Genomic DNA, 56273 nt, shown 5'->3' with positions numbered 1-56273 from the left:
CGCAGGAAGGGCATTTCCAGGTTGCGGATGCTGGTGGTTTGTACCCGCTGCAGCAGGCCGGGGCCTACGCCCTGGATGCCCCAGATATTCAATTCGGTGGCGGTTTTTCCTACGACTTCTTCAGCGCTCAGGCCGATCTGGTCTTCGAACGCCTTATTGACCTCCATCAGGCAGCCGTCGGACAGGCGGGCGATCACCAGGATGTCCGGGCATTGCTGGAACACGGAAGCAAACTTCTGCTCCGAAAGCTGCAGCGCTTCCTCGGTGCGCTTGGCTTCGCTGATGTCGATCATCAGGCCGCGCAGCACCGGTTCGTGGCCGTGTTCGATCAGGCTGACGATGTCCCGCACCCACAGACAGCGGCCATCGGCGGTGATTACCCGGTAGTCGACACTGTGGTCGCGGTTGGCCCGGGTTTCGGCGTAGCAATAGGCCTCTGTTCGGGTCAGGTCGGCCGGGTGGATGATGTTCCGCCAGAAGCCCGGGATCAGCCAGTGAGCGCGGGGGTAGCCGAGCAGTTCCTCGGCATGGGGCGACACGTAGCTGTAGGTGAAATCGCTGATGCTCGCTTCCCAGGCAATCGCGGAAAGGCTCTCCACCAGGCCGCGATAGTGGTATTCGCTGCTGCGCAGTTCCTGTTCGAGGGCGACCCGGCGGGAAATCTCCGAACTGAGCCGACGATTGATCCGGATAACCACGGCCAGCACGATGCTCAGGAGCAGTACGGCTGGCAGCCCGTAGAGCAGCACGTCCGTCCAAAGGGTGCGGTGGTCGATGACATTGCCGACCCAGCGTTGCTGGATGGCTTCGGTCTCGGCCGGGCTGATGTCGGCCAGGACCTTGTCGAGGATGCCCACCAGCATCTTGTCGTCCTTGGGGACGCCCATCGCCAACTGATAGCGGTAGGGTGTTTCGCCGCTGATGTACAGGCCTTCCAGCTTGAGTTGGCGCAGGCTCCACACGCTGGAGGCCAGATCGCCGACTACGGCATCGACTTTATCGGTGGCCAGGGCCTGCAACGTTGCGCTGACATTGGGCATGGCCACCAGATTGAGGTCTGGGTGGTGAGTGCGCAGCAGTTCGTGGGGCGCGTAGTTTTCCACCACGGCGACTTTCAACCCATACAAGTCCTTGAGGCTGCGCGGTTGTGGGCCCCCTTCATGGGCGAGGATGACGATGGGGAAGTCGAGATAAGGCCGGGTAAACGACAGGAAACTCTGGCGTTCCGGTGTGGACATGATGCCCGGCAACAGGTCGATCTGGTTGTTACGGGCCTGTTCCAGCACGGCGCTCCAGTTGACCGGCTCGATCAGTTTGATCCTGATGCCAAGGCGATCCTGCATCAGCCGCACGTAATCGGCGGCCAGGCCCTGGTAGCGACCGTCTTCATCACGGTATTCAAAGGGGGGCCAGGAGGCATCGACGCCCAGGCGCAACTCTTGATGGTCCGCCAGCCAGCCACGCTCTTCATCGGTGAGAGTCAACGCGCCAGCCGTTGCGGTCCAGGTCAGCAGCGACAGCAGTAACACGGTCGGCAATCTGGGCATAACGGTCTCGTTATGGCACGGGGAATGTTTCGAGTGTAGACGGGCATTGCGGGGGAGGGGAGGCCGCGAGGATTTAATCTGTAGAAGCAAAAACCCCGGCCTGGGCCGGGGTTTTTGTGATCACTCGTCGAGGAAGGAGCGCAAATGCTCGCTTCTCGTCGGGTGGCGCAGCTTGCGCAGCGCCTTGGCTTCGATCTGACGAATCCGCTCACGGGTAACGTCGAACTGCTTACCAACCTCCTCAAGGGTGTGGTCGGTATTCATGTCGATGCCGAAGCGCATGCGCAGTACCTTGGCTTCACGGGCAGTGAGGCCGGACAGTACGTCGCGAGTCGCTTCTTTCAGGCTCTCAACGGTGGCTACATCGATTGGCGACTGCATGGTCGAGTCTTCGATGAAGTCACCCAGGTGGGAGTCTTCGTCATCACCGATCGGGGTTTCCATGGAGATCGGCTCTTTAGCGATCTTCAATACCTTGCGGATTTTATCCTCAGGCATTTCCATGCGTTCGCCCAGCTCTTCCGGGGTCGGTTCGCGACCCATTTCCTGCAACATCTGCCGGGAAATACGGTTGAGCTTGTTGATCGTCTCGATCATGTGCACCGGAATACGGATGGTGCGGGCCTGGTCGGCGATCGAGCGAGTGATCGCCTGACGGATCCACCAGGTGGCATAAGTCGAGAACTTGTAGCCGCGACGGTATTCGAACTTGTCCACAGCCTTCATCAAGCCGATGTTGCCTTCCTGGATCAGATCGAGGAATTGCAGGCCACGGTTGGTGTACTTCTTGGCGATGGAGATCACCAGACGCAAGTTCGCTTCAACCATCTCTTTCTTCGCGCGGCGGGCCTTGGCCTCACCGATCGACATGCGACGGTTGATGTCCTTGATCTCGGCAATCGTCAGACCGGTTTCGGTCTGCAATGCAGTCAGCTTCTGCTGGCAACGAACGATGTCGGCCTGGAAGCGACCAATGGCTTCAGCGTATTTGCTTTTGCCTTTGGCCAGTGCGTCGGTCCAGCTTTCGTCGACTTCGTTGCCCGGGAACTGGCGCAGGAAGTCGGCACGCGGCATGCGCGCATCACGAACACAGAGCTGCATGATCGCACGCTCTTGTGCACGCAGACGCTCAAGGGCGCTACGAACCCGCTCAACCAGGCCTTCGAATTGCTTCGGTACCAGTTTGATCGGCATGAAGAGTTCAGCCAGGGCCAGCAATTCAGCAGTTGCCTGCTTGCTGCCACGACCGTGCTTCTTCAGGGCCTTGCGAGCCAGTTCCATCTGATCGGAGACCGCGCCAAAGCGCTGGGCTGCAATGATCGGATCCGGACCGCTTTCGACTTCTTCGTCGTCATCGGTGCTGGCTTCAGCTTCTTCATCGTCGGTGTCGTCGTCTGCTTTGGCAGCCTTGGCATCGATCGGTGGAGGAACTTCAGCCGCAGGTGGCGCAATGCCGTCATCCGGGTCGATATAACCGCTCAGGACGTCGGACAGGCGGCCACCTTCGGTGGTGACGCGAGTGTACTCGGAGAGAATGTGGTCAACCGTGCCTGGGAAGTGCGCGATTGCGCCCATCACTTCACGGATGCCCTCTTCGATACGCTTGGCGATTTCGATTTCGCCTTCACGTGTCAGCAGCTCTACCGTACCCATTTCGCGCATATACATGCGCACAGGGTCAGTCGTGCGACCGATGTCGGTCTCGACCGCTGCCAACGCGGCGGCTGCTTCTTCAGCGGCTGCCTCGTCGGTATCGGCGTCGGCCAACATAAGGGCGTCCGCATCCGGAGCACTCTCGTGTACGGGGATCCCCATGTCATTAATCATGCGGATGATGTCTTCCACCTGCTCTGGATCTGAAATATCCTCAGGCAGGTGGTCGTTGACCTCTGCGTAAGTCAGATACTTCTGCTCACGACCAAGGGTGATCAACTCTTTGATACGAGACTGCTGTTGCGCTTTTCCGGACATAACACCCTATCCACTGAAGGTCTTGGCGGGCAAAAAACAAGCCGAGGATTATACCCGAGCTATGACCTCACACGCCAGCTGAGGTCGGGTTTGATGCGGAAACATTGCGACTTAAAAGGTCGCGCAGTTGATTTTTCTCTTCTGCGGTCAATTCACTCTGACGCGCTTTTCGAAGAAGTTGTTCCAGGTTTCGCTCGCGTTGACGAGCTACCAAGCTAGTAATGGTGTCGAAAAACTGTTGTTCAAGGTTATCGCCATCAATCAGCCATTCCTTTTCTGCCAATGCCTTTAGCAAACGGCCCTGTTCGGTGCCGTGCCAGCGTGCAATCAGCTGGAATGAGTTTAGCTTAGGATTCTTCTGTACGGCTTCGAGCAGGGCCACCAACAGTTGTGTATTGGTGTGGTCTTCGGCCGCAAAGTGCCCCGCATCTTCGACTTTTTGTGCCAGTTGCGGGTGATGCAAAAGCGTGCGCAGGGCTGCCATGGTGGGCGGCTCTACTGCTGCTGGGACGCGCGGGCCGCGCGGTTCGTCACGGTCGCTGCCACGTTTGCCGTTTTTGTCCCAAGGTTTCTTGTCCCATTTCTTGCCGCCGGCGCCGGGTTTCTTCGGTGTCCACTCCTGCTGGGGCGTGTAGGCCTCCTGCGGTTGGTGGAAGTCGGAATAGTCCGGCATGGCGTCGTAATCCATGCCCGGGTCGTAGGCCGGCGGCGCCTCTTGCGGCGCGCTGCGCGCCAGCTGGCTGACGGCCTCGCCACTCAATCCGGTAATTTCCAGTAGTCGCTGGCGCATCAGGGTTCGCAGGTTGGCCCCCGGAACCTTGTCGATCAGTGGTGCCGCGAGGGTCACCATATGGGCCTTGCCTTCGAGGGAGCGCGGGTCGGACTCTTCGGTCAGTTGCTGGAAGAAATAATCGGCCAGCGGTTGTGCGTGCTGGTTGATGCGCGCGCGGAACGCGTCGGTCCCTTCGGAGCGGACCAGGGTGTCCGGGTCTTCGCCCTCGGGGAGGAACAGGAAGCGTGCGCGGCGTCCGTCCTGCAGGCTTGAAAGTGTTGACTCAAGGGCGCGCCAGGCGGCATTGCGGCCGGCCTGGTCGCCGTCGAAGCAGAACAGCACGTTGGGCACTACGCGAAACAGGCGCTTCAAGTGTTCTTCGCTGGTCGCGGTGCCCAGGGTGGCCACGGCGTTGCGCAAGCCTTGCTGGGCCAGGGCGATCACGTCCATGTAGCCTTCAACCACGATGATCTCGTCGAGGTTGCGGTTGTTCTTGCGCGCTTCAAACAGGCCGTAGAGTTCCTGGCCTTTATGAAACACCGGGGTTTCCGGTGAGTTCAGGTATTTGGGCTTGTCGTCCCCCAGCACCCGGCCGCCGAACGCGATGATGCGGCCGCGACTGTCACGGATCGGGAACATCACGCGATCGCGGAAGCGGTCATAACGCTTGCCGGTCTCGGCGTTTTCCACCAGCAGGCCGGCGTCGATCATGGCTTTTTGCTGCAGGGTGTCACTGCTCAGGTGCTTGTACAGATTGTCCCAGCCAGGCGGGGCGAAGCCGAGGCCGAAGTCGCGGGCGATTTCACCGGTCAGGCCGCGGCCCTTGAGGTAATCGACGGCCGCTTTGCGCTGCGGGTGGCTTTTCAGCGCCTGGCGGTAAAAGTCGGCGGCCGCAGTGAGCAGTGGGTACAGCGGCGAATCGGTGGGTTGCCGCGGTTTGTGCGGGCGGCCACTTTCTTCGCGGGGGATTTCCATGCCGGCGGCTTTCGCCAGTTCCTCGACGGCCTGGGGGAAATCCAGGTTGTCGTGGTCCATGATGAAGCCGAGGGCGTTGCCGCCAGCGCCGCAGCCAAAGCAGTAGTAGAACTGCTTGTCGGGGCTGACGCTGAAGGACGGGGTCTTTTCCTTGTGGAACGGGCAGCAGGCGGTGTAGTTCTTGCCGGCCTTTTTCATTTGCAGGCGCGAGCTGACAACATCGACGATGTCGGTGCGGTTCAGAAGGTCGTCAATAAAGCTCTGGGGAATTAGCCCGGCCATGGCGTTCTCGTCATCACTGCGTGTAAAAGAGGCCCCGCAAAGTGCTCGAGGCGCGCGTATTGTGCGGCTCGATCAACTGTTGTCTGCTTGGTCTGTCAGGAAGTGTATCTGCCGAACATTCACTGACGTTAGTTCCGATCAGTGCCCGGCGTAGAAATGTTGTCCGGGAGTCCGGTCTTGGCCATGTGGGGGCCTCGGAAGCTCATCGGTGGGCGCAGCCGACCTGTTGATCGCCTGTTAAAAAATAAGTGTGCTCGTCAGTAGCCTTGTTAGGCTCGTCAGAAGAGACGTGCACCGCTGGCAAAAGAGCCAGTCCTGACGTGTGAAGCAGTTCGTTTCAGTCGCATGGGCGGCGTCAACGGTGAAGCATCAAGCGATATCCGCAAATGCCAACAGCCCGGCTGAGGGCCGGGCTTGGCAGAAGCTTGCTACGAACGTCTGTGTATTAGTACAGACGAACGGCGCGGCGCTGCTCGCGCTGAACTTTCTTGGCGTGACGCTTAACAGCGGCTGCTGCTTTACGCTTACGCTCAGAAGTTGGCTTCTCGTAAAATTCGCGGCTACGAACTTCAGCCAGAACACCGGCTTTTTCGCAGGAGCGCTTGAAACGACGCAGAGCTACGTCGAAGGGTTCGTTCTCTTTTACTTTGACGGCTGGCATCCAGAGCTACCTTCTTTCATTACCGGGAATCAACGTTCTCGTCGCAAAAAATTCGCGGCTGAGGTCGTCGGTTTTTAAGGGTTGCGGATGTTAACCCCTCATTGCCCGGAATGCAAAGCCTCTGATCGAAAACCGCTAGTCGGGAGGGGGAGCGGCGACTATTATGCGCGCCTTCGAATTCAGCCTCTACAAGGCGCAAACCCATGCTAGTTCTGGGATTAGAAACCTCGTGCGACGAAACCGGTGTCGCACTTTACGACAGTGAACGCGGGCTTTTGGCCGACGCACTGTTCAGTCAGATCGACCTGCACCGCGCCTATGGTGGCGTGGTGCCGGAGCTGGCCAGCCGTGATCATGTGAAACGCATGCTGCCATTGATTCGCCAGGTATTGGACGAGGCCGGCTGCGTGCCGACCGAGATCGACGCCATTGCCTATACCGCAGGCCCGGGATTGGTCGGAGCCCTGCTGGTTGGGGCCTCTTGCGCCCAGGCGCTGGCATTTGCCTGGGGCATTCCGGCCCTCGGTGTGCACCACATGGAAGGCCATTTACTGGCGCCGATGCTGGAAGAAAACCCGCCAGAGTTCCCGTTCGTCGCTTTGTTGGTTTCAGGTGGCCATACGCAGCTGGTTCAGGTCGACGGAATCGGTCAATACACGCTTCTGGGCGAAAGTCTGGACGACGCGGCCGGTGAAGCGTTCGACAAGACCGCGAAGATGATGGGCCTCAATTATCCAGGCGGTCCGGAAATCGCGCGGTTGGCGGAAAAAGGTGTGGCAGGGCGCTACACCTTCCCGCGTCCGATGTGCGATCGCCCCGGCCTGATGTTCAGCTTCAGCGGCTTGAAAACCTCTGCCCTGAACACCTGGCAGCAGAGCGTCAGCGCCGCAGACGACAGTGAGCAAGCCCGTTGCGACATCTCGCTGGCGTTCCAGCAGGCCGTGGTGGAGACTTTGACCATCAAGTGCAAGCGGGCCCTGAAGCAGGCGGGTATGAAGCGCCTGGTGATCGCGGGGGGCGTCAGCGCGAACAAGGCGTTGCGCAGCTCCCTGGAGAAAATGCTCGGCGACATGAAGGGCGACGTATTTTACGCCCGCCCCGAATTCTGTACCGATAACGGCGCGATGATCGCTTATGCCGGTTGCCAGCGTTTGCAGGCCGGGCAGCATGAAAGCCTGGCAATCAGCGTGCAGGCACGCTGGCCGATGGAGCAGTTGCCGCCGCTGTAACGGGCGAACATGAACCGGGTTCACCGGGCGTATTTAAAAATGCCGTTCGCGCCCGGCAAACAGGTCGCGTAAATTGCCTCGATGGCGCCAGACGATCAGCAGCGTGAGCATGCTCATCGGCACCAGCGCCGCCGGCTCCTGCCAGGCCAGCAACGGCAGGGTCAGGGGCGTGGCGATCAATGCGGCCAGCGAGCTGGTGCGGGTCAGGTAGAACGTCAGCAGCCAGGCCAGGATGGCCAGCAGCGCCGCCGGTGGGTAGATCCCCAGCAGCATGCCGGCCGCCGTCGCAACGCCTTTGCCGCCGCGGAAGCGGAAGTACAGCGGGAACAGGTGGCCGAGCACCGCGCAGACGCCGATCCAGGCTTGCTGTTGCAGCGACAGCCCGGCGAGATCGGCGATCAGCACCGGCAACAGGCCCTTGCAGACGTCACCGAACAGCGTCAATACGGCGAGTTTCTTGCCGGCCAGGCGCAACATATTGGTGGCGCCGGCATTGCCTGAGCCACTCATTCGCGGGTCGGGATTTCCCGTCAGGCGGCTGAGCAAAATGGCGAAGGACAGCGAGCCGAGCAGGTAGGCGAGAGTCGCCAGTAACCAAAACATGCTAACTATTCCGGGCGAGGACGCCCTGATTCTAACGGGGCATCGCGCCCTTGTCGTGCAGCGGAGAAGAGTGCTTGGACAGAGTGTTTATCGAAGGCCTGGAAGTCGACACCGTGATCGGGGCCTACGACTGGGAGCGCGGTATCCGGCAATGCCTGCGTCTGGACCTGAGCTTCGCCTGGGATAATCGCCCGGCCGCCGCCGGTGATGACCTGACGCTGGCGCTGGATTACGCCAGCGTGTCCGCGCGCATCCAGGCCTTTGCCGAGCAGGCGCAGTTCCAGCTGGTGGAAACCTTCGCCGAGCGCCTGGCTGAAGTGTTGATGAGTGAATTCCAGATTCCCTGGCTGCACCTCAAGCTGACCAAGCCTGGCGCCGTTCCGGCTGCCAAGGGCGTGGGCGTGGAGATCGAGCGCGGATGTCGCTAACTCAGGTTTACCTTGGTCTTGGCAGCAATATCGAGCGTGAGGCCCATTTGCGCGCCGGGCTCGATGCGCTGGCGGGTTTCCTGACGGATCTGCGTTGTTCGCCGGTGTTTGAAAGCCAGCCGGTGGGCATCAAGAGCGGGCCATTCTTCAATCTGGTGGTGTCGGCCTATACCGACCTGCCGTTGATGGAGTTGGACCGCCGACTGAAATTCATCGAGGCCGACAATGGCCGCTATGCCCCGGATCGCAAGGGCTTGCCGCTGGACATCGACGTGCTGCTGTATGGCGAGTTGGTGGGTAACTTCGATGGGCTGATTCTGCCCCGGGCCGAAATCCTGAAGAACGCGTTTGTGCTGTGGCCGCTGTCGTTGATGGCGCCGGGACGCGTGCATCCTGAAGCGGGCAAGACATTTGCCGCGCTTTGGCAGGATGCACACATCGACCAGGTGCTGGCGCCGGTCGCCTTTGAGTGGCGGGATCAGCCGTTGACGCCGGATTCGCTCTTATAGGCTTTCAACGCCTTGAGCCGTTCGCGTTTCAGTGCTTCACCCAGCTCGGGGCCTTTGAATCCTTGTTCCAATAGCGGAGCGACTGCCACGCTCCGTGCCGCCATTGCCGCGCCACGCAGATATTTTGCCTGTGGATAACTTCTCTGCTCAAGGCCCTTGCGGCCGCGGGCATCCATCTCGCATGCCACCACAAACTCTTCGAAGCGCTGCGGCCGACGGTACACGTCAAAACGTTGCAGCAGCTCCAGCAACGTCGAGGGCTTCAGCTCCAGGGCGCGATGGCCATGGGTATGATATTCGCCCACCAGCAGCGCCAGTTCCTGGCAGTCCCTTGGCACTTTGAAGCGCTCGTTCACCGCCTTGATCAGCGCCAGGCCGCGATGTTCGTGAGCGATGTGCTGCGGTAACTTATCCACAGGCGTGAGGCCCTTACCCAGGTCGTGCAGCAGGCAGGCCCAGCGCACGGTGAGCGGTTGGGCGTGGATGGCCGCCTGTTCCAGCACGCTCAAGGTGTGGATGCCGGTATCGATCTCGGGGTGATGGGCTGCAGGCTGCGGCACGCCAAACAGTGCGTCGATTTCCGGGATCAGGGTCTTCAGCGCGCCGCAATCGCGCAGCACCTGGATAAAAACCTGTGGCTGATTTTCCATCAGGGCGCGGGAAATTTCTTTCCAGCTGCGCTCAGGCGTCAGGGCCTCCAGCTCGCCTGAATTGCTGAGTTCGCGCATCAGTTCGAGGGTTTCTGGCGCAACGCGAAAACCAAGGCTGGCGTATCGCGCAGCAAAGCGAGCAACGCGCAGGACTCGGAGCGGATCTTCGGCAAACGCGGGGGAAACGTGGCGCAGAATGCGTGCTTCCAAGTCGCGCTGACCGTGATAAGGATCGGTCAGGTTGCCGTCGTCGTCTTCGGCCATCGCGTTGATGGTCAGGTCGCGGCGGATCAGGTCTTCTTCCAGGGTGACTTCGGGACTGGCGTGAAACACAAAGCCGCCATAACCCCGGCCGCTCTTGCGCTCTGTGCGGGCGAGGGCGTACTCGTCGCCGTTTTTCGGGTCTAGGAATACAGGGAAGTCCGAGCCCACAGGCTTGTAGCCCAGGGCGAGCATTTCTTCAGTGGTCGCGCCGACTACGACACGGTCGACATCGGTAACGGGGATGCCCAGCAGGCGATCACGTACCGCACCACCGACTTTGTAGATTTGCATGAAAAAGCCTCCATTAGCGGCACAGGATAACGCCTGCGGCCCGCCAATGGAGGCTTTGCCGTTTCACAGATGCACGACGGCCAGGTCCAGGCGGCCGTAATCGTTGTCGCTGTGTTCGTTGCGGGGCGGAACATGGTGGGTTTTCATCACCTGGTCGCCTTGCAGGGTTTCCAGGTGGATATCGAACCCCCACAGCCGGTGCAGGTGCTTGAGGACCTCCTCAGTGGACTCTCCCAGCGGTTTACGGTCGTGTTGCTGGTGGCGCAGGGTCAGCGAGCGATCGCCGCGTACGTCGATGCTGTAGATCTGCACGTTGGGTTCGCGGTTGCCCAGGTTGTACTGCGCTGCCAGGGTCTCGCGAATGGTGCGGTAGCCCGGTTCGTCATGGATCGCCGGCACCAGCAGGTCGTCCTTGAGGTCGTCATCCATGATGCTGAACAGCTTGAGGTCACGAATCACCTGGGGTGACAGGTATTGCAGGATGAAGCTCTCGTCCTTGAAGCTGCTCATGGCGAACTTGATGGTGGACAGCCAATCGCTGCCGGCAATCTCCGGGAACCAGCGGCGGTCTTCTTCGGTGGGGTGTTCGCACATGCGCCGGATGTCGCGGTACATGGCAAAACCCAGAGCATACGGGTTGATGCCGCTGTAGTACGGGCTATCGAAGCCCGGTTGGTACACGACGCTGGTGTGGGACGTCAGGAATTCCATCATGAAGCCGTCGGTCACCAGGCCTTCGTCGTACAGGTCGTTCATCAGGGTGTAGTGCCAGAACGTGGCCCAGCCCTCGTTCATCACCTGGGTCTGGCGTTGTGGGTAGAAATACTGGGCAATCTTGCGCACGATCCGCACGATTTCCCGCTGCCAGGGCTCCAGCAACGGCGCGTGCTTTTCGATGAAGTACAGGATGTTTTCCTGAGGTTCGGCGGGGAAGCGCGCATTGTCCTTGTCGCTGTTTTTGCCGGCGCGTTTGGGAATGGTGCGCCACAGGTCGTTGATCTGCTTTTGCAGATGCTCTTCACGGTCCTTCTGGCGCAGCCGTTCTTCTTCGGCGGAGATCGGGTACGGGCGTTTGTAGCGGTCTACGCCGTAGTTCATCAGGGCATGGCAGGAGTCCAGCAGGTCTTCCACCGCGTCGATGCCGTGGCGCTCCTCGCACTGCATGATGTACTGCTTGGCGAACACCAGGTAATCGATGATCGAGCTGGCATCGGTCCAGGTGCGGAACAGGTAGTTACCCTTGAAAAAGCTGTTATGCCCGTAGCACGCATGAGCCACCACCAGGGCCTGCATGCAGATGGTGTTTTCTTCCATCAGGTAGGCAATGCACGGGTCGGAGTTGATGACGATCTCGTAGGCCAGGCCCATCTGGCCGCGGGTGTAGGACTTTTCGGTGCTTAGGAAGTGTTTGCCATAGGACCAGTGGTGATAGCCCAGGGGCATGCCCACGGACGCATAGGCGTCCATCATCTGTTCGGCGGTGATCACTTCGATCTGGTTGGGGTAGGTGTCCAGGGCATAACCCGCCGCGATGCGGCTGATTTCCCGGTCATAGGCCTGGATCAGTTCGAAGGTCCATTCGGACCCCGTGGATATGGGTTGACGCTTATGCTCTTTGGCGGTCATGTCACTAACCTGCGCTGGAAGAGTTCACGGAAGACCGGATAGATATCGCCGGCCGAGACCAATTGTTGCTGGGCGAAGGTGTCAGCGAAGGCTTCGCTGATGCGCTCGTATTCGAACCACAGCGCCTGGTGTTCACGCGGGGTGATTTCGACGTAGGTGTAGTACTGCACGAACGGCATGATCTGGTTGATCAGGATGTCGCGGCAAATGGGTGAGTCGTCATTCCAGTTGTCGCCGTCGGAGGCCTGGGCGGCGTAGATGTTCCACTCGTTGGCCGGATAACGTTCGGCCATGATTTCCTGCATCAGCTTCAAGGCGCTGGAAACGATGGTGCCGCCGGTTTCCCGCGAGTAGAAAAACTCCTCTTCGTCGACTTCCCGGGCGCTGGTGTGATGGCGGATGAACACCACATCGATCTTGTCGTAGTTACGCTTGAGAAACAGGTACAACAGGATGAAGAAGCGCTTGGCGATGTCCTTGGTCGCCTGGGTCATGGAGCCGGACACGTCCATCAGGCAGAACATCACTGCCTTGGAGCTGGGGTTGGGTTGCTTGACCAGCAGGTTGTACTTCAAGTCGAAGGTGTCGAGAAACGGCACGCGGTGAATGCGCGCGCTGAGTTTGGCGATTTCTGCTTCGATTTCCTGAATATCGCCGAAGTTATCCGGCTCTTCGCGTTTCAAGCGCTCCAGTTCAGCCTTGGCATCCCGCAGCTTTGCCCGGCTGCTGCCAGACAATGCAATACGCCGCGCATGGGCCGAACGCAGGGTGCGGATGATGTTGATCCGTGACGGGTTGCCTTCGTTGCTGATCCCGGCGCGCACGGTTTTAAAGGTGTCGGTACCGGTCAGGTTGCGTTTGACCAGGTTGGGCAGTTCCAGGTCTTCGAACATAAACTCCAGGAACTCTTCCTGGGTGATCTGGAACACGAACTCGTCCATGCCTTCGCCGGAGTTGCCGGCCTTGCCCGGGCCTTTGCCGCCCGCGCCGCCCTGGGGGCGCTGGATATGTTCGCCGCTGGTGAATTCCTTGTTGCCGGGATGCACGACGGTTTGCTTGCCGCCCCGGCCGTGGTGCAGTACCGGTTCATCGATGTCCCGTCCGGGAATGCTGATCTGTTCGCCATGCTCCATGTCGGTGATGGAGCGGCGACTGACGGCCTCTTCGACGGCCTTTTTGATGTGGTCACGGTAACGCCGCAGGAAACGCTGGCGGTTTACCGTGCTCTTGTTCTTGCCATTGAGACGTCGGTCGATCACGTAGCTCATGTAGGAGCCCTCCGGGCAGCTTCAAGTTACAAGCTTCAAGCGGCAAGCTGGAAGCTTAAAGACAAGCGGTCGATTGCCAGGCTGTCCGGCGTACCGGGAGCCTGGCATTGCACGCTTGTCGCTGCCTTACTGCGATTTCCGGACTCGCAGGTACCACTCGGAGAGCAGTCGTACCTGTTTGTCGGTGTAGCCACGCTCGACCATTCGAGTGACGAAGTCGTTGTGTTTTTGCTGGTCCTCCTTGCTGGCCTTGGCGTTGAAGCTGATGACTGGCAGCAGATCCTCGGTGTTGGAGAACATTTTCTTCTCGATGACCACCCGCAGCTTTTCGTAGCTGAGCCAGGTAGGGTTCTTGCCGTTGTTGTTGGCCCGGGCGCGCAGCACGAAGTTGACGATTTCGTTGCGGAAATCCTTCGGATTGCTGATGCCGGCGGGTTTTTCGATCTTTTCCAGCTCCTCGTTGAGGGCCACGCGGTTGAGAATCTCGCCGGTTTCCGGGTCGCGGTATTCCTGGTCCTGGATCCAGAAGTCTGCGTACAGCACGTAGCGGTCGAAGATGTTCTGGCCGTATTCGCTGTAGGACTCCAGGTACGCGGTCTGGATTTCCTTGCCGATGAACTCGATGTAGCGCGGTGCCAGGTATTCCTTGAGGAAGCGCAGGTAGCGCTCGCGGGTTTCGGCCTGGAATTGTTCCTGTTCGATCTGCTGTTCCAGCACATACAGCAGGTGCACCGGGTTGGCGGCGATTTCGTGGGGGTCGAAGTTGAAGACCTTGGACAGGATCTTGAACGCAAAGCGTGTCGACAGGCCGTTCATGCCCTCGTCAACGCCCGCGGTATCGCGGTATTCCTGGATCGACTTGGCCTTCGGATCGGTGTCCTTGAGGTTTTCGCCGTCGTACACCCGCATCTTCGAGTAGATGTTGGAGTTTTCCGGCTCCTTGAGGCGCGACAGCACGGTGAACTGGGCCAGCATCTTCAGGGTGTCAGGCGCGCAATGGGCCTTGGCCAGGGAGCTGTTGAACAGCAGCTTGTCGTAGATCTTGATTTCATCGCTGACCCGCAGGCAGTACGGCACCTTGACGATGTAGATCCGGTCGATGAAGGCTTCGTTGTTCTTGTTGTTGCGGAAGGTGTGCCATTCCGATTCGTTGGAGTGGGCCAGCAGGATCCCGGTAAACGGAATCGCCCCCAGGCCCTCGGTGCTGTTGTAGTTACCTTCCTGTGTGGCGGTGAGCAGTGGGTGCAGCACCTTGATAGGGGCCTTGAACATCTCCACGAACTCCATCAGGCCCTGGTTGGCCCGGCACAGTGCGCCCGAGTAGCTGTACGCGTCGGCGTCGTTCTGCGGGAATTCTTCCAGTTTGCGGATATCGACCTTACCCACCAGCGCCGAGATGTCCTGGTTGTTCTCGTCACCCGGTTCGGTCTTGGCCACGGCGATCTGGTTGAGGATCGATGGATAGAGCTTCACCACCCTGAACTGGCTGATGTCGCCGCCGAACTCGGCCAGGCGCTTGGTCGCCCACGGCGACATGATGGTGTTCAGGTAGCGCCGTGGAATGCCGAAGTCTTCTTCGAGGATCGCGCCATCTTCCGTGGCGTTGAACAGCCCCAGGGGCGACTCGAACACGGGCGAGCCCTTGATGGCGTAGAACGGCACCTTCTCGATCAGTTGTTTGAGCTTCTCGGCCAGGGACGACTTGCCGCCGCCGACGGGACCGAGCAGGTAGAGGATCTGTTTCTTCTCTTCCAGGCCTTGGGCGGCATGGCGGAAATACGAGACGATCTGGTCAATGCATTCTTCCATGCCGTGGAAGTCTTCAAAGGCCGGGTAGCGACGGATCACCTTGTTCGAGAAAATTCGCGACAGGCGCGAATTGGCTGCGGTGTCCACCAGCTCCGGCTCGCCGATCGCCAAGAGCAGGCGTTCAGCGGCAGACGCGTAGGCGCTGCGGTCCTTTTTGCACAGTTCGAGATACTCCTGAAGCGAGAGCTCTTCCTGGCGGGTGGACTCGAAGCGTTGTTGGAAGTGGCTAAAAATACTCATGACGTCGTCACCTCGCTCGATACGTGGAGCCGACGCCGGATCAATCAGTCGATGCTGGCAGCCATTGGTGGACACCAATGGCCGTTTTCCCCCCAGAACACCCTGAAACGCTACCGATGACCCGCACGCCGGTGTACCGGCTCTCCCCTGATTCGGATGGCCTGCGCTTAAGGATAGTTCGGAATCCGGGAGGTCAAGGCGCGATACGTAATTAGTTTGGCCGCGCCGTTCGTCAGAAACGGCGCGAGGCCAAGCGTCACGCGGGGTAGCGGGGTTTGAAAAAAATTATTGCGCGTCGCCTGCGGCAATTTCTGCAGGATAGGTCGTACGCCATAGCTCAAAGCCACCGTCCAGGCTATAGACGTCGGAGAAACCCTGGCTCACCAGATAGGCTGCGGCGCTTTGGCTGGAGTTGCCGTGGTAGCACGCCACAATCACCGGAGCGTCGAGGTCGGCGGCACGGATGAAATCGGCGATGTTGTGGTTATCCAGATGCTGCGCGCCACTGATGTGGCCGGCGATGTAGGTCGGCTGGTCACGGATGTCGACAACCACCGCGCCTTGCTCGCGCAGGGCCTGGGCTTGCTCGGGAGGGATACGTTTGAATTCAGTCATGGCGGGCTCCTTTGGCCTGTGTGAAAGCGCAGCTCAGCGCTTTGCCGTGGCCTGCAGTTGTTCGGGAATGGGGGCTTCGCACTGGCAGCTCACGCGTTCGCCGGTGTCGATGTTCATCAGGGTCATGGCGCCGCCCCACACGCAGCCGGTGTCGAGGGCGAAGACGCCAGGTTCATCACATTTGCCTTCCAGGGCTGCCCAGTGGCCGAAGATGATCTTCGTTTCACGGGTCTTGCGTTCCTTGTGGGCAAACCAGGGCTTGTAGCCGGGCAGCGCGGTGTCGGCGCCTTCCTTGCTCTTGAGGTCCAGTTTGCCTTCGGCGGTGCAGAAGCGCATGCGGGTGAAGTAGTTGGTGATTACCCGAAGGCGGGCGACGCCGGTGAGTTCGTTGTCCCACTTCACGGGATCGTTGCCGTACATGCCATCCAGGTAGGCCGTGTACAGGTTGTCGTCGGCCAGGGCAGCCTCGACTTCGGCGGCGCACTTGAGGGCTTTCTTCAGCGTCCACTGCGGTGGAATCCCGGCATGCACCAGCGCGGTGTCGCGGCTCTCGTCGTAGTGCATGATTTTTTGCCGGCGCAGCCAGTCAAGCAGCTCGGTGCGGTCCGGCGCTTCGAGGATTTCCCGCAGGGTGTCGCCCTTTTTCAGGCGCTCGACGTTATTGCCGGCGGCCAGCAGGTGCAGGTCATGGTTACCCAGCACACACACCAGGGAATCGCGCATGCCATAAAGGAAGCGCAGGGTTTCCAGGGATTGCGGGCCACGGTTGACCAGGTCGCCTACCAGCCACAGGCGATCCTTGGCCGGATCGAAGGCCACGCGGTCGAGCAGGCACTTGAGCGGTTCCAGGCAGCCTTGCAGGTCGCCGACGGCGTACGTCGCCATCAGTGCAGGGCTCCAGGTACCGCGAGGCGGAACGGGGCGATGATGGCGTCGAAGTGTTTGCCGTCCTCGGCGAGCATCTGGTAGCTGCCTTGCATGTTGCCGACGCGGGAGGTCATGACGGTGCCGCTGCTGTAGGTGTGGCTCTTGCCGGGGGCGATCAGCGGTTGCTGGCCAACCACGCCGGCGCCGCGGACTTCCTCGACCTGGCCGTCACCGTCGGTGATGACCCAGTGGCGCGACAGCAGCTTGGCAGGCAGCTCGCCGTTGTTTTGCACGGTAATGGTGTAGGCGAACGCAAAACGGTTCTGCTCGGGTTGCGATTGTTCCGCCAGAAAGCGGGTGACGACGCTGACGTCGATCTGATAACGAGGATCGGACATGCAAGAGGCCTTAAAAGCAAAAGCGGGGGAACAGCGGATGCCGATCAGTCTAGGCCAAGTGGTGGGCACTAGGCCAGACATGCTGTCTGGCGGTGCCCGACTCTACTTTATTCGGCCGCTGGCGCAGGCTGAATGGCGAGCTGGTCAGCCAGGCGCACGAAGGCGGCCAGGTCCAACTGCTCGGGGCGCAGGCCGCCGTCGACGCCGGCGGCTTCGATTTCGGCGTTGCTGAGCAAAGCCTTCAGCGTATTGCGCAAGGTCTTGCGGCGTTGGTTGAACGCCTCGCGCACCACGCGCTCCAGCAATTTGTGGTCTTTGGCTGGGTGCGGCAGCACCGCGTGAGGCACCAGGCGCACGATGGCGGAGTCGACTTTCGGCGGCGGGTTGAACGCGCCCGGGCCGACGTTGAACAGATGCTCTACGCGGCAATGGTACTGAACCATGATCGACAGGCGACCCCAGTCACCACCGCCAGGGCCCGCGGCCAGACGCTCGACCACTTCCTTTTGCAGCATGAAGTGCATGTCGCGGATGATGCCGGCGTTGTTCAGCAGGTGAAAAATCAGCGGGGTGGAGATGTTGTACGGCAGGTTGCCGACCACCCGCAGGCTGTTGGGCGCTGCATTGAGGCTGGTGAAGTCGAACTTCAGCGCATCGCCCTGGTGCAGGTTGAAGTTGGGCATGCCGGCGAACTGCTGGTTGAGGATCGGGATCAGGTCCTTGTCCAACTCAACCACGTCCAGCTGGCCGCCGCTCTTCAACAGGCCTTGGGTCAGGGCGCCCTGGCCCGGGCCGATTTCCAGCAGGCGGTCTTCGGGCTTGGCATGGATGGAGCGCAGGATGCGGTCAATCACGCCAGCGTCGTGCAGGAAGTTTTGCCCGAAACGCTTGCGCGCCCGGTGTTGGTAATGCTCGGTCATATACGGGTCTCGGCCATCTGATAGGCGGTTTCCAGGGCCACGTGCAGGCTGCCGGTATCGATCTTGCCGCTGCCTGCGAGGTCCAGGGCGGTGCCATGGTCGACGGAGGTGCGGATGATCGGCAGGCCCAGCGTCACGTTGACGGCTGCGCCGAAGCCTTTGTACTTCAGCACGGGCAGCCCCTGGTCATGGTACATCGCCAGCACTGCGTCGCAGTGCTCCAGATATTTGGGGGTAAACAGAGTGTCGGCAGGCAATGGGCCGCGCAGGTCCATGCCCTCAAGGCGCAGACGCTCCAGGGTTGGTTCGATGATGTCGATTTCTTCATGGCCCAGGTGGCCACCTTCACCGGCGTGGGGGTTGAGCCCGCAGACCAGGATGCGTGGTTGGGCGATGCCGAATTTCTGTTGCAGGTCGGCGTGCAGGATGCGTGTGACACGCTCCAGGCGCTCGGGGGTAATGGCGTCGGCAATCTCCCGCAGGGGCAGGTGAGTGGTCACCAGCGCCACCCGCAGGTCGCCCGTTGCCAGCATCATTACCACTTGTTCGGTGTGGGTCAGCTCGGCGAGAAATTCGGTATGGCCCGAAAAGGCGATCCCGGACTCATTGATCACACCCTTGTGCACCGGGGCGGTGATCATTCCCGCGAAATCGCCGTCGATGCAGCCTTGACCGGCCCGGGTCAGGGTTTCCAGGACAAAGGCCGCGTTGGCCTTGTCCAGTTGCCCGGCGACGACCTTGGCCGCCAGCGGGGTATCCCACACGTACAGGCTGTTTGCCGGTGCCGGAAGGTCAGGCCAGTTGCCCGGGCCCACCGACAGCAGATCGACAACCACGCCCAACTGCGCGGCCCGCTCAAGGAGCAGGTCGCGGCTGGTAATGGCAATCAGGGGGTGTGGCTGGGTGTGCGAGGCGAGCAGCAGGCACAGGTCAGGACCAATGCCGGCCGGCTCGCCGGGTGTCAATGCGAAACGCTTGGGTTTCACTGGGCTGCCTGGTCGGTGCCTGTTTGGTCGGCGCCAGGAAGCTTGTTCTCTACGTAGGCTTCGTCACGGATCTGACGCAACCAGGCTTGCAGCTCTTCGTCGTATTTGCGGTTACGCAGCACGGTCAGGGCTTGTTGCTCGCGGGCTTGGGCGGTGTTGTCAGTGGCGCGACGGCCAAGGACTTCCAGCACATGCCAGCCATATTGGGTCTTGAACGGCTTGGACAGTACGCCTTGCGGAGTCTTGGCCATGACGTCCTGGAACTCGGGAACCAGTGCTTTCGGGTCGATCCAGTTCAGATCGCCGCCGTTAAGCGCCGAACCCGGGTCTTCGGAATAGCTCTTCGCCAGCTCGCCGAAGTCTTCGCCCGCTTCGATGCGGTCATAGAGCTTCTGGGCCAGTTCCTTGGTTTGGGCTTCGGTACGGATCTCGCTTGGCTTGACCAGGATGTGACGAACGTGAACTTCGTCCTTCATCTGGGCTTCTTCGCCACCGCGCTTGCCGAGCAACTTGAGGATGATGAAACCGCCTGGCGTACGGGCAGGCTGGGTAATGCCACCGACTTCCATGGCGCTCAGCTCGCGGTCGAACGGTGGTGGCAGTTGCGCGGCTTTACGCCAGCCCATGTCACCGCCTTCGAGGGCGTTGTCGCTGCCGGACTGGGCAATGGCCATCTGGGCAAAGTCAGCACCTTGCTTGAGACGGTCATAGATAGCCTGGGTTTTCGCCGCAGCAGCGTTGAGCTGTTCTGCGTTGGCGCTGTCTGGCGTAGGAACCAGAATGTTGGCCAGGTGCAGTTCTTCGGAAAGCTGCATCTTGCCAAGGTCAGAGGCCAGGAAGTTCTTCACTTCCTGCTCGGACACCTGAATCCGCTCGGCCACACGGCGCTGACGCACACGGCTGATGATCATTTCGCGGCGAATCTGGTCACGGGCGTCCTCATAGGACAGGCCGTCGTGAGCCAGGGCGGCGCGGAACTGATCAACACTCATGTTGTTGCGCTGGGCGATGGTGCCGACAGCCTGGTTCAATTCTTCGTCGCTGATACGGATGCCGGAACGATCGCCGATCTGCAATTGCAGGTTCTCAACGATCAGGCGCTCAAGCACCTGCTGGTCCAGCACGCTGGTCGGCGGTACGCCGCCACCACGCTTGGCGATGGTTTGCTGAACTTCCTTGACCCGCTGGTCCAGTTGGCTCTGCATGATCACGTCGTTATCGACGATGGCCACTACCTTGTCCAGCGGTTGAACCGCAGCGTGAGCTGCGGCGGTACCCAGGAACAGCGCGCCCAGCATCAGCGGGCGCAGACAATCAGAAAGCTTGGTCTTCACGTTCACGATAACCTTCAATGCCTTTGTCGAGGAAGCTCTCTACCTTGGCGCCGGTCAGGCCGCCGAGTCCTTTAAGGACGATCTGGAAGAAGAGCCCGTGGTCACCCTTTTCGTTCAGCGGGGCGATCTGGCTGTATTCGTCGTTGGAAACCCAGTAACGGTTGATGACGCGCAGTTTCCAGCAGCAGTTGTCGTACTCGAAACCACCGAAGGCTTCCAGGGTACGGTTGCGGGCATAGTCATACTGCCAGCGGGTGATCAGGTTCCACTGGGGAACGATCGGCCACATCATCGAGAAGTCGTGTTGCTGGATTTTGTAGTAATCCTTGATGAAGGTCGACGGGTCCGAAGGGCTGCCGTAGTCGCCACCAAACTGGTATTTGCCGGTCAGCTGGTTGTAGACAACCTGGTCGTTACGGTAGCGGTAGCCGACGTTGATGACCTTGTTCGGGTTGTCTTCCGGCTGGTAGTGGAACATCGCGCTGCCGGAGCGTGGGCTATGCGTTTCGGTATCCCAGTTATAGTCGGCAGTGGCGCGCCAGTCGCGGTTGAAGCGGAACTCGTAGTCCAGGGCAACCGGCGAGACGTTGGATTGCGCGTCAGCACGCTGGCTGGCGAGGATGCCAGGCAGTTGTACTTCACGATCCTTGAAGTAGATGGCTTGGCCGATTGCAACGCGTTGACGTTCGAAACCGTTCTCTTCGATCCAGCGGCTGGTCAAGCCGAGGGACAGCTTGTTCTCGTCGCCGATACGGTCAGTGCCGCTGAAACGGTTGTCGCGGAACAATGACGCGTAGCTGAACGAGTACTCACCGCTGTCGAATACAGGGATGTCACTTTGGTCTTTATTCGGTACATACAGGTAGTACGCACGAGGCTCGAGAGTCTGTCGGTAGTCTTTGCCGAACCAGTTGGTATTGCGATCGAAGTACAGGCCACTGTCTACACTGGCGACCGGTATTGCACGGTCTTGGGAGCTTTTAAAGGTGCCACCAGCATAAGGATTGGCAGGGGTTGCAGCTGCTTGCGCAACGAGGATGTCATTCTTGCCCGTGCTATCAAGGTCAAGATCGTACTTGGTGTAGACATACTTCAGTTTCGGCGTAATGAAACCGTAGGTCGTATTCATCGGGTATTCGACCGCTGGCGCGACGTTCAGGCGAGTACCGTTTGCACGGGTCAGGCCTGTTACATACGTGTCCAGACGACGCGATACTGCGCCGTTTTCATCGGTGAAGGTTCCGTTCTCAAGATCTCGATCAAAGCGTACTGCTTCGGTCTCGTAAGTGAAGTTCAACCCACCCGGATGGTATGGCAGCGCACCATTGAAGGTGATCTGCGGCAGGCGGTCATACGGAGTGATCTGGGAAATCGTCGCCAGTTGGTAAGCCTGCAGGTTCAATCGTGCCTGGTAGCTATCACCACGATAGGTCACGGAACCTTGCTGGTTCACGTAATCCTGGGTCTTGATCCCTTCCTGATAGGACTTCAAATCCTGGAAGTAATAAGGGTCGCTGATATTGGTGTAATCGACCTGGGTCATTACACGGGAATCCAGCCCGCCCTTATGCTGCCAGTTGAGCATATAACGAGTTTTTTCGTAGTCGGTCTGCAGCTTGCGCTCGTCGCTGTCGTCGTTCAGGTACGCGCCGCCGAACTGGCCTTCGCTGGACTTGGTGAGGTAGCGGAATTCGCCTTCCATCAACATGCCGCGCTTGGTCATGTATTGCGGGTACAACGTGGCATCGTAGTTCGGCGCCAGGTTGAAGTAGTACGGCGTAACCAACGTGAAGCCAGTCTCGCTGCCGGTGCTGAAGCTCGGCGGCAGGAAGCCGGATTGACGACGGTTGTCGATCGGGAAGTAGATGTACGGGGTGTAAAGGATCGGAATGTCCTTCACTCGCAACGTCACGTTGGTCGCCGTACCGAAACCGGTGGCCGGGTTGAGCGTGATGTTGTTGCCCTTGAGCTGCCAGGCGTTGCTGTTCGGCTCACAGGTGGTGTACGTACCGTCCTTGAGACGGATGATCGCGTTCTCGGCACGCTTGGCGTACAGCGCGTTGCCGCGGATGCGCGATTTGTGCATCACGTATTCGGCGTTGTCGACCTTGGCGGCGCCGGTGTCCAGTTGGACTTCAGCGTGGTCGCCCACCAGCAGGGCGCCGTTGTCGCGCAGACGGACGTTGCCGTTCAGCTCGCCACGGTTCTCGGCCTGGTAGAGGTTGGCCTCGTCGGCCTCGACCTGCATGCTGCCCTGGCGCATGACGACGTCACCGGCCAGGGAGGCGATCTGTTGTTCCTGCTCGTAACGAGAGACCTTGGCGCCGATAAAGGTCGGCGCGTCGCTCTTGTTCGTCTTGTCGTTCATGCCAGGACGGATCGGCTCGATGTACGCGCCGGAGCAGTACGGGCCGGTTTCGGCCAGTTGCGCAGCGGTGAGCTTCTCGCGAGGGACCCAGTCCAGATGGCTGTAGTCGGCGCTGCGCGAACGCAGGCCACGGCCCTTGGCTTCGGTGACCAGCGTGGTCTGCGGCACGGCCTCGGCACTGCCGCCGGACTCGCCTTGCGGCGTGCCACTGGCGGAGCTGACGGCACTGCCGTCATGCACCGGGCGCGGTGGCAGCGGGGCTGCGGCCGTCTTCGGCGCGCAATCCCAGGCACCCGAAGCAGAGACTGAGCAGTCATACTGTTCCGCGGCGACCACGAATGAGGTGGCGAAAGGTTGCATAGCCAGCAGACTGCCGGTTACCAGCAACGGAAATTTTCTACGAAACGCGGGGGATTTCAATGCCATCTTATTAGTCCGGGCTTCCTGCGTGCCATCTGCCCGCGGTGTGGGCCGCACGCCTCTCGATGGTCTGAAAAAGATGCGTGATAATAAAGCATGACCCGCTTGACGGCTAGCGCCGTCGGAGACCCTTGTAATGCCCGACCAAGATCTACGTTTGCAACAGCTGAAAGTCTGGCTTGATGAGCAATTGCCCGGCCTTTTTACCGCCCAGGGCTGGGGTGTCGTACCCCCGGCCACGTTGACTGCGGCCAGCAGTGACGCGAGTTTCAGGCGTTACTTCCGATGGGACGGAGGAGGTCGCAGTTTTGTCGTAATGGACGCTCCACCCCCCCAGGAAAACTGCAAACCTTTCGTCGATATCGCTCATTTGCTCGGTCAATCGGGAATAAATGTTCCGAAAATTTATGCGCAAGATCTGATTCGCGGCTTTCTTTTGCTTAACGACCTGGGGAAAAAAACCTATCTGGACGTCATTGACGAGCAAAATGCTGATCAATTGTTCGCCGATGCCATCGACGCGTTGCTGGCTTTCCAGCAATTGCCGATGGAGGCGCCATTGCCCAGCTATGACGTCGCGCTGTTACGTCGGGAGCTGGAATTGTTTCCTGAATGGTACGTTCGCCGGGAGTTGGGCATCGAGCTCGACGCGCGGCAACTTGCCCTGTGGCAGCGCGTCAGCGAACACCTGATAAACAGCGCCCTGGCCCAGCCCAAGGTGCTGGTGCATCGCGACTATATGCCGCGCAACCTGATGATCAGCGAGCCGAACCCCGGCGTGCTGGATTTCCAGGATGCGGTCTACGGCCCGGTGACCTACGACATCACGTGCCTGTTCAAGGATGCGTTCCTCAGTTGGCCGCAGGCCCGCGTGCGGGAATGGCAGCGCGGTTATTGGCAGCGTGCTGGCGAGTTGGGCATACCGGTGCAGGCAGACTTTGAAGAATTCCTGCGGGCCAGTGATCTGATGGGCGTGCAGCGTCACCTGAAGGTGATCGGCATCTTCGCGCGCATTTGCCATCGCGATGGCAAACCACGCTACCTGGCGGACGTGCCGCGCTTCTTTGCTTATATAGAGGCGGTGCTCGCGGACCGGCCAGAGTTGAGCGAACTGGGTGAGTTGCTGGCGAGCCTGCGTGTCGAGGCGGCGGTATGAAGGCCATGATCCTGGCCGCCGGCAAAGGAGAGCGGATGCGCCCGCTCACCCTGCACACGCCCAAGCCGCTGATCCAGGCCGGCGGCAAGCGCCTGATCGAGTATCACCTCGAGGCGCTGGCGAAAGCCGGCTTCACCGATATCGTCATCAACCATGCCTGGCTCGGCCAGCAGATCGAAGGTTACCTGGGGGACGGCGCGCAGTACGGCGTACGTATCCAGTACTCGGCCGAAGGCGAGCCGCTGGAAACCGGCGGCGGGATTTTCAAGGCCTTGCCGCTGCTGGGGGACGAACCGTTCCTGGTGGTCAATGGCGACATCTGGACCGACTATGACTTCGCCAGCCTGAACCAGCCGTTGAATGGCCTGGCCCACCTGGTAATGGTCGACAATCCGGCCCATCACCCGTCCGGCGGTGACTTCTACATAAAGGACGGCGCGCTTCATGATGCCGCCCCCGGTGCCGATAACCTGACCTTCAGTGGCATTTCCGTGCTCGACCCGAAGTTGTTCGCGGGTTGCAGCGCAGGGGCCTTCAAGCTGGCGCCGCTGCTGCGTGATGCCATGGCGAAAGGACTGGTGACAGGAGAACACATGAACGGACGCTGGATCGATGTCGGGACGCTGGAGCGCCTGGCGCAAGTCGAAACCCTGCTGACAGCGGGGCACTAGGATGTTGTGGCCAGGGACTCTGATCGGAGCCGGGGCAGGCTTTGCCATTGCCAGCATTCCGGGGGCTATGTTGGGCGCGTTGCTGGGCCAGGCGTTGGACCGGCGTTTGGAACTGCAAAGCTGGGCGCAGCTACGTGAGCGCCTCGGCGGTCGGCCGGCGCTGCGCAATGACGAATTGCTGTTCGTGTTGCTCGGCCGCCTGGCCAAGAGTAATGGCCGGGTAGTGGACGGGCATATCCAGCAGGCGCGCCAGGAAATGCGCTCGCTGGACATGTCCGAGCCGGCCCGGCGCCGTGCGATTGCCGCGTTCAATCGCGGCAAATCCGGCTCGGACCGGGTGCGCAGTTATTTGGGCGTGCTCAAGGCCCAGCCTCATGCGGCGGAAGGTGTGCTGCGTGCCTGTTGGCGCATGGCCTGGGCGGACGGCAAGGCCAGTACCGCCGAGCGAGAGTTGATTGAGCAATGGGGCAAATGGCTGGGTTGGACGGTTCAGCAGATCCAGGCCCTGGCGGCTGACTACGAGCCAGAGCGCAAACCGTTGGCCAATCGTGGCGGGGCCTATCAGGAGGCGCTACGGATTCTGGGGGTGACCTCGACCACTGAGCCATCGGTGATCAAACGCGCTTACCGGCGACTGCTCAGCCGGCACCACCCGGACAAGATTGCTGGCAGTGGTGCCAGTCCAGCCCAGGTGCGGGAGGCGACCGAACGTACCCGCGAGCTGCACAACGCCTATGCGCTGATTCGCGAAAGACGAGACTTTCGCTGACTGTGGGAGCTGGTTTGCCTGCGATGGCATCACCTCGGCGCATCAGTGAAACCGAGTTGCCTGTATCGCAGGCAAGCCACCCACAGTTGAGCTTTATCAGTTTCAACAGCGGCGATCAGTCCCCGGGATTTTGCGGGCTCAGCCAGCCGCGAATCCGCCGATACAGTTGCTCTTGTCCGGCCGGGCTGTTGTCGGGGAAGGCCTTCAGGGACACTTGTTTGTAGTTGTCATTCTTCAAACGCTTACTGGCCTGGGAGCGTTCCTGGGCGGTCTTGCGTGACTGGGTGTCGTCCTGATAGAAAAAGTCTGCCGTCGCCAACTTCAGCTTCGGTGCCAGTTGTTGCAGGTCCGGGGCACGGCCCACCGGGGTTTGCCCGGCCACCATAACGAATTTCTGCACCTGCGCCGGTTGTTTTTCACTCAGGTAACGCGCGGCCCACCATGCGCCGGTGCCGTGGCCGAGCAGCACAACGCTGCGGGCATTCTGGGTCTGGGCGAAGGCGAGGGCGGCGTCAATGCGCGCAAAGATTCGCGTGGCATCGGTCTTGTCTTGTTCATCGTTGCCCGGAACCACGGCCGGGTCGGTGCCTTCAGCTTCGGCGCTGGCGGCCTGCTCCACGGGTTTGGCGACGGTACTCGCGTCTTTGCTGCTGGTGTCCACGGCCGCCTTGGTCGATTCGATGAGGCGCGGCGGCAGCGTGTCCAGGGTCAGGTCCGGCAGGGACAAACTGAGGGTGCCCCATGCCGCGTCCGGTAATTTCTGGCGCAACGGCCCGATTGCTTGAGGCCAGTCAGCACTTTCGCCGTTGCCCGGGACGATAATCACCACGCCTTCAGGTTCGCCAGTGTTGGCCGGTTTCCACAGGGCCAGGAAAGAATCGCTGCCCGCCTGCAACTGTTGCTGTTCCTGCTGCGGGATTTGTCGCTCCAGGGCATTGGCTTCTTCCTGGCTGCGTTCCGGCAAGGGTTGGCGCGCCACCGGTTTTTCCGGGGGCGGAGCGGGCGTGTCGGCAGCCTCGACACAAAAGGCGCTGGTAAACAGCAGCGACAGGCACAATGCTGGCAGTGCCGAACGGTGGGAAAGTGGCATCGTTGAATTCCGGCCAGAAGTGATTCCGGCAGCCTAATGGGTTGGTCAGTATTTGTCAGTGGATGAGACGTGGATCATGGGTTTTCGCTACCTGCTGGTTATCGGCTGTTTATGCTTTCCCTTGATCGCGGGCGCCGTGCCTGCGCCTGCCCCTCACCAGGCGCAGCTCGATGCCAGCCAGCGTGAATGGCTCGGCCGGCATCCCGACTTGCGGGTCGGCCTGGTGTTGCAGGCGCCTTATGCCCAATACGATCGGCGCTTGCAGCGGCTGTCCGGGGCCAACGTCGAATTGATGCAGTGGCTGGCCAAGGCGCTGAACATCGAGCTGACCTGGCGCAACTTTCCCAGTCAGGAGCAACTGGAGGCAGCCGTGCGTGACGGCGAGGTCGACCTCGCTCCCGGGCTGCTGCAAACCCCGGCCGGGCTGCGGCTGTGGCTATTCTCTGACCCGTACATGCGGGTGCCCCAGCACATCGTCGGGATTCGCGACGGAGGCACGTCGGTAGACCTGGAAAAACTCGACGACCAATCCCGCGTCGCCGTGCGGATGCCCAGCGCGGTGGCGGATTACCTGCGCAGCACCTACCCGAGCCTCAACCTGCAAGGCGTGCCCATGGAGCGCCAGGCCCTGCAATTGCTGGTAAGCCAGCAAGCCCGGTATGCCGTGGTGGATGAGGCGCAATTGAGCCGGTTGTCTGGGGAAACCGAGTTCGCCGGCCTGGCCGTGGTGGGCGATATCGGCCTGCCGCAATTGTTGCGGGTGGCGACGCGGCGCGACTGGCCCGAGTTGGCCGACATCATGCAAAGCGCCTTGCGCGCGATTCCCGCGCGGGATCTGGACCAGTTGCACACCCGCTGGCTGCAGCCCAAATATCCTCGTGTGACCGAGTCTCCCGGGTTCTGGCAAAACCTCACCTTGCTTCTCGGCCTTCTCTTGCTCGCCAGCCTGGCCGTGGTGTTCTGGCAACGCCGCCAGCAACGCGGCCTGGAACACAACCTGCTGGCCGCCCGGGAAGAAAGCGCCGCCCGGGCCGCCGGTGCCGAAGCCTTGCGCCTGACCCAGTTCTCCATCGACCAAAGCACCGTCGGCATCCTCTGGGTCAATTGGGACAGCCATGTGCGCTACGCCAACCAGGCCGCAGAAACCATGCTCGGCTACGCTCCCGGCGCCCTGATCGAGCGACCGCTGATCGAATTCGACCCGACGCTGACCATGGACCGCTGGCTCAACCTGTGGAAACGCGCCCGGGCCAGCGAAGACGGGCCGCAGAGTTTTGCGACCAATTGCCTGCGCGCCGATGGCAGTGTATTGCCGGCCGACGTGTCCCTGAGTTTCCTGCGCTTTGCCGACGGCGAATACCTGGTGGTCTACCTCAACGACGTCACCGAGCGGCGCCGGGCCCTCGCGGCCTTGCAGGAAAGCGAGGCGCGGCTGCAAGGGATCGCCGCCAATGTGCCGGGGCTGGTGTTTCGCCTGGAGCGCTTGCCGCGCAGCGAGGCGATCGAGTTTGCCTACATCAGCCAGGGCAGCGAGGGGCTGGTAGGTTACGCGCCGGAAGTGCTCAGTCACCCGGCCATGGGCATTCGCAGCCTGGTGCATCCCGACGACCGCGCCAGTTATCACCGCACCCAGGACCACGCCATCGAAACCGAGAGCAACTGGGCCTGGCAGGGCCGCATCCTGACCCGCCTGGGCGAGCAGCGCTGGGCCGATATCAAGGCCGTGACCCGACGCCTGGAAGACGGCGCTGTGGTCTGGGACGGCATTGTCTGGGACATCAGCGAGAGCAAACGCATCGAGCTGGAGCTGGACGCCTCCCGCGCGCAACTGCGGGAATTGTCGGCCCACCTGGAAACCGTGCGTGAGGAAGAGAAGGCCCGCATCGCCCGGGAAGTGCACGACGAACTGGGGCAAATGCTCACCGTGCTCAAGCTGGAAACCTCGATGTGCGAGCTGACCTACGCGCAACTGGATCCCGGCCTGCACGAGCGGCTGAACAGCATGAAGCGCCTGATCGCGCAACTGTTCCAACTGGTGCGCGATGTGGCCACCGCGCTGCGCCCGCCGATTCTCGACGCCGGGATCGCCTCAGCGATCGAATGGCAGGCCCGGCGTTTTGAAGCCCGTACGCAGATTCCCTGCCTGGTCCAGGTGCCGGATAACCTGCCGGTATTGAGCGACGCCAAGGCCATCGGCCTGTTCCGTATCCTGCAGGAGGCACTGACCAATGTGATGCGCCATGCCCAGGCGCATACTGTCGAGCTGACGCTGGTGGTGGAGGGCGCGCACCTGCGCCTGACCATCAGCGACGATGGCATTGGTTTCGTCCAGGCCTCCGGGCGGCCGGTATCGTTTGGCCTGGTGGGCATGCGCGAGCGGGTGCTGATCATGGGCGGGCAGTTGAGCCTGGACAGCGCATTGGGTGAAGGCACCACCCTGAGTGTGACGGTGCCGCTGGATTGATAACCAAAAGAAGAGGACGTCCACTGTGATCCGTGTACTGGTAGCTGAAGACCACACCATCGTTCGCGAAGGCATCAAGCAACTGATCGGCCTGGCCAAGGACCTGCTGGTGGTGGGCGAGGCGAGCAATGGCGAGCAGTTGCTGGAAACCCTACGCCATGTGCCGTGCGAGGTGGTGTTGCTGGACATCTCGATGCCCGGCGTCAACGGCCTGGAAGCCATCCCGCGGATTCGTGCGCTGAACAACCCCCCGGCGATCCTGGTGCTGTCAATGCACGACGAAGCGCAAATGGCCGCCCGCGCCCTGAAGGTCGGTGCCGCCGGTTATGCCACCAAGGACAGTGACCCGGCGCTGCTGCTGACGGCGATCCGCAAGGTTGCGGCGGGCGGGCGGTATATCGACCCGGACCTGGCGGACCGCATGGTCTTCGAGGTCGGCCTGACCGACTCCCGGCCGCTGCATTCGCTGTTGTCGGAGCGCGAGTTCTCGGTCTTCGAGCGCCTGGCCCAGGGCGCCAACGTCAACGACATCGCCCAGCAGTTGGCATTGAGCAGCAAAACCATCAGCACCCACAAGGCGCGCTTGATGCAAAAGCTCAACATCACCTCCCTGGCGGAACTGGTGAAGTACGCCATGGAGCACAAGCTTCTATAGCCGCCTATCTATTTGCGACCACCCTGTGCCGCTAGAAAACCCATTCCTGCCACCTGCAGCTGTCGCACTGTTCTGTGCCCGCCATCCGTGTAGGGCGATCCCTACCCCAAACCTTCCATCCTGCTGATGCCAATCTCTCCGGGCCCCCGATTTTCGCGGGCTTGCGGCTGGACTACGCTGGGTCCATGGCAGTCCAAAACAAAAAGGTGCGGGTATGAGCGAGGTGGATTCAAATGATGTGCTGGTCAGCTTTCGTGGCGTGCAGAAGAGCTACGACGGCGAGAACCTGATCGTCAAAGACCTCAACCTGGAGATTCGCAAGGGCGAGTTCCTGACCCTGCTCGGGCCGTCCGGCTCGGGCAAGACCACCAGCCTGATGATGCTCGCCGGCTTCGAAACCCCCACCGCCGGCGAGATCCAGCTGGCCGGTCGTTCCATCAACAACGTGCCGCCCCACAAGCGTGACATCGGCATGGTGTTCCAGAACTACGCGCTGTTCCCCCACATGACGGTCTCCGAGAACCTGGCGTTTCCGCTCTCTGTACGCGGCCTGAGCAAGACCGACATCAGCGAGCGGGTCAAGCGTGTGCTGAGCATGGTCCAGCTCGATGCCTTCGCCCAACGCTACCCGGCGCAACTCTCCGGCGGCCAGCAACAGCGGGTGGCCCTGGCCCGGGCGCTGGTGTTCGAGCCACAGCTGGTGCTGATGGACGAACCCCTCGGCGCCCTCGACAAGCAACTGCGCGAACACATGCAGATGGAGATCAAGCACCTGCACCAGCGCCTCGGCGTGACCGTGGTGTACGTGACCCACGACCAGGGCGAAGCATTGACCATGTCCGACCGGGTGGCGGTTTTCCACCAGGGCGAGATCCAGCAGATCGCCGCCCCGCGCACCCTGTATGAAGAGCCGAAAAACACCTTCGTCGCCAACTTCATCGGCGAGAACAACCGTCTCAATGGCCGCCTGCACAGCCACACCGGCGACCGCTGCGTGGTCGAGTTGGCGCGCGGCGAAAAGGTCGAGGCGCTGGCGGTGAACGTTGGCCAGGTCGGCGGTCCGGTGACCCTGTCGGTACGCCCGGAGCGCGTCAGCCTGAATGGTTCCAGCGAAAGCTGCGTCAACCGTTTCTCCGGGCGCGTGGCCGAATTCATCTACCTGGGCGACCACGTGCGGGTGCGCCTGGAAGTCTGCGGCAAGTCCGATTTTTTTGTGAAACAACCGATCGCCGAGCTGGACACGGCCCTGGCGGTCGGCGACGTGGTACCGATTGGCTGGCAGGTCGAGCACGTTCGCGCACTCGACCCACTTCTAGAGGCGAATTGATCGCCCCCTTGCTTCACCAACCTCGCACGTGGAGAGAACAACAATGTTGAGATCCCTGAAATATTCCGCCCTGGCTTTGAGCCTGATGGGTGCGACACAGGCCATGGCAGGCCCCGATTTGACGGTCGTGTCCTTCGGTGGCGCGAACAAGGCGGCGCAGGTCAAGGCCTTCTACGCCCCGTGGGAAAGCGCGGGCAACGGCAAGATTGTCGCCGGCGAGTACAACGGTGAAATGGCCAAGGTCAAAGCCATGGTCGACACCAAGAGCGTGTCCTGGGACCTGGTGGAAGTGGAGTCACCGGAACTGTCCCGTGGTTGTGACGAAGACATGTTCGAACCCCTGGACCCGAAACTGTTCGGCAACCCGGGCGACTACGTGAAGGGCGCGATCCAGCCCTGCGGCGTTGGCTTCTTCGTATGGTCCACCGTGCTGGCCTACAACGCCGACAAACTCAAAGCACCGCCAGGCGGCTGGGCAGATTTCTGGGACACCAAGAAATTCCCGGGCAAGCGTGGCCTGCGCAAGGGCGCCAAGTACACCCTGGAGTTCGCCTTGATGGCTGACGGTGTGGCGCCGAAGGATGTGTACAAAGTGCTGGCCGGCAAAGATGGCCAGGACCGCGCGTTCAAGAAACTCGATGAACTCAAGCCGTATATCCAGTGGTGGGAAGCGGGCGCCCAACCGCCGCAGTACCTCGCTTCTGGTGACGTCGTGATGAGTTCTGCCTACAACGGCCGGATCGCCGCCGTGCAGAAAGAAAGCAACCTGAAAGTGGTGTGGAACGGCGGGATCTACGACTTCGACGCCTGGGCCATTCCAAAAGGACTGGCCAAGGACCGTGCTGACGCGGCGAAGAAGTTCATCGCCTTCTCGGTGCAGCCGCAGCAGCAGAAGACCTACTCGGAAAACATCGCCTACGGCCCGGCTAATACCCAAGCCGTACCGTTGCTGGCCAAGGACATCCTGAAGGATATGCCGACGACCCCGGAAAACATCGCCAACCAGGTGCAGATCGACGTGAGCTTCTGGGCGGATAACGGTGAGCAACTGGAGCAGCGCTTTAACGCGTGGGCGGCCAAGTAACCCGGTCTCCAATGTGACACCCACCTTGTGGCGAGGGCGCTTGCTCCCGCTGGACTGCGCAGCAGTCCCATCTTTTGGGGCCGCTTCGCAGCCCAGCGGGAGCAAGCTCCCTCGCCACAGGACAAGCGCCACACCAACGTTTTGCATTCATGTTTAAGAACCCGGAGTTCGCCATGGCCATCGCCATTCCCAGCCCCACCCTGAAACAGCGCCTGGCGCGTGCCGAGCGGCTCAACCGCTGGAAGGCCCAGGCCTTGATCGCGCCGCTGGTGGTGTTTTTGCTGCTGGTGTTCCTGGTGCCGATTGTGGCGCTGCTCTACAAAAGCGTCGGCAACCCGGAAGTGGTGGGTGGCCTGCCGCGCACGGTGGTAGCGGTAACCGCCTGGGACGGTCGTGGCCTGCCCGGCGAGCCGGTGTACCAGGCCATCAGCGAGGACCTGGGCGAAGCCCGGAAAAACTCGACCCTGGGCGACCTCTCAAAACGCTTGAACATGGAACTGGCGGGCTATCGCAGCCTGCTGACGAAAACCGCGCGGGCGCTGCCGTTTACCGAAGCGCCTGCCTCTTATAAAGAAGCGCTGGAAAACCTCGACGAACGCTGGGGTGACCCGGCGTACTGGCAGGCGATCCGGCGCAACACCAGCAGTCTCACGCCTTACTACCTGCTGGCCGCCGTGGATCATCGCATCGACGACCTCGGCGAAATCGCCCCGGCCACTCCGGACCAGGCGATCTACCTCGATATCTTCGCCCGTACGTTCTGGATGGGCCTGGTCATCACCGTGTGCTGCCTGCTGCTGGCCTACCCGTTGGCTTACCTGCTGGCCAACTTGCCGGCACGGCAAAGCAACCTGCTGATGATCCTGGTGCTGCTGCCGTTCTGGACCTCGGTATTGGTGCGCGTGGCGGCCTGGATCGTGTTGCTGCAGTCCGGCGGCTTGATCAACAGCGCGCTGATGGGAATGGGGCTGATCGATAAACCCGTCGAGTTGGTGTTCAACCGGCTGGGGGTCTACATCTCCATGGTGCACATCCTGTTGCCGTTCATGATCTTGCCGATCTACAGCGTAATGAAGGGCATCTCGCCCACCTACATGCGAGCGGCAATTTCCCTGGGCTGCCACCCATTCGCCAGCTTCTGGCGCGTGTACTTCCCGCAGACCTACGCCGGCGTTGGCGCCGGCTGCCTGTTGGTGTTCATTTTGGCGATTGGCTATTACATCACCCCGGCCTTGCTGGGCAGCCCGAACGACCAGATGGTCAGCTACTTCGTGGCCTTCTACACCAACACCAGCATCAACTGGGGCATGGCCACGGCCCTGGGCGGCTTGCTGCTGCTGGCCACCGTGGTGCTGTACCTGATCTACAACTGGCTGGTGGGCGCCAGCCGCCTGCGCCTGAGCTAAGGAGACCGTTGCGATGCTGAGCCCTTATATGTCGCCCGTGGAACGGGTCTGGTTCTACAGCTTGCGGATTCTCTGCGGCCTGATCCTGTTGTTCCTGATCTTGCCGGTGCTGGTGATCATCCCGCTGTCGTTCAACAGCGGAAGTTTCCTGGTCTACCCGCTGCAAGGTTTCTCGCTGCACTGGTACCAGGACTTCTTCGGCTCGGCGGAATGGATGCGGGCCCTGAAGAACAGCATCATCGTGGCCCCGGCGGCGACGGTGCTGGCGATGGTGTTCGGCACCTTGGCAGCGATCGGCCTGACCCGTGGGCATTTCCCCGGCAAGGCGCTGGTCATGGCCCTGGTGATTTCGCCGATGGTGGTGCCGGTGGTGATTATCGGCGTGGCCAGTTACCTGTTCTTCGCACCGCTGGGCCTGGGCAACAGCTTCTTCTCGTTGATCGTGGTGCACGCGGTGCTGGGCGTGCCGTTTGTGATCATCACGGTGTCGGCGACCTTGCAGGGGTTCAACCATAACCTGGTGCGGGCGGCGGCCAGCCTGGGCGCATCACCGCTGACGGCGTTTCGCCGGGTGACCTTGCCGCTGATTGCGCCGGGGGTGATTTCCGGGGCGCTGTTTGCCTTTGCCACCTCGTTTGATGAAGTGGTGGTGACGCTGTTCCTCGCCGGGCCCGAACAGGCGACCTTGCCGCGCCAGATGTTCAGCGGCATCCGCGAAAACCTCAGCCCCACCATTGCCGCAGCGGCGACCTTGTTGATTGCGTTCTCGGTGGTGCTGTTGCTGACCCTGGAATGGCTGCGGGGGCGCAGTGAAAAGCTGCGTACTGCGCAGGTCTAAAGGCCGGCTCTCGGTCAAATGTGGGAGCTGGCTTGCCTGCGATGCGGGCGACTCGGTTTTTCAGTTGCACCGAGTTGATGCTATCGCAGGCAAGCCAGCTCCCACAGGGAACGTGCCATTCAGCGGCTGAATGGCAGACAACCCGTAATCAGACGCTATCCTTGTGCCAGCCCATAACTGATAAGAGGCCGCGCACATGAGTACTTCCTCATTCAAGATCGCCCATAAACTGCTCACCGGCCCAGGCGCCATCGAGCAACTGGCCGCCGAGCTGACGCGGCTGGATGTCGACAACCCGCTGATTGTCACTGACGCGGCGCTGGTCAAGTCCGGCACCGTGGCGCTGGCGCTGGCGCACCTGGGTGAGCGGACCTATGAAATTTTCGACCGCGTGCTGCCCGACCCGGAAATCGCCATCGTCGAGGACTGCATGCGTGTCTACCGCGAAGGCGGGCACGATGGCCTGATCGGCGTCGGCGGCGGCAGTGCGATCGACATCGCCAAGAGCGTGGCGGCCTACGCCGGTTACCACGGTGCCCTGGCCGACCTGTTCGGCGTGGACCAGGTGCCGCGCAAAGGCCCGCCGCTGATCGCGATTCCTACCACCGCCGGCACCGGTTCTGAAGTGACCAACGTGGCGATTCTGTCGGACAAGGTCGCGCAACTGAAAAAAGGCATCGTCAGCGACTTCCTGCTACCGGACGTGGCCCTGATCAGCCCCCAAATGACCCTGACCTGCCCCCGCAGCGTGACGGCCGCCAGTGGCGTGGATGCACTGGTGCATGCCATCGAGTCCTACTTGTCGCTGAATGCCTCGCCGATCACTGATGCGCTGGCCATCGGTGCGATCAAGCTGATCGCCAAGGCATTGCCCAAGGCCTACGCCAATCCGCTCAACCTGCAAGCCCGTGACGACATGGCCACCGCCAGCCTGATGGCCGGGATGGCGTTCGGGAATGCCGGCGTGGGCGCGGTGCATGCGTTGGCCTATCCACTGGGCGGGCGCTTCAACATCGCCCACGGCGTGAGCAATGCCTTGCTGCTGCCCTACGTGATGCATTGGAACAAGCTGGCATGCGTGGAGCGCATGCAGGAGATTGCCGAGGCCATGGGCGTGAACGTCACGGGGCTGAGTGCCGTGGAGGCGGCGGATCAGGCCGTCGAGGCGATGACGAGACTGTGTGCCGCAGTGGAGATCCCGTCCGGCCTGCGCAGCTTCGGTGTGCCCGAAGACGCCATCCCGGCCATGGCCATAGAGGCCGCGGGGATCGAACGCCTGATGCGCAACAATCCGCGCAAGCTCAGCGCCGCGGATATCGAGAAAATCTACCGGGCTGCGTTCTAACCATTGAGCGAGGTCACGGTGCGCGCGGCAAAGCATGAGGTATACAATGCGCGCCATCGTGATTTAGCTCAAAAAGGTGCGTCATGCAGCCCTTCGTCATTGCTCCATCGATTCTCTCCGCCGACTTCGCCCGCCTGGGTGAGGAAGTGGACAAGGTGTTGGCCGCCGGTGCCGACTTCGTTCACTTCGATGTCATGGACAACCACTATGTGCCGAACCTGACCATTGGTCCGATGGTCTGCGCCGCCCTGCGCAAATACGGCGTGACCGCGCCCATCGACGCGCACTTGATGGTCAGCCCGGTGGACCGCATCGTCGGTGACTTCATCGAGGCCGGTGCGACCTACATCACGTTCCACCCGGAAGCCACGCTGCACGTGGACCGCACTCTGCAACTGATCCGCGAGGGCGGTTGCAAGGCCGGCCTGGTGTTCAACCCGGCCACCCCGCTGAGCGTGCTTGAGTACGTGATGGACAAGGTCGACATGGTCCTGTTGATGAGCGTCAACCCAGGCTTCGGCGGGCAGAAGTTCATCCCCGGCACCCTCAACAAGCTGCGTGAAGCACGGGCGCTGATCGATGCCTCGGGCCGTGATATCCGCCTTGAGATCGACGGTGGCGTCAACGCCAACAACATCCGCGAAATCGCCGCAGCGGGTGCCGACACCTTTGTGGCCGGCTCGGCGATTTTCAATGCCCCGGACTATCAGGAAGTGATCGCCAAGATGCGCGCAGAACTGGCGCTGGCGCGTCCATGAGTGGCTTTGAGCAGTTGTTCCCCGGCAAACTGCCACGGTTGGTGATGTTCGATCTGGACGGTACGTTGATCGATTCGGTGCCGGACCTGGCGGCGGCGGTGGACCAGATGCTGCTCAAGCTGGGGCGCAAGCCAGCGGGCATCGAGTCGGTGCGCGAGTGGGTTGGCAACGGCGTGCAGATGCTGGTGCGCCGGGCCCTGGCCAACAACATCGAGGCCGAGGGTGTCGATGAGGTGGAGGCCGAGCACGCCCTTGAGTTGTTCAACGTGGCCTATGAAAACGGCCACGAGCTGACCGTGGTTTATCCCGGCGTGCGCGACACCCTTAAATGGCTGCACAAGCAGGGCGTGGAAATGGCCCTGATCACCAACAAACCGGAGCGCTTTGTCGCGCCTTTGTTGGACCAGATGAAGATCGGCCGGTATTTCCGCTGGATCATCGGTGGCGATACCTTGCCGCAGAAGAAGCCCGATCCGGCGGCACTGTTTTTCGTGATGAAAATGGCCAATATTCCGGCGTCCCAATCGCTGTTTGTCGGCGATTCACGCAGCGATGTGCTGGCGGCGAAAGCGGCGGGGGTCAAGTGCGTGGCCTTGAGTTACGGCTACAACCATGGCCGGCCGATTGCCGAGGAATCCCCGGCGCTGGTGATTGATGACCTGCGCCTGTTAATCCCCGGTTGCTTGGGAGCGGGCGCTGAGATAACGTTGCCCGACGCTGTTCCATCCCCTTCTGGAAATCCCATCGTGGTGGTCACTCGCAAACTCTGGATGAAAGTCATCAAGGCCCTGGCCCGCTGGCGTTGGCGCGCCTGACTGATCCTGGCCGCGCTGCGGCACGTTTGCACACCTGACCGTTAGACCCTCAAGCCACGAGGCACCCCATGATCCGCGAAGAATTCCTGCGTTTGGCCGCTGCCGGCTACAACCGTATCCCCATGGCCTGCGAAACCCTGGCCGACTTCGACACGCCATTGTCGATCTACCTGAAACTGGCCGACGAGCCCAACTCCTATCTGCTGGAGTCGGTGCAGGGCGGCGAGAAATGGGGTCGTTATTCGATCATCGGCCTGCCGTGCCGTACGGTGCTGCGGGTACATGATCACCATGTGAGCATCACCCTGGACGGCGTCGAGATTGAAAGCCACGACGTGGAAGACCCGCTGGCCTTCGTCGAGGAGTTCAAGGCGCGCTACAACGTGCCGACCATCGCCGGCCTGCCGCGCTTCAACGGTGGCCTGGTGGGTTACTTCGGCTACGACTGCGTGCGCTACGTGGAAAAACGCCTGGGCAAATCCCCGAACCCTGATCCGTTGGGCGTGCCGGACATTCTGCTGATGGTTTCCGACGCGGTGGTGGTGTTCGACAACCTCGCGGGCAAGATGCACGCGATTGTGTTGGCCGACCCTTCCCAGGCCGACGCGTTCGAGCAAGGCCAGGCCAGCCTCGAAGCGTTGCTGGAAAAACTGCGCCAGCCAATCACCCCGCGTCGCGGCCTGGACCTTAGCCGTCCACCGGCGGCTGACCCGGTGTTCCGCTCCAGCTTTACCCAGGATGACTACGAGCGTGCCGTCGATACCATCAAGGAATATATCCTTGCCGGTGACTGCATGCAGGTGGTGCCGTCGCAACGCATGTCCATCGACTTCAAGGCCGCGCCCATCGATCTGTACCGGGCGTTGCGCTGCTTCAACCCGACGCCGTACATGTACTTCTTCAACTTTGGCGACTTCCATGTGGTAGGCAGTTCGCCGGAAGTGCTGGTGCGTGTGGAAGACAACCTGATCACCGTGCGCCCGATTGCCGGCACGCGCCCTCGCGGTGCGACCGAGGAAGCGGACCTGGCGCTGGAGCAGGACCTGCTGAGCGACGACAAGGAAATCGCCGAGCACTTGATGCTGATCGACCTGGGCCGCAACGACACCGGGCGTGTCTCGGAAATCGGCTCGGTGAAACTCACCGAGAAGATGGTGATCGAGCGTTATTCCAACGTGATGCACATCGTGTCCAACGTCACCGGCGAGCTGAAGGCTGGGTTGACGGCAATGGATGCACTGCGGGCGATCCTGCCGGCGGGCACCTTGTCGGGCGCGCCGAAGATTCGTGCGATGGAAATCATCGACGAGCTGGAGCCGGTCAAGCGTGGTGTGTATGGCGGTGCGGTGGGGTATTTCGCCTGGAACGGCAATATGGACACTGCGATCGCGATTCGTACGGCGGTGATCAAGGACGGCGAACTGCACGTGCAGGCGGGCGGCGGGATTGTGGCCGACTCGGTGCCGGCCCTGGAGTGGGAAGAGACGCTGAACAAGCGCCGGGCGATGTTCCGTGCGGTGGCGCTGGCTGAGCAGACCCCGTAGGACTGAAGTCAGACGTAGATCAAAAATGTGGGAGCGGGCTTGCTCGCGAAGGCGGTGTGACAGTCACCTGATGTATTGACTGACCCACTGCATTCGCGAGCAAGCCCGCTCCCACATTTGTTTTTGTGCAATCTTCAAATCCGAGTCAGAAATCCAGACTCACCCCGACACTCACCCCCTGCTGGGTAAAGTTGTCATCCTTTCTCACGTTATAGGCCGCGTTCAACGCCAGGTCCTTGGTCACCTTGTGGGTAATCCCCAGGTTCAAGCGGTCCGAATTGCTGCGTGGCGTGTAGCCGTCCAGTTTGAAATCAATCCCCGGCACGCTGTTGAGGGACATGCCCACTCGCTGCGTATCGTTTTCAAACTCGTGTTCGTGGGCCACTTCGCCAAACACCAGAGTTTGCGGAGTGAAGCGGTAGTTGGCCTGTAATCCGATTCCCAGGCGCTTGGAGTCGCGCTGTTGGTCATCAAAGGTCAGCGCGGTGGAGCGGGCATCTCTCTCCGAATAACCATTCACCTCGACCCGCGAGTAATCGGCGCTGATGAAGGGCGAGAAGTGCCATTCGCTATTGGGCTCGGCGATGTCATACCCCACGCGTGCGCTCAAGGCCCATAGCCAGCCGTCAGTGTCGCCTTTCTCGGTGCCTTCGCTGATACCCAGGGCGAACTTGCGCTTGAGGTTGTCGAAGTCCAGCTTGCCGCCGGTCAATGCGGCGTCGGCCCACCAGTGATCTTCCTGATATTGGGCGAACGCGGTGCCCAGGTAGCTATTGAGCTTGTAGTCAGAATCGCTGGCGCCGGCCTCAAGGCTCTGGCGGTAGAAGCCTGCCGCCACACCCACACGCCACTCGTCATTGAGCCTGTAGCTGCCACCGATGTTCAGGTTATAGCCACTGCCGTCGCCGCTGGCCGAGCTGTTTTGATCATCGAAGTCCAGGTGCTGGCCGCCAGCGTCGACAATCGCTCGCCATTGGCCTACGGCCTGCCAGCTACCCGAGTCGGCTTGCCATTGGTTACGCAATGAATCCTGATGGGCGCGCAAGGTACCTTGGGCCATTTCCGGAAGCAGGGTGATTTCCCAGGGGGCAGCCAGCAGCGAATACGCGTAGTCGGCGATCAATACCTGGCCGGCCTCGGTCGGGTGGACCGTGTCGTTGTAAATCAGCTTGGTCGGGTCCGGATTGGTGCCGCCGACGCCATACACGGGGTTCCGGCAGGTGGTGCCGCTAAAGCAGGTCTGGTTGAGGTTTTGATCGGTGGCAAAGCCAAATCGTCCGGGATCGGCGAAGGTTTCCTTGAGCAGCAACGGAATGTTCAGCGGGATGATCTGCGCATCGATTTGTGACAGGCGCTGCACCAGGGTCTGGTTGAACACGCCGGCCAGGGCGCTGACGGTCCCTTGGAGCGGCGTGCCATTGACGGCAGGCGTCAGGCCCAGGTCCGGCAGCATCCACACCATGACATATCGGGCGCCAGCCTGTTGCAGAGCCTGGGCGCTGTCGGCCAGGCGACCGGCTGCGGCCGAGGCTTGACCGGGGCTGAGGACCAGGCCGTCGAGGAAGTCATTGCCGCCGCCGGAGAGAAAGTACAACGCGTTGGGGTCGGCTCGGCCACCCGTGGATGCCAGATATCCGGGGCGTGTACGCAACACCAGCCCGGTGTCGCTATCGGTGACGGTGGAGTTACCGGTAATGGCATCGTAGATCTGCTGGGTGGTGTAGCCGCCGACGGCCCAGTTGTTGCCGTCTGCCTGGCCCAACGCGGCGCGCTCCGGCGAGGTGGATGCGTTCAGGTCGCCTGCTGCCACTCCCAGCTTGCCGCCCAATAATGTCGAGGAAATCAGCGAAGTGCTTTCGCCACTGCCGTCGAAGTACTGCGGGCCGGTGCGGTTGGTGAAGCGATAGGTTGAACCCGGAGCGCCAGGGTCGGCGAATGTCCCGGCGTCAGCCAGGCTGTCGCCGAATACGATCATGGTCGAGTAGGGCGACGGCGCGGCGAACGCTTGGGAGCAGGCCAGGGTTAACAGGCAGCCGACGAGTGGAGCGAAATAAGGGGTCTTGGTCATGAGTCCGTCCATGCTTTTGTTTTTTTATCAGCACTGTGACTGTAGCGACCTTTCAAGGGTTCTGAAAAAATTGACGCCAATTATCGGTCGGGCACTTCCCCCCGTATTTGCGGCGCCATATTGCACCGCTGGCGAGGCTACGTTACTGTGCCTGAACGTATGAATGAGACCCTCCCCGTGTTGATCATCAGCAAACTCTTGATGCGAGTAGTCAAGGCGCACGCCCGTTGGCGTTGGCGCGCCTAACTTTTCTCTACCGGCCCCGCCGGACCTGTACCGATTTGCCTTCTTCACCCTTTGTTCGACGCCCCTTGCCGGCCAACCCCGGCAACCGGAAAGTGCGTCTGGCAGCGGGTCACTCCCTTGGAAGGCCGTCATTAGAAGTCAGTGAATTCAAGAGGTCTTAACCCACATGTTGCTGATGATTGATAACTACGACTCCTTTACCTACAACGTTGTGCAGTACCTGGGCGAGCTTGGCGCCGAGGTCAAGGTCGTGCGCAACGACGAATTGACCGTGGCGCAAATCGCCGCGTTGAACCCTGAACGCATCGTCGTCTCCCCGGGCCCGTGCACACCGACCGAAGCGGGCATCTCCCTCGAAGCCATCCAATATTTCGCCGGCAAGCTGCCGATCCTGGGCGTTTGCCTGGGCCATCAGTCCATCGGCCAGGCCTTCGGCGGCGACGTAGTGCGCGCCCGCCAGGTGATGCACGGCAAGACCAGCCCGGTGTTCCACAAGGACCAGGGCGTATTCCACGGTTTGAACCTGCCGGTGACGGTCACCCGCTACCACTCGCTGGTGGTCAAGCGTGAAACCCTGCCCGAGTGCCTCGAGCTGACGGCCTGGACTCAACTGGAAGACGGCTCCGTTGACGAGATCATGGGTCTGCGTCACAAGACACTGAATGTCGAAGGGGTACAGTTTCACCCGGAATCGATTTTGACCGAGCAGGGCTACGAGCTGTTCGCTAACTTTCTCAAGCAGAGCGGCGGCACGCGCTAAGGACTTTTCATGGATATCAAGACTGCCCTGAGCCGTATCGTCGGCCACCTGGACCTGAGCACCGCCGAAATGAGCGATGTGATGCGCGAGATCATGACCGGTCAATGCACCGATGCACAGATTGGAGCGTTCATGATGGCCATGCGCATGAAGAGCGAGAGTATCGACGAAATCGTCGGCGCCGTGTCGGTCATGCGTGAGCTGGCGGACAAAGTCGAACTCAAGACCCTCGACGGCGTGGTCGACGTGGTCGGCACCGGCGGCGACGGTGCGAACATCTTCAACGTGTCGACGGCCTCATCCTTTGTGGTGGCAGCTGCCGGCTGCACCGTGGCCAAACACGGTAACCGTGCGGTGTCGGGTAAAAGCGGCAGCGCCGATTTGCTGGAAGCGGCAGGCATCTACCTGAACCTGACCCCGGTACAAGTGGCGCGCTGCATCGATAACGTCGGCATCGGCTTCATGTTTGCCCAGTCCCATCACGGCGCGATGAAACACGCTGCGGGTCCGCGCAAGGACTTGGGCCTGCGCACCCTGTTCAACATGCTCGGCCCGCTTACGAATCCGGCCGGTGTGAAGCATCAGGTGGTGGGTGTGTTCAGCCAGGCGCTCTGCCGGCCATTGGCCGAAGTCTTGCAGCGCCTGGGCAGCAAGCATGTGCTGGTGGTGCACTCCAAGGATGGCCTGGACGAGTTCAGCCTGGCCGCACCGACCTTCGTGGCGGAGCTGAAGGATGACCAGGTCACCGAATATTGGGTCGAACCTGAAGACCTCGGCATGAAAAGCCAGAGCCTGCACGGCCTGGCGGTGGAAAGCCCGGCGGCCTCCCTTGAATTGATTCGCGATGCCCTGGGGCGTCGCAAGACCGAAAACGGCCAGAAAGCTGCAGAAATGATCGTGCTCAATGCCGGTGCGGCGCTGTATGCCGCGGATCACGCCTACAGTCTTAAAGAGGGTGTTGCCCTCGCTCATGATGCATTGCATACCGGGCTGGCGCGCGAAAAGCTCGAAGAACTGGGTGCGTTTACTGCGGTGTTCAAAGTGGAGAATGAAGGATGAGTGTTCCGACCGTTCTGGAAAAAATCCTGGCCCGCAAGGCAGAAGAAGTCGCCGAACGCCGTGCCCGGGTCAGCCTGGCTGAGCTGGAAGGCCTGGCGAAAAGCGCTGATGCACCGCGCGGGTTTGCCAATGCGCTGATCAAGCAGGCCAAGGAAAAGCAGCCGGCCGTTATCGCTGAAATCAAAAAGGCTTCGCCGAGCAAGGGCGTGATTCGCGAGATCTTTATCCCTGAAGACATTGCCAAGAGCTACGAGAAGGGCGGTGCGACGTGCCTCTCGGTGTTGACCGATATCGACTTCTTCCAGGGTTCCGACCTGTACCTGCAGCAAGCGCGTGGGGCGTGCTCGCTGCCGGTGATCCGCAAGGACTTTATGGTCGACCCGTACCAGATCGTCGAAGCCCGTGCCTTGGGCGCCGATTGCGTGCTGTTGATCGTCTCCGCACTGGATGACGTGAAGATGGCCGAACTGGCGGCCGTGGCCAAAAGCGTCGGCCTCGACGTGCTGGTGGAAGTGCACGACGGTGATGAACTGGAACGCGCGTTGAAAACCCTCGACACACCGTTGGTGGGCGTCAACAACCGCAACCTGCACACGTTTGAAGTCAGCCTGGAAAACACCCTCGACCTGTTGCCGCGTATCCCGCGCGACCGCTTGGTGATTACCGAAAGTGGCATCGTCAATCGCGCCGATGTCGAACTGATGGAAATCAGCGGCGTGTACTCGTTCCTCGTCGGCGAAACCTTCATGCGTGCCGAGAACCCGGGGGCTGAATTGCAGCGCCTGTTCTTCCCGGAGCGTGGCGTTGCTGTCAGCGGTTCAACCCTGGATTGATGATGACCCAGCCGGTGGCGATGACGGTCGAGGCAGGCCTTAAGGCCGAGCAGGATTTGCTCGCCGCTGTCTGCGCGGGGGAGCAGCCGTTCGGCCTGCTGTTCTGGCAGCCCAGCGATCAAGCGTTGGTGATGCCTCGTCGTTTGAGCCGCCTTCCGGCATTCGAGACCGCCAGCCAGGTGTCGGCTGACGCCGGTTGGCCGGTACTGTTGCGGGAGACGGGCGGTGAGCCGGTTCCGCAGTCGGCCGCCACGGTCAATATCGCGCTGGTCTACGCGCCACCGCGCAGTGAAGGTGACCAGGGCCGCATCGAAACCGGTTACCAGCGTTTGTGCCAGCCGATTTGCGACCTGCTTATCGAACTGGGTGGCAATGCATCGGTGGGCGAGATTGACGGGGCCTTTTGTGACGGTCGCTACAACGTCAACCTGGATGGCCGCAAAATGGTCGGTACTGCCCAGCGCTGGCGCCAGAGTGGCGGGCGCCCGGTGGGGTTGGTGCATGGTGCGTTGTTGCTGGATGATGATCGCGTCGAATTGATCGCCGCGGTCAATCGCTTCAATGAAGCGTGTGGCCTGGAACAACGGGTGCGCGCTGAAAGCCACATCGCCCTGCACGAAGCCTTTGCTGCGCCAGACGCGATTGCCCGGCTCGACACGTTGTACCGACAGATGCTCGCGAGCTTCCTTGCGGGTTAACGCGTTCCGAAAACCACCATGGTCTTGCCTTTGACATGCACCAGGTTGCGTTCTTCCAAGTCCTTCAGCACCCGTCCAACCATTTCCCTTGAGCAACCGACGATCCGTCCGATTTCCTGACGGGTGATCTTGATCTGCATTCCGTCGGGATGGGTCATGGCATCCGGCTGCTTGCACAGTTCCAGCAGGCAGCGGGCAACCCGGCCGGTGACGTCGAAGAACGCCAGGTCGCCGACTTTGCGCGTGGTGTCTCTCAGGCGCTGGGCGATCTGGCCGCTCAAGGCGTACAGAATGTCGGGATCCTGCTGGGCCAATTCGCGAAATTTTGCATAGCTGATCTCGGCGACTTCGCATTCGACCTTGGCCCGCACCCAGGCGCTGCGCTCCTGTTCCTTGCCCGCTTGCTCGAAAAGCCCGAGTTCGCCGAAGAAGTCACCGGTATTGAGGTAGGCGATGATCATTTCGCGGCCATCGTCATCCTCGATCAGGATGGTGACTGAGCCTTTGATAATGAAGAACAGGGTTTCCGAACGCTCCCCCGCGCAGATGATGTTGTGCTTGGCCGGATGACGCCGGCGCTGACAATGCATCAGCAGTTTGTCGAGGTTCTTGATCTTGGGTGTGGGAGTAATCGCAACCATGGTTGTATCCCGAAAAGACTGCACGGTGTTGTTGAGCTTGTTTTTTTGTTCAGCGCGATCAACGGTTAAGTCATGTCATCCAGTGGATGGCAATGCGCCATTGATTTGGCGCCAGCTTAACAGACACATTCCGGCTTCATTAGGGAATTTACCCCGTAATCCCTGCTGTTGATCGCTTTGATGGGAAACGCTGACGGCCCAAAGCCCTGTGCTAAGCTGGCGACCCTTTTTTAGCAGTGGAGTCTGGGCGATGAAGGCACGCATCCAATGGGCGGGCGAAGCCATGTTCCTCGGTGAGTCGGGCAGTGGCCATGTCGTGGTCATGGACGGTCCGCCGGAGGCCGGTGGCCGCAACCTGGGCGTACGCCCGATGGAAATGCTCCTGCTCGGTGTAGGCGGTTGCAGCAATTTCGACGTGGTCAGCATCCTGAAGAAGTCCCGCCAGGCGGTGGAAAGCTGCGAAGCGTTCCTGGAAGCAGAGCGTGCGACCGAAGACCCGAAGGTGTTTACCAAGATCCACATGCACTTTGTCGTCAAGGGCCGGGCGCTGAAAGAAGCCCAGGTCAAACGTGCCATCGAGCTGTCGGCAGAGAAGTATTGCTCGGCCTCGATCATGTTGGGCGCTGCGGGTGTTGTCATCACTCATGACTACGAGATCATTGAGCTGGGCTGATCGTTGATTGGCAGGCAAAAAAAGAAAGGGCGCTTAAAAAGCGCCCTTTCTGCGTTATGCGGGACTGTCAGATGCGGTAAGTGCTCTTGGTCATGACCTTGGCCAACAGGCTCATGCCAAACTTCACCGGCGCCGGGAAGCGGAAGCCGCCCGCGTCCAGCGCGCTTTCGGCGTGATGTTCTTCATCAATGCGCATCTGCTCAAGAATCGCCCGGGACTTTTCGTCTTCAGCCGGCAGTTGCTCAAGGTGTTCATTGAGGTGCTTGCACACCTGATGCTCGGTGGCGGCCACAAAACCCAGGCTGACTTTGTCGCTGATCAGCCCGGCTACCGCGCCAATACCAAACGATAAGCCGTAGAACAGCGGATTCAGCACGCTTGGGTGGCTGTTCAACTGGCGGATGCGTTGCTCGCACCACGCCAAGTGGTCGATTTCTTCTTCGGCGGCGTGTTCCATCGCGGCGCGCACTTGCGGCAGTTTGGCGGTCAGGGCCTGGCCCTGATACAGCGCCTGGGCACAGACTTCGCCGGTATGGTTGATGCGCATCAGGCCGGCGACGTGGCGGGTGTCGGTCTCGCTCATCTGCGCTTCGGGCTGCACGATGGCGGGCGACGGACGCTGCGGTTGGCCGCTGAATGGCAACAGCGTGCGCATGGCCGTGTCGGCTTGCAGCAACAGGCGATCAATCGGCGAGTAGTGACGTTGGGTAGTCATGCTGACCTCCGGGAAGAATCTCGGCGGCCAGTTTACCGCAAGAGAGGGGGACGCGTTTGCGCTGGGTCAAATTGCTTGTGTGGCGAGGGAGCTTGCTGCCGCTGGAGTGCGCAGCGCTCTCCTTTTTTGGGGCTGCTACGCAGCCCAGCGGGAGCAAGCTCCCTCGCCACACAAGCTCCCTTGCCACAGGTAGTGCTCAGCCCGGCGGCCAGTTCATCTGGCGTTGACCCAGCACATGCATATGGATGTGATAAACGGTCTGCCCGCCATCTTCATTGCAGTTCATCACCACACGGAAGCCTTTTTCACAGCCTTGCTCCACCGCCAGGCGCTGGGCGGTGAACAGGATATGCCCGGCCAGTGCCTTGTCTTCTTCGGTGAGGTCGTTAAGGGTGCGGATCGGCTTTTTCGGGATCACCAGGAAGTGCACCGGGGCCATTGGCGCGATGTCGTGGAACGCCAGGACCTGGTCATCCTCGTAGATGATCTTCGCGGGTATTTCTCTGTTGATGATCTTGGTGAACAGAGTATCCACAGCTGTTTCTCCATTGTGAAAGTGCAGGGTGAGTGTACTCACGCGATCAGCGCGGGCAATAGGCCTTGTTGATCGCGCCGGCGATTTTGCGGGTCAGCCAGCGCGGGCTCAGGCGCGGGCTGAATGCCAGCCAGCGATTACGCCGGCCGGGAATGATGATGGCTTTGTTCTTGGCCAGGGCGCGCACGGTGTAGAGCGCGACTTCTTCCGGGCTCATCAGCTGTTGGCTGCGGTCCAGCTTGGCGGTGTCCATTTGCGCGGTGCTGAAGAACGCGGTGCGGGTCGGGCCCGGGCAGAGTACGGAAACCTTGATGCCGCAGGTCTTCAGTTCCTCGCGCAAGCCTTCGGAAAAGTGCAGCACGTAAGCCTTGCTGGCGTAGTAGGTGCTCATCCACGGCCCCGGCTGGAACGCGGCAACCGACGCCACGTTGAGAATCTGCCCGCCGCCGTGCAGGGCCATGGCGTTGCCGAGGGCGTGGCACATGCGGGTCAGGGCCAGGATGTTGACTTCCATCAGGTCCTGTTCGGTCATCCAGTCCTGGGCCAGGAACGGGCCGCTGGTGCCGATGCCGGCGCAGTTGACCAGCAGGTCGATCTGCCGCTCGCCTTCCTCAAGCTCCAGTAGAAACCCGGAGAGCCGCAAGGGCTCGCCGAGGTCGCAGGCACGGAACAGCACTTCGACGCCGAAGCGCTGAGTCAATTCGATTGCAATGCTTTCCAACTGATCACGCTGGCGGGCCACCAGAATCAAGCTGCGGCCGCGACGGGCCAGTGCTTCGGCCAAGGCCAGGCCGATGCCGCTGGAGGCACCGGTGATCAGAGCGTAACGGGTCATGCGTTTCTCCATCGCAACGCTAACGGGCCTGTGACAGAGGTGTCACAGGCGTCGGGCGTTTTTCACTGTTGCGTAGAGTCTACAGGTTCGGCTGCGTCGTCAGCACTTTGCACGTCGACTTCATCGACGGTGGTGGCCTGGTCGCTGTCGTCATCGGAGTTGATGGAGCTGCTTTCGTAGCTGCCGCCTACGTCGCTTTCGAGTTGGTCCAGATAGCCGCTCATGCCCACTAACACTGCGCCGGCAAAGACCAGCGGAATGAATGCCAGCCACAGGGCGGACAGGATTTTCACCGCGGTAGAGTTGCGCGGTGGTGGCGCGCCGTACTGGTTGGCGCCGGTATTGCCCGGGAGGACCATCAGCAGGATCGGGAAGATGCTGCCTACGAACGGCACCAGGTGCAGGAACCACAGCCAGCCGGACCAGCCCAGGTCATGCAGGCGTTGCACGGTGATCTGCACGCTGACCCACACTGCGGCCACGAGCAGGGCAATCCCCACCAGGAAGCCGATGACCATGGCGATCGTCGGAGAGACGGCAGCGATGCCCAGCCCGACAGTAAAGAACGCGCCTGAGATAAGGAGCATCACCACGCTCAACACCAGTGTCCACGCCAGGAAGCGCAGGCGTCCGATACGGCCGTTGACGGTGAATACCTTAAGGGTGGAAAACTCCGGCAGGTTCTCGCCAACGGTTGCCCGGGGCGGGGCGTAAGGCGAAGCGGCGGAGGCGGCGTAATCCGTTGAGCTGCCGGAGTCCGTTTCGTGTGTTTCGGCAAGGCTGAAGGCGACGGGCTGCTCTTCTTCTATGCGTGCATCGACCCCGGCGTTTTTCAACGCTTGCAGATAGGTCTCGGCATCGGCGCGGGAAAGGTCGCGTTTCAGGGCGACCGGGCGGCCGGTAAAGAGTTTTTCGATCGCTTCAACGTCGCTTTTGAACAGTTCGGCGAGATTCAGCTTGGCGGTGGTGCTTTCGACACCCGGGAGCAATGCGCCATCAAACACAATCTTGAAACGGTTGTCGCTCATGCGGGCATCCTTGTCACTTGAATAGGGGAGGCCTGCTTTCATCAGCAGGCGTTACATCGCGGGTCAGCGTGGCCAGCGTGCCGGCAGTTGTGCCGCGTGCTCGAGCGCCTTGCGGTATTCGGCATCCAGGCGGGCCACGAGTTCATCGACGCTGGGCAAATCATCAATTTCACCGACGCCCTGGCCGGCGGACCACACGGTCTTCCAGGCTTTGGCTTCGTCGTTGAGCGGCTTGAGCTTGGAGCCGAAATTGACTTCGCCCTTGCCTTGCAGCGCAGCGAGGTCAAAACCGGCGTTTTCCAGGCTCTGGCGCATAAAGCTTGCGGGTACACCGGAGACGGCTGGAGTGTGCACGATGTCGGCGGCGCGCGATGTGAGCAGCATCTCTTTATAAGCATCCGGGGCGTGGCTTTCGGTGGTGCCGATAAAGCGGGTACCGAAATAGGCCAGGTCGGCGCCGAGCAGCTGCGCGGCCAGGATCTCGTGGCCGTGGTTGAGGCAACCGGCGAGGAGCAGGGTCTTGTCGAAGAACTGGCGGATTTCTGCAATCAGCGAGAATGGGCTCCAGGTGCCGGCGTGACCACCGGCGCCGGCGGCAACGGCGATCAAGCCGTCGACGCCCGCTTCAGCGGCTTTCTCTGCATGGCGCCGGGTGGTGACATCGTGGAATACCAGGCCGCCGTAGCTGTGTACGGCGTCCACCAGTTCTTTCACTGCGCCCAGGCTGGTGATGACGATCGGCACTTTGTGCTCGACGCAGATCGCCAGGTCAGCTTCCACACGAGGGTTACTGTTGTGCACGATCAGGTTGACTGCATAGGGCGCCGGGTTGTCCAGCAGCGCCAGGCCCGCTTCGATCTCTTCCAGCCACGCCTTGAAACCGCTGCTTTCCCGTTGGTTGAGGGCAGGGAAACTGCCGACGATTCCGTTACGGCAGCAGGCCAGGACCAGTTGCGGGTTGGAAATCAGAAACATCGGCGCGGCCACGACAGGCAGGCGCAGACTGTGTTCGAGCGAAGCGGGCAGCGACATTGGAAGTACCCCGAGTAATAGACATTAGAACGGTTTGACCACGACCAAAATTACGATAGCCAGCAATATCAGAACTGGCACTTCATTGAACCAGCGATAAAAGACATGGCTGCGGGTGTTTTCGCCACGGGCAAAACGTTTTACCTGCGCGCCGCACATGTGGTGGTAGCCAATCAGCAGTACTACCAGGGTCAGCTTGGCGTGAATCCACGCGCCGGATTGAAAGATGGCCGGGTTGAGGTAGATCAGCCAGCCGCCGAACACCAGGCTGGCAATCATCGCCGGCCCCATGATGCCCCGGTAGAGCTTGCGCTCCATCACGCTGAAGCGTTCCTTGCTGACGGTGTCCTCGCTTTGCGCGTGGTAGACGAACAGGCGCGGAAGGTAGAACAGCGCGGCAAACCAGCAGACGATGCTGACGATATGGAAGGCTTTGACCCATAGATAAAGCATTTTTAGTTATTCCCAGGTTCACGGTAGCTGAAGATAGTAGTGGCTCAAGCGTCTACACGTCACGTTGACGGTTGTCGCAGGACGATACGGCCCCTATTATCGACGGCTTTCCAGTGGGTTCGTTGAGGGCAGGTTTATGGTCAAGGTCGGTATCGTCGGCGGCACGGGTTACACCGGTGTCGAATTGCTGCGTCTGTTGGCTCAGCATCCGCAAGCTGAGGTGGTGGTGATCACTTCCCGATCCGAGGCCGGCCTGGCGGTGGCCGACATGTATCCGAACCTGCGAGGCCACTACGACGGCCTGGCGTTCAGCGTGCCGGACATCAAGACCCTGGGGGCCTGTGATGTGGTGTTCTTCGCCACGCCCCACGGTGTTGCCCATGCCCTGGCGGGCGAGTTGCTGGCAGCGGGCACCAAGGTGATCGATTTGTCGGCGGACTTCCGCCTGCAGGACGCCGATGAGTGGGCCAAGTGGTACGGCCAGCCTCACGGTGCACCGGAGTTGCTGGAAGAGGCGGTGTATGGCCTGCCGGAGGTCAATCGTGAGCAGATCAAACAAGCGCGCCTGATCGCCGTACCAGGTTGTTATCCAACCGCCACACAGCTGGGTTTCCTGCCATTGCTGGAAGCCGGGCTGGCGGACGCATCGCGGCTGATTGCTGACTGCAAGTCGGGTGTCAGCGGTGCTGGCCGTGGTGCTGCTGTAGGCTCGCTTTACTCCGAAACGTCGGAAAGCATGAAAGCCTATGCGGTGAAAGGTCATCGTCACTTGCCGGAAATTCGCCAGGGGCTGCGTCGCGCAGCAGGTAAAGATGTCGGCCTGACGTTTGTGCCTCACCTGACGCCGATGATCCGCGGGATCCACTCCACGCTGTATGCGACAGTCGTTGATCGTTCGGTGGACCTGCAGGCGCTGTTTGAAAAGCGTTATGCCAATGAGCCGTTCGTCGATGTGATGCCGGCGGGCAGCCACCCGGAAACCCGCAGTGTGCGTGGTGCCAATGTGTGCCGTATCGCGGTGCACCGTCCACAGGATGGTGATCTGGTGGTGGTGCTGTCGGTGATCGATAACCTGGTCAAGGGCGCCTCGGGCCAGGCTGTGCAGAACATGAACATCCTATTTGGTCTGGATGAGAAGCTGGGCCTGTCCCATGCGGGCATGCTGCCGTAAGTTTTCTGCTGGTGCGCAAAGGCCCGTTGATCGGGCCTTTCGTGTTTTTAATGGCCGCTGCGCAGATTGATATACCGTAACAATAGTTGACCGCTTTTCTAGGAGAAGCGGATAATGCCCGCCATCACGCATATGGCGGCGCTACGCCGGGAGATTATCAGCATGAGCGTTGAATCCTTCACCCCCACGGCTTTGCAATTCACCCACGGTGCTGCGCACAAGGTGAAGAGCCTGGTCGATGAAGAGGGTAATGATCGCTTGAAGCTGCGCGTATTTGTTACGGGCGGCGGTTGTTCAGGGTTTCAGTACGGTTTCACCTTCGATGAAGACGTGGCCGATGACGACACCATCGTTGAGCGCGAGGGCGTAAGCCTGGTCGTCGATCCGATGAGCTTCCAGTACCTGGCAGGAGCCGAGGTGGACTATCAGGAAGGTCTGGAAGGTTCGCGCTTCGTGATCAAGAACCCGAACGCCACTACTACTTGTGGTTGCGGGTCTTCGTTCTCGATCTGATCGAAAGCGGATGTAAAAACGCCGCTTGGCCTTTATAGGGTCAAGCGGCGTTTTGCTGTGTGGGTTTTTTAGGCGGGGTAGATCGCCCCGAGTACGCGAAGGCCGCGGGCGCCGGTGACGCTGGGTCGGTTGGCGGCGATGCCTTCAAGGCAGCAATGGGCCAGCCAGGCGAAGGCCATGGCTTCGACCCAGTCGGGGTCCACGCCGTAAGTGGCGGTGCTGCTGACTTGGGTGGCTGGTAGCAGTGCGCTGAGGCGGCTCATCAAGGTGGCGTTATGGGCGCCGCCGCCGCAGACCAGCAGGGTTTCGGTCTGTGGTTGTGCGGTTTGCAGGGATTCGACGATGGTCAGGGCGGTCAGCTCAAGCAGTGTGGCTTGCACGTCCTGGGCTGCGAACGGCGGTAGCCGTCCCAGATGATGCTCAAGCCATCCCAGGTTGAAGACTTCACGTCCGGTGCTTTTTGGCCCTTTGGTCACGAAGAACGGGTCGCTGAGTAACGCCTTGAGTAACTGGGGTTCAACTTTCCCGCTGGCAGCCCACTGGCCATCGCGGTCGAAGTTCTCGCCGCGTTGCTGGTGAATCCAGGCATCCAGCAGGACGTTGCCCGGGCCGCAATCAAAGCCGGCGACTGGCTTGTCGGTCTCGATCAGGCTGAGGTTGCTGAAGCCGCCGATGTTCAGTACGGCGCGGTTGCCCGTGCGCTCGCCAAACAATGCCTCATGAAATGCAGGAACCAGCGGGGCGCCTTGGCCACCTGCGGCGACATCGCGGCTGCGGAAATCACTGACGACGGTGATTCCGGTCAATTCGGTGAGCAGCGCCGGATTGCCGATCTGCACGGTAAAGCCCCGGGCAGGCTCGTGGCGAATGGTTTGGCCGTGGCTGCCAATTGCTCGAATGTCCTGGGGTTTGAGTTTCTGCTGGTCCAGTAAGGCGTGAATGCCTTGGGCGGCAAGTGTCACCCAGTTCTGCTGGGCAATCGCCGAACGGGCAATCTCGTCCGGGCCACTGGCGCACAGGCCAAGCAGCTCGGAACGCAGGGAATCAGGCATAGGGATGTAATGGGTGGCAATCAGCTTGATCGCCGGGGCCAACTCGATCAGTGCAATGTCCAGGCCGTCAAGGCTGGTCCCGGACATCACACCTATATAGAGCGACATGGCTTAGCGTTTCGCCGAGGCCAGGAGGGTCGAGCGCTCCTGATCCATGCGGGCCATCAACGGCTGGCTCTGCTGCAGGAAGCGCGCGCGCTCGGCCTTGGCGATCGGGTCGGCCATTGGCAGCTTCTGGCCCAGTGGGTCGACGTGCACGCCGTTGACTTGGAACTCGTAGTGCAGGTGTGGTCCGGTGGACAGGCCAGTGGTGCCGATATAGCCGATCACCTGGCCTTGCTTGACGTTGCCGCCAGTCTGGATGCCTTTAGCAAAGCCTTGCATGTGGCCATACAGCGTACGGTAGGTATTGCCGTGCTGGATGATCACAGTATTGCCGTAGCCGCCACGGCGACCGGCCAGCAAAACCTTGCCGTCACCAGCCGCCTTGATTGGCGTGCCGCGCGGAGCTGCGTAGTCGACGCCTTTATGGGCGCGAATTTTGTTCAGAATTGGATGCTTGCGACCCATCGAGAAACGCGAGCTAATACGGGCGAAGTCAACCGGAGTACGGATGAATGCCTTGCGCATGCTGTTGCCGTCAGCGGTGTAGTAGCTGCTGTTGCCTTGTTTGTTGGTGTAGCGCACGGCGGTGTAGGTCTTGCCACGGTTGGTGAATCGCGCAGAAAGGATGTTGCCGGTGCCGACGACCTTGCCGTTGGCGACCTTTTGCTCGTAGATCACGTCGAATTCGTCGCCCTGGCGAATGTCCTGGGCAAAGTCGATGTCGTAGCCAAACACGCTGGCCATGTCCATGGTCATGCTGTGGGACAAGCCGGCGCGCGCGGCTGATTGGGACAGCGAGCTGTTGATCACGCCGTGTACATAGGCAGAGCGCATCACTGGCTTGGTGGTGATGCGGTTGAATGCAAAGCCTTTGGCGCCTTTGGTCAGCGTGATGCTTTCCAGGTCGCTGATATTGCTGTGCAGGTTGTGCAGTTGCCCGTCGGCTGTCAGTTCGAATTCAAGCTTCTGGCCATGCTTGAGTTGGGTGAACTGCTTGGCCTGCTTGTCGCTTGCCAGCACATCATTGACCGTCGCGGCTGGGAGGCCGACCTTTTCGAACAGGGTCGAAAGGGTGTCGCCCTTGGCAACAATCACTTCCCGGTGTAGCGGGTTCTTGGGGGCTTCTACCGCAGGCTTGGCCTGCGCGGTCTCTTTAGTGTCTTCGGCGCTGTTTTCAATCTGGGCAAACGGCGACTCTGTTGCGCTATTTGTGGCTTGCAGTGCGTCGGAAGCGTCTTGATCTTGTGTCAGTTGCTCAACCGGACTTTCCAGGTCAAGGCTCAGTGTCGTTCGTTTGGCTTCCACATCGCTGGAAGGAAATACCAGGAGTGCCAGGCTCAGAAGGGCGGCGATCCCACTTGCAGCGAGCAGGTGGGTCTTCGGGTAAAGCGGCGGCGCTTTAGACGGTTCTGTGGTCATAAGTAATTTTGACTTTGAAAAGATGAATTGGAAAAGATGAATGACATGATGAAGATGAAATAACTGTATAAAATATAACCAAATCATCTGTGGTGCAAGCTTGCGAACGCTAGGCTTGCTGAACGGTGTCCGTGCGCAGGGCAAAACTTGTAATTAGTCCCTGATCTTGTATGGTTGGTTCCCTTTTGAATCTGAGCCTTGCGGGTCTGTTATGAAGTCGGTTGAAGAGCAGCTAGCGCTGATCAAACGTGGTGCGGAAGAACTGTTGGTCGAAGCTGAGCTGATCGAAAAGCTCAAGCGTGGCCAGCCCCTGCGTATTAAGGCCGGCTTTGATCCGACAGCGCCGGATCTGCACCTTGGGCATACGGTGCTTATTAATAAACTGCGTCAGTTCCAGGAGCTGGGGCATCAGGTGATCTTCCTTATAGGTGACTTCACCGGGATGATCGGCGACCCGAGCGGCAAGAGCGCTACGCGTCCGCCGCTGACCCGTGAGCAGGTCCTCGATAATGCCGAGACCTATAAGACCCAGGTCTTCAAGATTCTCGATCCGGCCAAGACCGAGGTGGCATTCAACTCCACCTGGATGGATCAAATGGGGCCGGCGGATTTCATTCGTCTTACGTCCCAGTACACCGTTGCTCGCATGCTCGAGCGCGATGACTTCGATAAGCGCTACTCCACCAATCAGCCGATCGCTATCCATGAGTTCCTGTACCCGTTGGTTCAAGGGTATGACTCGGTGGCGTTGCGTGCCGATGTCGAGTTGGGCGGTACCGATCAGAAGTTCAACCTGCTGATGGGGCGTGAGTTGCAGCGCGCGTATGGGCAAGAGGCTCAATGCATTCTGACCATGCCATTGCTGGAGGGGTTGGATGGCGTCAAGAAGATGTCCAAGTCCTTGGGTAACTATGTAGGTATCCAGGAGGCACCGGGTGTGATGTACGGCAAGCTGGTTTCGATTCCGGATGCGCTGATGTGGCGTTACTTCGAACTGTTGAGCTTCCGCTCGATGGATGAGATCAATGCATTGCGTGCTGAAGTAGAGGCTGGTGCGAATCCGCGGGACGTGAAGATCAAGCTGGCGGAAGAGATTGTTGCGCGCTTCCATGGTGAGGAGGCTGCTGCCAGCGCTCACCGTGCTGCGGGTAACCGCATGAAGGATGGCGAGCTGCCGGACGATCTACCGGAGGTTGAGTTGACTGCTGCCGAGGCAATGCCGATTGCTGCGGTCCTTAATAAGGCGGGCCTGGTGAAGAACTCGGCTGTGGCGCGGGACCTTCTGGGGTCTGGTGGTGTGCGTATAGATGGTGAGGTTGTTGATCGCACCTTTATATACGAGCTGGGCGCGACTCACGTTTGCCAGGCGGGTAAGAAGGCATTTGCGCGTATTACGCTTAAAACCGAATAAACCTGAAATTAACTGTTGACGGCGATTTATATCTGTCTATAATTCGCCCCACTTCCGGCGCAGTCGAAACG

51 protein-coding genes (1 of these 51 running past the window's edge) are annotated in these 56273 nt (G+C 60.7%); 24 read left to right on the top strand and 27 right to left on the bottom strand.

Features of this window, described 5'->3' with window-relative positions:
* The 4 genes from LIY45_RS03175 to rpsU all read right to left on the bottom strand — a co-directional run.
* On the bottom strand, positions 1-1547 hold the 5' end (the start) of the coding sequence (locus LIY45_RS03175; RefSeq protein ID WP_226475303.1) for a bifunctional diguanylate cyclase/phosphodiesterase. It extends 2197 nt beyond the left edge of the window; the window shows 1547 of its 3744 coding nt (coding positions 1-1547); the start codon lies at positions 1545-1547; its stop codon lies beyond the left edge, outside the window.
* A 120-nt stretch (positions 1548-1667) separates the two neighbouring features.
* Positions 1668-3518 carry an RNA polymerase sigma factor RpoD gene (rpoD, locus tag LIY45_RS03170; RefSeq protein WP_017476366.1) on the bottom strand — a complete coding sequence of 617 codons (1851 nt, stop codon included), beginning with the start codon at positions 3516-3518 and terminating at the stop codon, positions 1668-1670.
* Between the two features lie 67 nt (positions 3519-3585).
* Positions 3586-5547 (bottom strand): DNA primase, encoded by a 1962-nt coding sequence (gene dnaG / locus LIY45_RS03165; RefSeq protein WP_226475301.1) that lies wholly within the window; start codon positions 5545-5547, stop codon positions 3586-3588.
* A gap of 445 nt (positions 5548-5992) precedes the next feature.
* Positions 5993-6208, bottom strand: coding sequence for a 30S ribosomal protein S21 (gene rpsU / locus LIY45_RS03160; protein WP_002551877.1), 216 nt, complete (start codon positions 6206-6208; stop codon positions 5993-5995).
* Positions 6209-6411: 203 nt separating this feature from the next.
* Between rpsU and tsaD the strand changes: the two genes are divergently transcribed.
* Positions 6412-7437 carry a tRNA (adenosine(37)-N6)-threonylcarbamoyltransferase complex transferase subunit TsaD gene (gene tsaD, locus LIY45_RS03155; protein ID WP_017476363.1) on the top strand — a complete coding sequence of 342 codons (1026 nt, stop codon included), beginning with the start codon at positions 6412-6414 and terminating at the stop codon, positions 7435-7437.
* A gap of 33 nt (positions 7438-7470) precedes the next feature.
* Here tsaD and plsY read toward each other — a convergent pair whose 3' ends face one another.
* Positions 7471-8040 carry a glycerol-3-phosphate 1-O-acyltransferase PlsY gene (gene plsY / locus LIY45_RS03150; protein WP_017476362.1) on the bottom strand — a complete coding sequence of 190 codons (570 nt, stop codon included), beginning with the start codon at positions 8038-8040 and terminating at the stop codon, positions 7471-7473.
* A 74-nt stretch (positions 8041-8114) separates the two neighbouring features.
* Here plsY and folB point away from each other — a divergent pair, with 74 nt between their 5' ends.
* Both folB and folK read left to right on the top strand, forming a co-directional pair.
* Positions 8115-8468, top strand: a complete 354-nt coding sequence (gene folB / locus LIY45_RS03145; RefSeq protein ID WP_003211007.1) for a dihydroneopterin aldolase — start codon at positions 8115-8117, stop codon at positions 8466-8468.
* Positions 8459-8977, top strand: coding sequence for a 2-amino-4-hydroxy-6-hydroxymethyldihydropteridine diphosphokinase (folK, locus tag LIY45_RS03140; protein WP_226475300.1), 519 nt, complete (start codon positions 8459-8461; stop codon positions 8975-8977). Before folB ends, folK begins: the two co-directional genes overlap by 10 nt.
* Here the strand turns inward: folK and LIY45_RS03135 are convergent.
* From LIY45_RS03135 to LIY45_RS03085, 11 genes are all read right to left on the bottom strand, one after another.
* Positions 8947-10182, bottom strand: coding sequence for a multifunctional CCA addition/repair protein (locus tag LIY45_RS03135; RefSeq protein WP_226475299.1), 1236 nt, complete (start codon positions 10180-10182; stop codon positions 8947-8949). The genes folK and LIY45_RS03135 overlap by 31 nt on opposite strands.
* Positions 10183-10245: 63 nt before the next feature.
* Entirely contained in the window at positions 10246-11808 is a 1563-nt protein-coding gene (locus LIY45_RS03130; RefSeq protein ID WP_017476358.1) for a SpoVR family protein, read from the bottom strand.
* Complete coding sequence (locus LIY45_RS03125) at positions 11805-13076, bottom strand: YeaH/YhbH family protein (RefSeq protein ID WP_003211000.1); 1272 nt, start codon at positions 13074-13076, stop codon at positions 11805-11807. Before LIY45_RS03125 ends, LIY45_RS03130 begins: the two co-directional genes overlap by 4 nt.
* A gap of 126 nt (positions 13077-13202) precedes the next feature.
* Positions 13203-15125 carry a PrkA family serine protein kinase gene (locus tag LIY45_RS03120; RefSeq protein ID WP_003210999.1) on the bottom strand — a complete coding sequence of 641 codons (1923 nt, stop codon included), beginning with the start codon at positions 15123-15125 and terminating at the stop codon, positions 13203-13205.
* Between the two features lie 285 nt (positions 15126-15410).
* A complete protein-coding gene (glpE, locus tag LIY45_RS03115; protein ID WP_088423358.1) occupies positions 15411-15740 on the bottom strand; it encodes a thiosulfate sulfurtransferase GlpE in 330 nt (109 codons plus the stop codon).
* 33 nt (positions 15741-15773) lie between these two features.
* Positions 15774-16625 carry a symmetrical bis(5'-nucleosyl)-tetraphosphatase gene (locus LIY45_RS03110; protein ID WP_226475297.1) on the bottom strand — a complete coding sequence of 284 codons (852 nt, stop codon included), beginning with the start codon at positions 16623-16625 and terminating at the stop codon, positions 15774-15776.
* A complete protein-coding gene (apaG, locus tag LIY45_RS03105) occupies positions 16625-17005 on the bottom strand; it encodes a Co2+/Mg2+ efflux protein ApaG (protein ID WP_017476354.1) in 381 nt (126 codons plus the stop codon). The genes LIY45_RS03110 and apaG overlap by 1 nt, the downstream gene beginning before the upstream one ends.
* A gap of 107 nt (positions 17006-17112) precedes the next feature.
* Positions 17113-17925 carry a 16S rRNA (adenine(1518)-N(6)/adenine(1519)-N(6))-dimethyltransferase RsmA gene (gene rsmA / locus LIY45_RS03100; RefSeq protein ID WP_226475296.1) on the bottom strand — a complete coding sequence of 271 codons (813 nt, stop codon included), beginning with the start codon at positions 17923-17925 and terminating at the stop codon, positions 17113-17115.
* A complete protein-coding gene (pdxA, locus tag LIY45_RS03095; protein ID WP_226475295.1) occupies positions 17922-18911 on the bottom strand; it encodes a 4-hydroxythreonine-4-phosphate dehydrogenase PdxA in 990 nt (329 codons plus the stop codon). Before pdxA ends, rsmA begins: the two co-directional genes overlap by 4 nt.
* Positions 18908-20251: a peptidylprolyl isomerase gene (locus LIY45_RS03090; protein WP_226475294.1), complete on the bottom strand. Its 1344-nt coding sequence runs from the start codon at positions 20249-20251 to the stop codon at positions 18908-18910. The genes pdxA and LIY45_RS03090 overlap by 4 nt, the downstream gene beginning before the upstream one ends.
* A complete protein-coding gene (locus tag LIY45_RS03085) occupies positions 20226-23039 on the bottom strand; it encodes an LPS-assembly protein LptD (protein WP_226475292.1) in 2814 nt (937 codons plus the stop codon). Before LIY45_RS03085 ends, LIY45_RS03090 begins: the two co-directional genes overlap by 26 nt.
* Positions 23040-23169: 130 nt before the next feature.
* Here LIY45_RS03085 and LIY45_RS03080 point away from each other — a divergent pair, with 130 nt between their 5' ends.
* Genes LIY45_RS03080 through LIY45_RS03070 form a run of 3 tightly spaced genes read left to right on the top strand, consistent with a single transcriptional unit; the run spans position 23170 to position 25629 of the window.
* Complete coding sequence (locus tag LIY45_RS03080) at positions 23170-24189, top strand: phosphotransferase (RefSeq protein ID WP_226475290.1); 1020 nt, start codon at positions 23170-23172, stop codon at positions 24187-24189.
* Complete coding sequence (murU, locus tag LIY45_RS03075) at positions 24186-24860, top strand: N-acetylmuramate alpha-1-phosphate uridylyltransferase MurU (protein ID WP_226475288.1); 675 nt, start codon at positions 24186-24188, stop codon at positions 24858-24860. Before LIY45_RS03080 ends, murU begins: the two co-directional genes overlap by 4 nt.
* A 1-nt stretch (position 24861) precedes the next feature.
* Positions 24862-25629: a TerB family tellurite resistance protein gene (locus LIY45_RS03070; RefSeq protein WP_226475286.1), complete on the top strand. Its 768-nt coding sequence runs from the start codon at positions 24862-24864 to the stop codon at positions 25627-25629.
* A gap of 115 nt (positions 25630-25744) precedes the next feature.
* On the opposite strand, the gene LIY45_RS03065 is transcribed toward LIY45_RS03070, so the two are convergent.
* Positions 25745-26719, bottom strand: coding sequence for an alpha/beta hydrolase family protein (locus LIY45_RS03065; protein WP_226475284.1), 975 nt, complete (start codon positions 26717-26719; stop codon positions 25745-25747).
* A 76-nt stretch (positions 26720-26795) separates the two neighbouring features.
* Here LIY45_RS03065 and LIY45_RS03060 point away from each other — a divergent pair, with 76 nt between their 5' ends.
* The 10 genes from LIY45_RS03060 to trpE all read left to right on the top strand — a co-directional run bounded on the left by LIY45_RS03060 (position 26796) and on the right by trpE (position 38955).
* The gene (locus LIY45_RS03060; protein WP_226475282.1) at positions 26796-29183 is read left to right on the top strand and encodes a sensor histidine kinase; all 2388 of its coding nucleotides are present in this window, start codon (positions 26796-26798) and stop codon (positions 29181-29183) included.
* A gap of 25 nt (positions 29184-29208) precedes the next feature.
* Positions 29209-29838, top strand: coding sequence for a response regulator transcription factor (locus LIY45_RS03055; RefSeq protein ID WP_003210977.1), 630 nt, complete (start codon positions 29209-29211; stop codon positions 29836-29838).
* A gap of 214 nt (positions 29839-30052) precedes the next feature.
* A complete protein-coding gene (locus tag LIY45_RS03050; RefSeq protein ID WP_063026781.1) occupies positions 30053-31165 on the top strand; it encodes an ABC transporter ATP-binding protein in 1113 nt (370 codons plus the stop codon).
* A 43-nt stretch (positions 31166-31208) separates the two neighbouring features.
* A complete protein-coding gene (locus tag LIY45_RS03045) occupies positions 31209-32249 on the top strand; it encodes an ABC transporter substrate-binding protein (RefSeq protein WP_010167251.1) in 1041 nt (346 codons plus the stop codon).
* Between the two features lie 173 nt (positions 32250-32422).
* On the top strand, positions 32423-33655 hold the full coding sequence (locus LIY45_RS03040) for an ABC transporter permease (RefSeq protein ID WP_010167250.1): 1233 nt from the start codon (positions 32423-32425) through the stop codon (positions 33653-33655).
* Positions 33656-33668: 13 nt separating this feature from the next.
* Entirely contained in the window at positions 33669-34493 is an 825-nt protein-coding gene (locus tag LIY45_RS03035) for an ABC transporter permease (RefSeq protein ID WP_003210970.1), read from the top strand.
* Between the two features lie 196 nt (positions 34494-34689).
* Positions 34690-35838, top strand: a complete 1149-nt coding sequence (locus tag LIY45_RS03030; RefSeq protein ID WP_226475280.1) for an iron-containing alcohol dehydrogenase — start codon at positions 34690-34692, stop codon at positions 35836-35838.
* Between the two features lie 83 nt (positions 35839-35921).
* Positions 35922-36596 (top strand): ribulose-phosphate 3-epimerase, encoded by a 675-nt coding sequence (gene rpe, locus LIY45_RS03025; protein ID WP_226475278.1) that lies wholly within the window; start codon positions 35922-35924, stop codon positions 36594-36596.
* Positions 36593-37411: a phosphoglycolate phosphatase gene (locus LIY45_RS03020; protein WP_017476339.1), complete on the top strand. Its 819-nt coding sequence runs from the start codon at positions 36593-36595 to the stop codon at positions 37409-37411. The genes rpe and LIY45_RS03020 overlap by 4 nt, the downstream gene beginning before the upstream one ends.
* A gap of 68 nt (positions 37412-37479) precedes the next feature.
* A complete protein-coding gene (trpE, locus tag LIY45_RS03015; protein WP_226475277.1) occupies positions 37480-38955 on the top strand; it encodes an anthranilate synthase component I in 1476 nt (491 codons plus the stop codon).
* Between the two features lie 145 nt (positions 38956-39100).
* Here the strand turns inward: trpE and estP are convergent, their stop codons facing one another.
* Positions 39101-41023, bottom strand: a complete 1923-nt coding sequence (gene estP, locus LIY45_RS03010) for an esterase EstP (RefSeq protein ID WP_226475276.1) — start codon at positions 41021-41023, stop codon at positions 39101-39103.
* A 412-nt stretch (positions 41024-41435) separates the two neighbouring features.
* Here estP and LIY45_RS03005 point away from each other — a divergent pair, with 412 nt between their 5' ends.
* The 4 genes from LIY45_RS03005 to LIY45_RS02990 are packed head-to-tail and all read left to right on the top strand — an operon-like array spanning position 41436 to position 44619.
* Complete coding sequence (locus tag LIY45_RS03005; RefSeq protein WP_017476336.1) at positions 41436-42029, top strand: aminodeoxychorismate/anthranilate synthase component II; 594 nt, start codon at positions 41436-41438, stop codon at positions 42027-42029.
* A gap of 9 nt (positions 42030-42038) precedes the next feature.
* Positions 42039-43088, top strand: a complete 1050-nt coding sequence (trpD, locus tag LIY45_RS03000; RefSeq protein ID WP_017476335.1) for an anthranilate phosphoribosyltransferase — start codon at positions 42039-42041, stop codon at positions 43086-43088.
* Entirely contained in the window at positions 43085-43921 is an 837-nt protein-coding gene (trpC, locus tag LIY45_RS02995; RefSeq protein ID WP_226475275.1) for an indole-3-glycerol phosphate synthase TrpC, read from the top strand. Before trpD ends, trpC begins: the two co-directional genes overlap by 4 nt.
* Before the next feature lie 2 nt (positions 43922-43923).
* The gene (locus LIY45_RS02990; RefSeq protein ID WP_226475274.1) at positions 43924-44619 is read left to right on the top strand and encodes a lipoate--protein ligase family protein; all 696 of its coding nucleotides are present in this window, start codon (positions 43924-43926) and stop codon (positions 44617-44619) included.
* On the opposite strand, the gene crp is transcribed toward LIY45_RS02990, so the two are convergent.
* On the bottom strand, positions 44616-45260 hold the full coding sequence (gene crp, locus LIY45_RS02985; protein ID WP_017476332.1) for a cAMP-activated global transcriptional regulator CRP: 645 nt from the start codon (positions 45258-45260) through the stop codon (positions 44616-44618). The genes LIY45_RS02990 and crp overlap by 4 nt on opposite strands.
* Before the next feature lie 250 nt (positions 45261-45510).
* Here crp and LIY45_RS02980 point away from each other — a divergent pair, with 250 nt between their 5' ends.
* Positions 45511-45933, top strand: a complete 423-nt coding sequence (locus LIY45_RS02980) for an OsmC family protein (protein WP_003194686.1) — start codon at positions 45511-45513, stop codon at positions 45931-45933.
* A 67-nt stretch (positions 45934-46000) separates the two neighbouring features.
* Here LIY45_RS02980 and coq7 read toward each other — a convergent pair whose 3' ends face one another.
* From coq7 to hemJ, 6 genes are all read right to left on the bottom strand, one after another.
* Positions 46001-46648, bottom strand: coding sequence for a 2-polyprenyl-3-methyl-6-methoxy-1,4-benzoquinone monooxygenase (gene coq7 / locus LIY45_RS02975; RefSeq protein WP_017476331.1), 648 nt, complete (start codon positions 46646-46648; stop codon positions 46001-46003).
* A gap of 196 nt (positions 46649-46844) precedes the next feature.
* Positions 46845-47183, bottom strand: coding sequence for a histidine triad nucleotide-binding protein (locus LIY45_RS02970; protein WP_003210943.1), 339 nt, complete (start codon positions 47181-47183; stop codon positions 46845-46847).
* Positions 47184-47229: 46 nt separating this feature from the next.
* Positions 47230-48018: an SDR family oxidoreductase gene (locus tag LIY45_RS02965; protein WP_226475273.1), complete on the bottom strand. Its 789-nt coding sequence runs from the start codon at positions 48016-48018 to the stop codon at positions 47230-47232.
* 62 nt (positions 48019-48080) lie between these two features.
* Positions 48081-49046: a DUF805 domain-containing protein gene (locus LIY45_RS02960; protein WP_226475272.1), complete on the bottom strand. Its 966-nt coding sequence runs from the start codon at positions 49044-49046 to the stop codon at positions 48081-48083.
* Positions 49047-49109: 63 nt separating this feature from the next.
* The gene (locus LIY45_RS02955) at positions 49110-50078 is read right to left on the bottom strand and encodes a nitronate monooxygenase family protein (RefSeq protein WP_076017917.1); all 969 of its coding nucleotides are present in this window, start codon (positions 50076-50078) and stop codon (positions 49110-49112) included.
* 24 nt (positions 50079-50102) lie between these two features.
* Complete coding sequence (hemJ, locus tag LIY45_RS02950; RefSeq protein WP_017476328.1) at positions 50103-50531, bottom strand: protoporphyrinogen oxidase HemJ; 429 nt, start codon at positions 50529-50531, stop codon at positions 50103-50105.
* Positions 50532-50667: 136 nt separating this feature from the next.
* Here hemJ and argC point away from each other — a divergent pair, with 136 nt between their 5' ends.
* On the top strand, positions 50668-51702 hold the full coding sequence (gene argC, locus LIY45_RS02945) for an N-acetyl-gamma-glutamyl-phosphate reductase (RefSeq protein ID WP_010206935.1): 1035 nt from the start codon (positions 50668-50670) through the stop codon (positions 51700-51702).
* A 162-nt stretch (positions 51703-51864) separates the two neighbouring features.
* Entirely contained in the window at positions 51865-52215 is a 351-nt protein-coding gene (gene erpA / locus LIY45_RS02940; protein WP_003176443.1) for an iron-sulfur cluster insertion protein ErpA, read from the top strand.
* 68 nt (positions 52216-52283) lie between these two features.
* Here erpA and LIY45_RS02935 read toward each other — a convergent pair whose 3' ends face one another.
* Both LIY45_RS02935 and LIY45_RS02930 read right to left on the bottom strand, forming a co-directional pair.
* Positions 52284-53375, bottom strand: a complete 1092-nt coding sequence (locus tag LIY45_RS02935) for an anhydro-N-acetylmuramic acid kinase (RefSeq protein WP_226475270.1) — start codon at positions 53373-53375, stop codon at positions 52284-52286.
* 3 nt (positions 53376-53378) lie between these two features.
* Entirely contained in the window at positions 53379-54791 is a 1413-nt protein-coding gene (locus LIY45_RS02930) for a peptidoglycan DD-metalloendopeptidase family protein (protein WP_017476325.1), read from the bottom strand.
* Between the two features lie 211 nt (positions 54792-55002).
* Here LIY45_RS02930 and tyrS point away from each other — a divergent pair, with 211 nt between their 5' ends.
* Positions 55003-56202, top strand: coding sequence for a tyrosine--tRNA ligase (gene tyrS / locus LIY45_RS02925; RefSeq protein ID WP_226475269.1), 1200 nt, complete (start codon positions 55003-55005; stop codon positions 56200-56202).
* Positions 56203-56273: the final 71 nt, after the last annotated feature.

The sequence above is a fragment of the Pseudomonas sp. MWU16-30323 genome, assembly GCF_020515595.1.
Taxonomy (GTDB): Bacteria; Pseudomonadota; Gammaproteobacteria; order Pseudomonadales; family Pseudomonadaceae; genus Aquipseudomonas; species Aquipseudomonas yamanorum.
Note: the sequence above shows the minus strand (reverse complement) of the source record. Positions and strands in the feature narration are given on the sequence as shown.

What these genes read in the sequence shown, in the direction of transcription:
- rpoD (WP_017476366.1), bottom strand. Translation starts at nt 3,518, where the DNA reads ATGTCCGGAAAAGCGCAACAGCAGTCTCGTATCAAAGAGTTGATCACC.
- dnaG (WP_226475301.1), bottom strand. Translation starts at nt 5,547, where the DNA reads ATGGCCGGGCTAATTCCCCAGAGCTTTATTGACGACCTTCTGAACCGC.
- rpsU (WP_002551877.1), bottom strand. Translation starts at nt 6,208, where the DNA reads ATGCCAGCCGTCAAAGTAAAAGAGAACGAACCCTTCGACGTAGCTCTG.
- tsaD (WP_017476363.1), top strand. Translation starts at nt 6,412, where the DNA reads ATGCTAGTTCTGGGATTAGAAACCTCGTGCGACGAAACCGGTGTCGCA.
- plsY (WP_017476362.1), bottom strand. Translation starts at nt 8,040, where the DNA reads ATGTTTTGGTTACTGGCGACTCTCGCCTACCTGCTCGGCTCGCTGTCC.
- folK (WP_226475300.1), top strand. Translation starts at nt 8,459, where the DNA reads ATGTCGCTAACTCAGGTTTACCTTGGTCTTGGCAGCAATATCGAGCGT.
- LIY45_RS03135 (WP_226475299.1), bottom strand. Translation starts at nt 10,182, where the DNA reads ATGCAAATCTACAAAGTCGGTGGTGCGGTACGTGATCGCCTGCTGGGC.
- LIY45_RS03130 (WP_017476358.1), bottom strand. Translation starts at nt 11,808, where the DNA reads ATGACCGCCAAAGAGCATAAGCGTCAACCCATATCCACGGGGTCCGAA.
- LIY45_RS03125 (WP_003211000.1), bottom strand. Translation starts at nt 13,076, where the DNA reads ATGAGCTACGTGATCGACCGACGTCTCAATGGCAAGAACAAGAGCACG.
- LIY45_RS03120 (WP_003210999.1), bottom strand. Translation starts at nt 15,125, where the DNA reads ATGAGTATTTTTAGCCACTTCCAACAACGCTTCGAGTCCACCCGCCAG.
- glpE (WP_088423358.1), bottom strand. Translation starts at nt 15,740, where the DNA reads ATGACTGAATTCAAACGTATCCCTCCCGAGCAAGCCCAGGCCCTGCGC.
- LIY45_RS03110 (WP_226475297.1), bottom strand. Translation starts at nt 16,625, where the DNA reads ATGGCGACGTACGCCGTCGGCGACCTGCAAGGCTGCCTGGAACCGCTC.
- apaG (WP_017476354.1), bottom strand. Translation starts at nt 17,005, where the DNA reads ATGTCCGATCCTCGTTATCAGATCGACGTCAGCGTCGTCACCCGCTTT.
- rsmA (WP_226475296.1), bottom strand. Translation starts at nt 17,925, where the DNA reads ATGACCGAGCATTACCAACACCGGGCGCGCAAGCGTTTCGGGCAAAAC.
- LIY45_RS03085 (WP_226475292.1), bottom strand. Translation starts at nt 23,039, where the DNA reads ATGGCATTGAAATCCCCCGCGTTTCGTAGAAAATTTCCGTTGCTGGTA.
- LIY45_RS03080 (WP_226475290.1), top strand. Translation starts at nt 23,170, where the DNA reads ATGCCCGACCAAGATCTACGTTTGCAACAGCTGAAAGTCTGGCTTGAT.
- murU (WP_226475288.1), top strand. Translation starts at nt 24,186, where the DNA reads ATGAAGGCCATGATCCTGGCCGCCGGCAAAGGAGAGCGGATGCGCCCG.
- LIY45_RS03070 (WP_226475286.1), top strand. Translation starts at nt 24,862, where the DNA reads ATGTTGTGGCCAGGGACTCTGATCGGAGCCGGGGCAGGCTTTGCCATT.
- LIY45_RS03065 (WP_226475284.1), bottom strand. Translation starts at nt 26,719, where the DNA reads ATGCCACTTTCCCACCGTTCGGCACTGCCAGCATTGTGCCTGTCGCTG.
- LIY45_RS03060 (WP_226475282.1), top strand. Translation starts at nt 26,796, where the DNA reads ATGGGTTTTCGCTACCTGCTGGTTATCGGCTGTTTATGCTTTCCCTTG.
- LIY45_RS03050 (WP_063026781.1), top strand. Translation starts at nt 30,053, where the DNA reads ATGAGCGAGGTGGATTCAAATGATGTGCTGGTCAGCTTTCGTGGCGTG.
- LIY45_RS03045 (WP_010167251.1), top strand. Translation starts at nt 31,209, where the DNA reads ATGTTGAGATCCCTGAAATATTCCGCCCTGGCTTTGAGCCTGATGGGT.
- LIY45_RS03040 (WP_010167250.1), top strand. Translation starts at nt 32,423, where the DNA reads ATGGCCATCGCCATTCCCAGCCCCACCCTGAAACAGCGCCTGGCGCGT.
- LIY45_RS03035 (WP_003210970.1), top strand. Translation starts at nt 33,669, where the DNA reads ATGCTGAGCCCTTATATGTCGCCCGTGGAACGGGTCTGGTTCTACAGC.
- LIY45_RS03030 (WP_226475280.1), top strand. Translation starts at nt 34,690, where the DNA reads ATGAGTACTTCCTCATTCAAGATCGCCCATAAACTGCTCACCGGCCCA.
- rpe (WP_226475278.1), top strand. Translation starts at nt 35,922, where the DNA reads ATGCAGCCCTTCGTCATTGCTCCATCGATTCTCTCCGCCGACTTCGCC.
- LIY45_RS03020 (WP_017476339.1), top strand. Translation starts at nt 36,593, where the DNA reads ATGAGTGGCTTTGAGCAGTTGTTCCCCGGCAAACTGCCACGGTTGGTG.
- trpE (WP_226475277.1), top strand. Translation starts at nt 37,480, where the DNA reads ATGATCCGCGAAGAATTCCTGCGTTTGGCCGCTGCCGGCTACAACCGT.
- estP (WP_226475276.1), bottom strand. Translation starts at nt 41,023, where the DNA reads ATGACCAAGACCCCTTATTTCGCTCCACTCGTCGGCTGCCTGTTAACC.
- LIY45_RS03005 (WP_017476336.1), top strand. Translation starts at nt 41,436, where the DNA reads ATGTTGCTGATGATTGATAACTACGACTCCTTTACCTACAACGTTGTG.
- trpD (WP_017476335.1), top strand. Translation starts at nt 42,039, where the DNA reads ATGGATATCAAGACTGCCCTGAGCCGTATCGTCGGCCACCTGGACCTG.
- trpC (WP_226475275.1), top strand. Translation starts at nt 43,085, where the DNA reads ATGAGTGTTCCGACCGTTCTGGAAAAAATCCTGGCCCGCAAGGCAGAA.
- LIY45_RS02990 (WP_226475274.1), top strand. Translation starts at nt 43,924, where the DNA reads ATGACCCAGCCGGTGGCGATGACGGTCGAGGCAGGCCTTAAGGCCGAG.
- crp (WP_017476332.1), bottom strand. Translation starts at nt 45,260, where the DNA reads ATGGTTGCGATTACTCCCACACCCAAGATCAAGAACCTCGACAAACTG.
- LIY45_RS02980 (WP_003194686.1), top strand. Translation starts at nt 45,511, where the DNA reads ATGAAGGCACGCATCCAATGGGCGGGCGAAGCCATGTTCCTCGGTGAG.
- coq7 (WP_017476331.1), bottom strand. Translation starts at nt 46,648, where the DNA reads ATGACTACCCAACGTCACTACTCGCCGATTGATCGCCTGTTGCTGCAA.
- LIY45_RS02965 (WP_226475273.1), bottom strand. Translation starts at nt 48,018, where the DNA reads ATGACCCGTTACGCTCTGATCACCGGTGCCTCCAGCGGCATCGGCCTG.
- LIY45_RS02960 (WP_226475272.1), bottom strand. Translation starts at nt 49,046, where the DNA reads ATGAGCGACAACCGTTTCAAGATTGTGTTTGATGGCGCATTGCTCCCG.
- LIY45_RS02955 (WP_076017917.1), bottom strand. Translation starts at nt 50,078, where the DNA reads ATGTCGCTGCCCGCTTCGCTCGAACACAGTCTGCGCCTGCCTGTCGTG.
- hemJ (WP_017476328.1), bottom strand. Translation starts at nt 50,531, where the DNA reads ATGCTTTATCTATGGGTCAAAGCCTTCCATATCGTCAGCATCGTCTGC.
- argC (WP_010206935.1), top strand. Translation starts at nt 50,668, where the DNA reads ATGGTCAAGGTCGGTATCGTCGGCGGCACGGGTTACACCGGTGTCGAA.
- erpA (WP_003176443.1), top strand. Translation starts at nt 51,865, where the DNA reads ATGAGCGTTGAATCCTTCACCCCCACGGCTTTGCAATTCACCCACGGT.
- LIY45_RS02935 (WP_226475270.1), bottom strand. Translation starts at nt 53,375, where the DNA reads ATGTCGCTCTATATAGGTGTGATGTCCGGGACCAGCCTTGACGGCCTG.
- LIY45_RS02930 (WP_017476325.1), bottom strand. Translation starts at nt 54,791, where the DNA reads ATGACCACAGAACCGTCTAAAGCGCCGCCGCTTTACCCGAAGACCCAC.
- tyrS (WP_226475269.1), top strand. Translation starts at nt 55,003, where the DNA reads ATGAAGTCGGTTGAAGAGCAGCTAGCGCTGATCAAACGTGGTGCGGAA.